Raw genomic sequence first — 57,671 nt, 5'->3', positions numbered from 1 at the left:
TCCATCTGATGTATATGACAATCTACTTAAGGAGCTAGAAAGTTATGAAGACTAGTGAAGCAAAAATATATTCATTTTTAGGCCTTGCCACAAGAGCAGGGAAGATAGTGTCTGGCGAATCTACTTTAGCTGACCTTAAAAAAGGGAAGGTAAATCTAGTTATAGTAGCAGATGACGCATCTGATAATACTAAAAAGTTATATAAAGATAAATCATCATATAGAAGTATACCGTATGTATACTTCTCAACAAAGCTACAACTAGGGCTAGCTATAGGAAAAGCTCCTAGAGCAGTCATAGGTATAAAGGACAAAAACTTTGCTGATAAAATCAGTGAGTTGATGGAAACACAAAAAATATAATAGGGGGTGGTCTTGTGTCAACAAGAGTATACCAAATCGCAGAAGAATTGAAAGTATCAAATGAAGAAATGATACAAAAGTTAAAAGAATTAGATATAGATGTAGAAAACGAAAATTCTGAAATAGCAGAAGATGAATTAGAGTTAGTTATAGACATATTAAAAGAAGAAATAGCAGCGGCTAAAGGAAATATATTAAAAATAGAAGGAAAATTAACTGTTCAAGAGTTAGCTAATGCCATTGATAAGTCAGCTTCAGAAATAATAATGAAGCTTATGAAAATGGGAACTATGGCTACAATAAACCAAGAATTAAACTTCGAAATAGCTTCACTTGTTGCTAAGGACTACGGATTTGAATTAGTAGTTGGAGGAGCAGATGAAGAAGAAGTTGAAGCAATAGATGCTTTAATGGAAATAGAAGAAGATAAAGAAGAAGACTTAAAGCCTAGACCTCCAGTTGTTACAGTTATGGGACACGTTGACCACGGTAAAACATCTTTACTTGATGCAATAAGATCAACAAACGTAACTTCAAGAGAAGCAGGTGGAATAACTCAACATATAGGTGCTTCTGAAGTAATGGTAAATGGACAAAAGATAGTATTTTTAGATACTCCAGGACATGAAGCCTTCACAGCAATGAGAGCTAGAGGAGCACAAGTAACTGATATAGCAATATTAGTTGTTGCAGCAGATGACGGTATAATGCCTCAAACTGTTGAAGCTATAAACCATGCTAAAGCTGCTGAAGTACCATTAATAGTAGCTATAAACAAAATAGATAAACCAGCAGCTAACCCTGATAGAGTTAAGCAAGAATTAGCTGATCAAGGATTATTAGTTGAAGACTGGGGTGGAGATGTTATAGCGGTTCCAGTTTCAGCACTTAAAGGTGAAGGAATAGATACTTTACTTGAAATGATATTATTAGTTGCAGAAGTTGAAGAATTCAAAGCTAACCCTGATAAAAGAGCTGTTGGTACTGTTGTAGAAGCAGAGCTTGATAAGGGAAGAGGACCAGTTGCTACTGTACTTGTTCAAGGTGGAACACTTAAAGTTGGAGACCCAATAGTATGTGGTACTGCAAGTGGTAAAGTAAGAGCAATGATAAACTCTAAAGGAAAAAGAGTTAAAACTGCTGGACCATCTACTGCTGTAGAAATATTAGGTTTATCAGAAGTTCCACAAGGTGGAGATCAATTTGTTGCTGTAGCTACTGAAAAGATAGCAAGAAGTGTAGCTGAAAAGAGAGCTCAAATGGCTAGAGAAGAAATGTTAAAATCTAACCAAAGAATGTCTCTTGATGATTTCTTCAGTCACATGAATGATGCTGATGTAAAAGAATTAAACATAGTTGTTAAAGCTGATGTTCAAGGTTCAGTTCAAGCTGTTAAGCAATCACTTGAAAAATTATCTACTGAAGAAGTAGCAGTTAGAGTTATACATGGTGGTGTTGGTGCTGTAACTGAGTCAGATGTTATGCTTGCTGCTGCATCTAATGCTATAATAATAGGATTTAACGTAAGACCTGGAGCTACTGCTGAAACTATAGCTAAAAAAGAATCTGTTGATATAAGATGTTACACAATAATATACAAAGCTATAGAAGATGTTCAAGCTGCAATGCTTGGAATGCTTGATCCAGAACTTAAAGATGAAGATACTGGTAAAGCTGAAGTTAGAGAAACATTCAAATTATCAGGTGTTGGAACAATAGCTGGATGTTATGTAACAAGTGGTAAGATATTTAGAGGTTCTAAGGTAAGAATAGTAAGAGATGGTATAGTAATCCATGATGGACAATTAGCAGCTCTTAAGAGATTCAAAGATGATGTTAAAGAAGTTAACCACGGATATGAATGTGGATTAAGCTTTGTTAACTACAACGATGTAAAAATCGGAGATATAATAGAAGCTTATATAACTAAAGAAGTAGAAAGAAAAAGTTTATAATAAGTTTTAGATAAATAGACAATAATAACAAAAAGATATTTTAAGTCATATAATAATATATTACAAAAACTTTTAAGGTTTAAAACTATGTAATATGTTGTAAATAATTATGGCTAATAAATTAATAGATAAAATCAAAGCACATTAAAGAAATTATATTTACTGCAAATATAATTTCTAATGTGCTATTCTAAAATAGAAGTAAAAGAGGTCGATATTTATGGCATCATATAGCAGAACAAAAAGAATAGCAGAAGAAATAAAAAAAGTTATAAGTACAATGCTTATAAGTGGAATAAAAGATCCTAGAATAAACTCTATGGTAAGTGTAACTGATGTTGAAGTTACAAGTGACTTAAGTTATGCATACGTATATATAAGTATACTAGGCGGAGATGAAGAATCTACATTAACAGGACTAAGAAGTGCAGTAAACTACATTAGAAGAGAAGTAAGTAGAAATGTTAAATTAAGACATACTCCTCAAATAATATTCAAAGTTGACGATTCTATAAAAAATGGAATGTATATGGATACATTGATTAAAAAAGTCAATGAAGGAAAAACTGCAAATGAAATAGACGAGGAAATGTTTGATGAAGAGTAATCTAGACAATATAATAGATTATATAAATGGAAGTGATAATTTTGTTGTCACTTCTCATATTAGTCCTGATGGTGATAATATAGGTTCAACTCTAGGAATGTATTATAGCTTAAAAAAGCTAGGTAAAAACGTTTACTATGTTTTAGATGATAATGCACCTAGAAATTTAGAATTTTTAGTTGAAGATATAAACATACTTAAATCTAATGAATTTAATGAAAGCAACTATTCATTAATAGCCCTTGATTGCGGAGATAAAAAAAGAATATGTTTAGAAGAAGAAATAATAAATAATGCTAATAAAGTTATATGTATAGATCATCACGCAAGTAATGATAATTATGGAGATTTTAATTACATAGATATAAATGCATCATCTACTTGTGAGTTAGTATACAATTTATTAGTAAGATATAGTGAAACTAAAAACATAGACTTAATAGATGAAAAAATAGCAACAGCCTTATATACAGGCCTTGCAACAGATACTGGAAACTTCTCATATTCAAACACTCATCCAAGTAGTTTTGAAATGGCAAAAGAACTACTTATAAAAGGTGCTAAAAGAGATATGATAATCCAAAAGGTATTTCAAAGTAATCCATACAACTATTACAAGTTATTAGGAGAAGCTTTAAATACTTTAGATATAGTTAATGAAAAAGTCGCTAGTATATGTATAACAAAAGAAATGTTAAAAAATAACATAATAAGCTTCAATGATGTAGATGGAATAACATCTTATACTAGAGATATAGAAGGAGTAGAAGTTGGAATACTTCTTAAAGAGAAAAAAGAAAATGAAGTAAAAGTAAGCTTAAGATCTAAAAATTATGTAGATGTAAGCCTTATAGCACAAAGCTTTAATGGTGGAGGGCACGTAAAGGCAGCAGGATGCACTATATATGATAGTGTTGAAAATGCAAAAAAACAGGTATTAGAAGCTGTATTAAAAACAATCTAAGGTGATAAAGACATGAACAAAATAGTAAACATAATAAAACCTACAGGAATGACATCTCATGATGTTGTTAGTGTAGTAAGAAGAACCTTAAATATAAAGAAAGTTGGACATACAGGTACCCTTGACCCAGATGCGGCAGGGGTATTACCTATATGTATAGGAAAAGCAACTAAAGTAAGTGAACTTATACTAAATAAAGATAAGAGCTATATTTGTGAATTAACTCTTGGTATAACAACAGACACTTACGATTCTTCAGGAGAGATAATAGATAGAGTTGATAACTTTAGCTACACTAAAGAAGAAATAGAAAAAGCTTTTGAAACTCAAAGAGGACATATAGATCAGTTACCTCCAATTTATTCTGCACTTAAGGTAAATGGAAAAAGAATGTGTGATTTAGTTAGAAGCGGAAGAGCAGATGAAATAAAGCTAAAGACTAGACCAGTAAATATTAAAAAATTAGAAATACTTAGCATAAATGATAATAAGATAATGTTTTATGTAATGTGTTCAAAAGGAACTTATGTTAGAAGTATATGCTATGATATAGGAAAAGTTTTAGGTTGTGGAGGCCATATGTCTTTCTTACTTAGAACATCTTCAGGTAAATTTAATCTAGAAAATGCTATAACTTTAGAACAATTACAAGAATACAAGGAAAATAACACTTTAGAAGAACATTTATATGACATAGACTACGTATTATCAAATTTTAACAGTCTATCTATACACCCTAATGCAAGAAAGTATTATGTAAATGGTGGAATAATAGATGAAAGAAGATTTACACAAAAAGATTTCAATAAAAATGATGAAATTGTAAGAGTTTACTGTGAAGGTGAATTTTTAGGTAGTGGTAAATTAATTAAAAAAGGTAGCGAAATAAGTGTAAAGAGTGATAAACTATTTATAGTATAAAACTAAAAAAATACTATAATTCAGTGGGGACTCATTATGGATATTATAAAATCTATAGATAAAATACAAAACATAAATAAAAGTGTAGTTACAATTGGTAACTTTGATGGTCTTCATAAAGGTCATCAAGTCTTAGTAAAAAAGGCAGTAGAATATGGATTTAAAAACAATATAAAAAGTGTAGTATTTACCTTTGACAACCATCCAGCAAATTATTTTATAAAAAACTCAATAAAAAATATTATAAGTAATAAAGAAAAAGAACAAAGAATAAAAGATATGGGTATAGATTTAATAATAAGTATACCTTTTGATGAATATATGACTAAAATATCTCCAAGAGAGTTTGTAAAAGACATCTTAATAGATAAGTTAGGCGTTAAGAAAATAATAGTTGGATATGATTTTACATTTGCAAAAAATAAAGAAGGAAATGTAAATTTATTAAAAGAACTATGTAGTGAGTATAACTTTGAACTAGATATAGTAAATCCTATAAAAATAGATAATATAAGAGTTAGCAGTACTTATATAAGAAATCTTATAAAAGATGGACAAGTATCTAAAGTAAAAAAATATTTAGGACATAACTATGAAATAAAAGGAGAAGTTATACACGCTAAAAAACTTGGAAGAACTATAGGTTTTCCAACAGCTAATATTCAAGGCGATAAAAATATGATAATACCTAAAAATGGTATATATGCAACAAAAGTATATATTGATGGTAATACTTACTATGGCGCAACAAATATAGGCTTTAATCCTACTGTAAATGGGGATAAGCTATCAATAGAAACTAATATATTAGATTTTAATGAAGATATATATGGCAAGATTATAAAAGTTGAGTTTTTAGAAAGAATTAGAGATGAGCGTAAGTTTTCATCCTTAGAAGAACTAAAACAACAATTGAAAAAAGATACCAACTATGTAAGAGAAAACTATGTTTGCAATATTAGTGAATGTATGGTAAAATAGTTGGAGTAAACCATTACTCGGCATAGAATTACTCCAATTCGTGCTTAGTAATAGGCGATTTTTAAATATTATGGAGGTATTCAAATGAACAAATTAGAAATAATAAAAGAATTCGGAAGAAGTGAAGGAGATACTGGTTCTCCAGAAGTACAAATAGCTTTATTAACAGCTAGAATAAACGAATTAAACGACCACTTAAAAATCCACAAAAAAGATCACCACTCAAGAAGAGGTCTTTTAAAGATGGTTGGTAGAAGAAGAAACTTATTAGCTTACTTAAAAGACAGAGACTTAGAAGGATACAGAGCGTTAATAGCTAAGTTAGGATTAAGAAAATAATAATTTTTCTATATATAAAAAGTTATCTCGTAAGAGATAACTTTTTTCATTTAAGAAAATTATTATACTTTAAAAACTGTGGGTAACTATTACAGTTAAGAATTATATAAAAAGCCTCTTATTAAATATTTAATAAGAGGCTTTTATATGTTGATAATTATGCAAAACTTATATTCTAATGATGGTTGCATCCATCATGAGAGCATGTGTGATTACTTGGGAATTCATTTAATTTGTTTTCATTGAATAAATCTATATTTTCTTTTAAAGTAGCTCCTAAAGCCTTATATACTTTTATTCCCATAGAATTTAATTTAACTATAGCACCTTGACCTATACCACCAACTATAACTGCATCTACAACATTTCCTGATAAAGCTTTTATAGGTTGGCATTTTCCATGTTCATGACCTAAATCTCCATTATCTAAAGCAGACACTTCATTAGATTCTAAGTCGTAAACTAAAAACATTGGAGCTGAACCAAAGTGTCCAAATGGCTTACTTAAAAGACCTTCATTTACTTCTACTGGCATACAAATTTTCATAATTAAACATCCCTTCTTTTACAACATTTTTTTATAGATCTGCAGTTAGTACTGCAGTCTGTACTTATAAGATTAATGTTTGATAAATCTAATAAGTTTTCATTAATATTTCCTAGAGAATTAAAAAATGATATACATTCATTAAAAACATTTTCATTAATATGATAAAAAACGTAGTATCCTTCTTTATATCCTCTTATTATCTCAGCTTCCTTTAAAACCTTTATGTGCTGAGATACTGATGAATCAGTTATACCTAAGTACCTAGAGATTCCTTTTTGACAAATATCTCTTTTTGAAACTAACAAAAGAACTTTAAGTCTTGTTTCATCACTTAGTGCCTTAAATACTTTAGCTAAATTATTCATGTTCACTCCTTTTAGTTAAGTGATTACTTAATTAGATTATAGTACTCTTAATTAAATATTTCAAGTATACTTAAAAATTTATATAAAATATATTTCTAAAATGTGATTTTTATAGAAAATTATACCTATGTTTTATTATAATTATTTAGGGTATGTATCAAATGTAAATGATAAGGAGGGATAAGTTTTGATAAACTTTAGAGACATTGGAGGATGTAAGTCGTCAGATGGAAGAACTGTAAAAAAAGGATTATTTTTCAGATCTGGAAATTTAGCTAATTTAAGTAGTGATGATATACAGACATTAAGAGATTTAAACATAAAGTTAGTATTTGATTATAGAAGCGAAGAAGAAAGTAAAGAAAATCCAACAGAAGAAATAGAAAATATAGAGTACATAAGAGTATCTGCTATGAATATGGATGATATGAGCGCGGCTAAGTTTGGATCTGTCAAAGAAATGTTATTAAATATGTTTGAAAATGAAAATGCTTTTAATATGTTAAAAGAAAGATATTATGATTTACCAGTAAATAACAAATCATATAAAAGATTAGTTGAACTTATTAGAGATGAAAATAACCTACCAATTTTAACTCACTGTACAGCAGGAAAAGATAGAACTGGAGTAGGATGTGCTATAATTTTAATGATATTAGGTGTAAGTAGAGAAGATATAATAAAAGATTATTTAAAAAGCAATCAATCAGCACAAGAGGCTATAGAAGAGATAATGAAAGTACAACCTGAGTTAAAAAATGTTCCTGAGGAAAAATTAAAATATTTATTTGGTGTAAATGAAGATTATATAAACGAAGCATTTAGAAGAATAGATGAAGATTATAAAACTACAGAAGAATATTTATACAATGAATTTGGATTAACAGTAGAAGATCTAAAAGAATTAAGAGATAGATATTTATATTAATATAAAAAGTCTGTATTTGACTTAAAGTATTTTAAGTTAAACACAGACTTTTTATTTAAAAAGAATATATTAATTGATTAAAACATATATGACTAAATTTATATCAATAAGTAAATAATAAATTAATAATAGGTTATTTAAACAAAGCTATCTCAAATATAGTAAATTACTTTTATGTTGTTAATTTATACTATTTTTGATAATATAATACATAGGATGATAAACGTGTTTTTTAAAGAGGAGGCAAGCAATTAATGTTTGAACATAAAATATTTAAAATGGATTTAGCAGGGAGAGAACTTTCTGTTGAAATAGGAAAAATAGCAGAACTTGCTAGTGGTAGTGCTATACTTAGATACGGAGATACGATGGTAATGGTTAACGTATCTAAGTCTTCTGCACCAAGAGATGGAATAGATTTCTTCCCACTAAGTGTAGATTATGAAGAAAGATTATATTCAGTAGGTAAAATACCAGGAGGATTCTTAAAAAGAGAAGGAAAGCCATCAGAAAAGGCTATACTTACATCAAGACTTATAGATAGACCTATAAGACCTTTATTCCCTAAAGGATTTAGAAATGATGTACAAGTAGTTGCAACAGTTTTATCAGTAGATCAAGACTGTACTCCTGATATAGTAGCAATGATAGGTTCTTCAGTAGCATTATCTATATCTGATATACCATTTAATGGACCAACTGGTTCTGTTTTAATAGGACTTGTTGACGGGGCATTTGTTGTAAATCCAACAGCAGAGGAAAGAGAAAAGAGTTCTATGCACCTTGTAGTATCAGGAACTAAAGATGCTATAATGATGGTTGAAGCAGGGGCTGAAGAAATACCAGATGAATTAATGCTTGAAGCTATATTGTTTGCTCATGAAGAAATCAAAAAGATAGTTGAATTTATAGAACAAATAGTAGCTGAAGTTGGAAAAGAAAAAATGGAAGTTGTACTTCATCAAATAGATGAAGATGTAGAAAAAGCTGTTCGTGAATTTGCAAGCGAAAAAATGGCTAAGGCTATAAAAACATTTGAAAAGTTAGAAAGAATGGAAAAGATGGATGCTGTTAAAGCTGAAACTTTTGAACATTTTGCAGAAATAGCTGAAGAATTTGAACAAGATATAGAAGAAACTCTTCACGCTATAATAAAAGAAGAAGTAAGAAAATTAATAGTACATGAAAATGTAAGACCAGACAACAGAAAGTTAAATGAAATAAGACCTATATGGTGTGATAATGGATTTATACCAAGAGCTCATGGTTCTGGATTATTCACAAGAGGTCAAACTCAAGTAATGTCTATAGCTACACTTGGAGCTTTAGGAGATGTTCAAATACTTGACGGACTTGATGAAGAAGAAAGTAAAAGATATATGCATCACTACAACTTCCCAGCATACAGTGTTGGTGAAGCTAGACCATCAAGAGGTCCAGGAAGAAGAGAAATAGGTCACGGAGCTTTAGCTGAAAGAGCTTTACTTCCAGTATTACCATCTAAAGAAGAATTCCCATATGCAATAAGAGTTGTATCTGAGGTACTTAGCTCAAATGGTTCAACTTCTCAAGGTAGTGTTTGTGGTTCAACATTATCACTACTTGACGCTGGTGTTCCTATAAAAGATATGGTAGCAGGAATTGCAATGGGTCTTATAAAGCATGACAATAAAGTAGCAGTACTTTCAGATATACAAGGTATGGAAGACCACTTAGGAGATATGGACTTTAAAGTTGCAGGTACTGAAAAAGGTATAACAGCTATACAAATGGATATAAAAATAGCTGGTATAGATGAGCAAGTACTAAGAGATGCATTAACTCAAGCTAAAGCTGGTAGAATACACATACTTAATGAAATGAGAAAGACAATAAGTGAGCCAAAACCTGAATTATCTAAGTATGCACCTAAGATAGTAACAATGAATATAAACCCAGATAAGATAAGAGACGTTATAGGACCTGGTGGAAAGGTTATAACTAAGATAATAGATGAAACTGGAGTTAAAATAGATATAGAACAAACAGGAGAAGTATTCATAGCAGGAATAGATGCTGATATGATAAAACTTGCTCAAAAGCTTATAAATGATATAGTTGCTGAAGCTGAAGTTGGAAAAACTTATACTGGTAAAGTAACTAGAATAATGAACTTTGGAGCATTTGTTGAAATACTTCCAGGAAAAGAAGGATTACTTCATATATCTCATATAGCACACGAAAGAGTAGCTAAAGTTGAAGATGTACTAAACATAGGAGATGAAGTAGAAGTTAAAGTAACTGAAATAGATGAAAAAGGAAGAGTAAACTTATCTAGAAAAGTACTTTTACCAAAGCCTGAGAAAAAAGAAGAAAAATAATATATTAATACAAAAAGACTGTAGAACTAATTTTCTACAGTCTTTTTGTTTGATTAAAAGTAATATACAATACAAAAATAATCTCAAAGAAATAGAGTCATAAATATTAATACAACCTAATAAAATATATAAGAAGTTGTACATAATTAAGGCTTGATTAGGGGGAAAACTATTATGATGATAGTAATCAATAAGAAAAAATTAAAAAAAGTCATTATAGGATTAATAGCAGTTATATTAATTGTAATTTCTGGGTTATACTTTATGAAAAGAGAGACAAAACCAACCTTAAACTTAGATGTAGCAAATCAGCCATACTACCAAGGAACAAAAGTTAAAAGTGGATACGTTGCATTAACTTGCAACGTAGACCTAGGATGGGAAAGTGAATATGTAGAGGGAATACTAGAAGCACTAAAAAAAGAAGATGTAAAGATAACTTTTAATGTAACTGGTAGATGGGCAGAAAACAATAAAGAATTACTTCTAAAAATTAAGGAAGAAGGACATGAAATAGGAAACCATGGACATAAACATTTAGACTATGCAAATTTATCTTATGAAGAAAATTTAGAGCAAATAAAAACATCTAAGAAAATAATAGAAGATATAATAAAGGAAGAAACTAGATTTTTCCAAGCTCCATCAGGTTCATTTGGGGACAACACTGTAAAAGCAGCAAAAGAAATGGGATATACATCTATAAAGTGGGATATAGACACAATAGACTGGAAAAATAGAGAAGAACCAGATGTTATAATTGAAAGAATTAAGAAAAAAGACATAGTAGATAATAGTATAGTTTTAATGCATCCAACAAATGCAACAGTCCAATGTGTAGATGATATTATAAATATAATTAGGGACAAGGGGTTAAAACCAGGTAAGCTAAGTGATGTATTTTAGGATAGTAATAGTTGAATAAATAAAAATAGTAACTTATAATTTAATACATGTAGTTTAATAAAAACTACTAATATTTAGATTTTTTATATTAGGGTATAGATATTTACTACATATCTCATGTAAAGCACTAAGTAAAAATAAAAAACTTTATAAATATATTAAATTATAAAATGACATTATAAATGGAGGGAAGTATGTATAAAACACACGTATTAGATAATGGACTAACAATAATAGGTGAAGAGATACCTTATTTAAAGTCTATTGCACTAGGGGTATGGATAAACGCAGGTTCAAGAATAGAGGATGAGAAAATAAGTGGTATATCTCACTTTATAGAACATATGCTATTTAAAGGCACTAAAAATAGAACTTCAAAAGATATTGCAAATGAGATAGATAATTTAGGTGGACAAATAAATGCTTTTACAAGCAAAGAATGTACATGTTATTACGTTAAATTATTAGATTCTCATATAAATAAAGGAATAGACATATTAAGTGATATGATGTTAAATCCACTGTTTAATCAAACTGATATAGATAAAGAAAGATTAGTAATACTTGAAGAATTAAAGATGTATGAAGATTCTCCAGAAGATTTAGCTTATGACTTATTGAGTGAAGGAATATATAAAGGGCATTCTTTAGGATACAACATAATAGGGACAGAAAAGTCTTTATTTGATATAAACAAAAAAGAAATAGAAGAGTATTTTGGCAATTATTATGTACCTAATAATTCAGTAATATCTATATGTGGAAACTTTAATTTTGAAGAAATAGTAAAAGAAATAGAAGATAAGTTTAAATCATGGAATAAAAAAGAAGTAGATATAAACTTTACTAAGGCAGATTTTAAAAATACTTATATAACGAAAAATAAAGATACTGAACAAGTTAATCTAGCAATTGGTTTAGAAGCTATAGCATCTGAAGAAACAGAAGAAGCCTATGCATTAGCTATAATAAACACTATATTTGGAGGAAGCATTAGTTCTAGGCTATTCCAAAAGATAAGAGAAGAAGAGGGATTAGTTTATTCAATATATTCATCTCAAAGTTTATATAGACAATGTGGAGAGTTAGGAATATTTGCTAGTATGAGTAACGAAAATCTAGAAGAAGTATATAATTTAGTTATAGAGGAAATAAAAGATCTTAAAAACAATTACCTAAGTGATGAAGAGATAAGATTAACTAAAGAACAATTAAAGGGAAGTTATATGCTAGGTCTAGAAAGTACAAGTAGCAGAATGATGGCAATAGGTAAGGCAATGCTACTAAATAAAAAGGTAAGAAATAGTGATGAAATATTAAAATCTATAGATAATATAGATAGAGAAACTATAAAAAAGGTAATAGATAAAGTATTTAATTTAGATAAAATAGGAGTATGTATAGTTGGTAGAGATGTAGAAAACATAAAGCTATAATACTTTAAACAATAAAATAAACGAATGAAGAATATCTCAAAGTTGATTAAAATTAATATAAAAATTAAGGTAAATATAATCATATAAAAGTGAACTAATATTTAACTTACTTTTATATTACAAAATGCTTTGAGATATTTTACTATAAAAGAAAAAATGGGGGGATAAACATGAATTTATCTGAAATAGCAGGTAAAGAAATAGTAAATCTAGTTACAGGAGAAAGATTAGGTGTAATTGGAGAGTGTGACATGATAATAGATGAAACTACAGGAGAGATACTAGCATTATTAATACCAAGGGAAAAAGGATTCTTTGGTATTAGAAAGGATAAATCAGTACTTGAAGTACCTTGGAGAAATGTTAGAAAAATAGGAAATGATATGATAATAATTGAATATGACGGAATATACTAGGGGGGCATTATGGAAATCTTAGTTCAAAAATTTGGTGGTACATCAGTTGGATCTTACGAAAAAATGAATGAGGTATGCAAAATAATAAAAGCATATAAAGAAACTTATAAGGATTTAAAGCTAGTTGTAGTAGTATCAGCTATGGGAAGAAAGGGTTCACCATATGCAACAGATACATTAATTTCTTTATTAAGTGAAATAAACGATCAACCAAACAAAAGAGAACTAGATATGATAATGAGCTGTGGCGAAATAATATCAGGAACTGTACTTACAAATATGTTACAGGTTAGAAATATAAAGGCTACTTTCTTGACAGGATATCAAGCTGGAATAATAACAACTAATAATTTTTCAGATGCAAAAATATTAGATATAAATACAGAAAGAATATTAAAAGAGTTAAATGATAACAATGTAGTAGTAATAGCTGGATTCCAAGGTAAAACAGAAGATGGAGAAATAACAACACTAGGAAGAGGGGGTAGTGATACATCAGCTGTTGCAATAGGAAAAGCATTAAACTGTTCTAGGGTTGAGATATATACAGATGTAGATGGAATAATGACAGCAGACCCAAGAATAGAACCTGATGCTAAGGTATTAGATTGTATAGATTATGAAGAAGTATTTCAAATGGCAGAAAAAGGAGCTAAAGTTATACACCCAAGAGCAGTATCTCTTGCAAGGAGTGCAAATATAACACTTTCAATAAAAAATACATTAAATCCAGAGTTTGCAGGAACTAGAATATGTACAGAGTGCCAAAGGGAATATATGGAGTATGAAGTAAAAAATAGCCTAATGACAGCTGTAGCTCACAAGGATAAAGTAGAACAAGTTAAAATAAAAGCAAGTGAAGATGACTTTACAAATATATTAAATGATATAGAAAAAGAAAACATAAGTATAGATATGATAAACTTTTTTATAGAAGAAAAAGCATTTGTAGTAGAAGAAGAGTATATAGAGCAACTTGAAAATATACTTAAAAAATCAAACATAGAATATTCCATAAGAAAAAATTGCGCAAAAGTAACTTTAATAGGTGCTAAGATAAATGGCATACCAGGAGTTATGTCAAGATTAGTAAAAGCTTTATCAAAAGAAAATATACCATTACTTCAAACATCTGATTCTAGTATGACAATATCTTGTTTAGTAGATAGTAATGATATATCAAAGTCAGTGCATGCAATTCATAATGAATTTCACTTAAACTAATCAAGTAAAAATACCTAATATACAATAAAAAATGACTAAATACAAAAATTATATTAAAATTAATAAGTGTAATACTTTAAAACTAAATGCTTAAAGAATTTTTTGCATATATTTGGACAAAATAACATGAAAGCAGAGTTTGAGAGGAGTATTACATACATGAGATATTATGAAGATAACATTAACTACAATAATCATATAGAATTTAGCCGTGATAGAGGTAGAGAAAAAAGTACATTACAAATAAAAAATGAAAATGAAGAAAATCCAGTAAATGAAACTAAAGATATACAAAATATAAAACAAATGGGTGTGCCTGATATGCCACCACAGCCTAAAAAAGATATACAATGTATAACTATAATAGGAGAGATAGAAGGTCACTACGTAGGAAATCCTCAAAAAAAATCAACTAAATATGAACATATAATACCAATGCTTTATTCAGTAGAAGAAAATGCAGACACTAAAGGCATACTTGTCATATTAAATACAGTAGGAGGAGATGTAGAAGCAGGTCTTGCTATAGCAGAACTTTTAAATAGCATTTCTAAAAAAGTAGTAACATTAGTACTTGGAGGAAGTCATAGTATAGGAGTTCCTCTTGCAACTGCAGGAGACTATTCATTTATAGCACCAACTGCTACCATGATAGTTCATCCTATAAGAACTAACGGACTTGTAATAGGAGTAAATGAAACTTTTGAATACTTTAAAAAAATGCAAGAAAGAATAAGTAATTTCATAACTAGAACTTCTAATATAGATAGAGATGAATTAGACAGGATAATGCACTCAAAAGACGAACTTGTAAATGACGTTGGAAGTGTATTAATAGGAAAAGAAGCTGTAGATGTTGGGCTTATAAATGAAGTTGGAGGATTAAAAGAAGCATTAAGTAAGTTAAAAGAACTTATAAAAGAAGATGAAAAGAATCAAGATAAATAAAAATTGTTATAAATATATGTTGTATGATATAATTAAATGATAAAATAAAAGTGTTAGTGTTAAGGCATTAACACTTTTTGCTATGATATACTTAAAGTAAGATAAGAGGTGAGATGAGTGGCTAAAAAGAAAAAAAGCAAGAAAAAAGAAAAGAAATTAAGCTTTAATCAGGAATATCATAATTTGGTAACTATATTTATAGGTATATTTTTATTATATAGTTTAAATTCAAGTTCAATGGGATTTATAGGATCTATGATGCAATCTTTATTTAAAGGATTATTTGGTTCTCTTTCTGTAATAATACCATTTATAGTAATTATTATAGGGATACTTGGATTCTTTGAAGGCAACGAATATATATATAGATTAAAAAATACTAAAACATACTATGTAGTAATATTATTTATGTTTATATTCTATGGATTATTAAATGCAAAAAGTTTACCTGTAGATTCTCCTTTAAGCTCAGACATGATTAAAGGTGTTATGGATATGGGGGTAAGTGGAGAAGGAAGTGGACTTGTATCTACCACTATAACTTACTATATCGTTAAAATGTTTGGATTAACTGGTGGATGGATGATAAGTATATTTGCACTTGTAATGACTATATTATTTATCTTTAACATATCAGTTAAAGATTTAATATTAAACATAAAAGCAAAATCATCAAGTGCTAAAAATGGAAACCTAAACTTAAAAGAAAAAGTATCTAATATGAAAAAATCAGCAATAGATATGATGACAGAAGAAGTAGATGAAGAAACTATGGTTGATAAAAAAGGTCTATTTAAAGGCTTTATGTCTAAAAACTCTAAAGAAGAGGAAGAATATGTAATAGACCAAGACGAAGATGATATAGGAGATAAAACTATAAAAATAGTTGGGTTTAATAAGGCAGAAGATGAATACCTAGAAATATTAGAAGGTACTCAAAATATTCCAGAATTAGATACAATAAAGGAATTACAAAGCTTTAAAACAGGAGTTGTAGAAGATGTAAAGGAACAACCTATAAAAACATCTAAAACATTCAATTCCGATATGGAGAAAACTCAAGATATAAATGTAGCTTCAAATATGAGTTATGAAAACTATAAAATGCCAAGCTTTAACCTTTTAAACAAAATAGATAAAAAAAGTGATGATGGAGGAAGAAAAAAAGTACTTAAAAACGCATCTCTTTTAGAAAAGACTTTATCTGATTTTGGAGTTGAAGCAAAGGTTAATCAAGTTACAGTAGGACCTACTATAACTAGATATGAAATACAGCCAAGCCCAGGAGTTAAGGTTAGTAAAATAGTAAATCTAACAGATGATATAGCACTAAGCTTAGCTGCTAAAAGTATAAGAATGGAAGCTCCAATACCAGGTAAAAGTGCAATAGGTATAGAAGTGCCAAATGAAAATGCACAAATGGTAGGAATTCGTGAAGTATTAGAAAGTGAAGAGTTTAGAAACTTTGAATCTCCACTTGCTATGGCACTAGGTAAAGATATAGCAGGAAAAACTGTAATAGCAGATATAGGAAAAATGCCTCATATGTTAATAGCAGGGTCAACAGGTTCAGGAAAAAGTGTATGTGTAAATACACTAATAAGTAGCATACTTTACAAAGCAAAGCCAGATGAAGTAAAGTTATTACTTATAGACCCTAAAGTCGTTGAGCTTGCAAATTATAATGGAATACCACATCTACTTATACCAGTAGTTACAGATCCTAAAAAAGCTGCTAATGCACTTAACTGGGCAGTTACAGAAATGAATAGAAGATACAAGTTATTTGCAGGAGCACAAGTAAAAGATATAACAAGTTACAATCAAAAGGCAGAAGAAAAACTTCCTAAGATAGTAATAATAATAGATGAGCTTGCAGATTTAATGATGGTAAGTTCAAATGATGTGGAAGATTATATATGTAGATTAGCACAGATGGCAAGAGCAGCTGGAATGCATTTAATAGTAGCAACACAAAGACCATCTGTTGACGTTATAACAGGAGTTATAAAAGCTAACATACCATCTAGAATAGCATTTGCTGTTTCATCACAAACAGATTCAAGAACTATACTTGATATGGGTGGAGCCGAAAAACTATTAGGTAAAGGTGATATGCTATTCTATCCATTAGGAGCAGCAAAACCTGTTAGACTTCAAGGAGCATTTATATCAGAAGGTGAATCTGAAAGAGTTATAGACTTTGTAAAATCACAAGTTAGTGGCAATGAAATAAAGTATGAAGAAGATATAATGGAGACTATATCAAAAGCTAATATAGCAAAATCAAGTGATGAAGATGAGCTATTAAGTGAAGCTATAGAATTTATAGTTGAAAGTGGCCAAGGGTCATCATCTATGTTACAAAGAAAGTTTAAAATAGGATTTAATAGAGCAGCAAGACTTATAGATTCTATGGAAGAAAGAGGTATAGTTGGACCAAGTGAAGGAAGCAAACCAAGAAAAGTATTAATAAGCAAACAAGACTTACAAAGTTTAGAAGGTGAGTAAAATTGAAGACAATAAAGATAGAAGACGCACTTAAGTTAGAAAATGTAGTTTTTATAGATGTAAGAACTGAATCAGAGCATGAAGAAGATAATATATTAGATGCATTTAGCATGCCATTATTTAAAGACAATGAACATAATGAAGTAGGTACTATATATAAAATGCAAGGAAAACATGAAGCTATAAAAATAGGATTTGATTATGTTGGATATAAATTAAAAGATATATATCTTAATGTATTAGAAGCTGCAAAAAATCATGACAATGTAGTAGTTTATTGTGCTAGAGGAGGAATGAGAAGTGGATCGGTAGTTAACTTAGTTTCTTCTCTAGGCATAAATGTATACCAATTAGAAGGTGGATATAAAGCTTATAGAAATTATGTATTAGATTATCTAAGAAATATAATGAATACAAAAGAATTTATAGTAGTTCATGGACTTACGGGAGTCGGAAAAACCGACTTACTTAAAATGTTAGAAGAAAATAACATAGACAATATAGATCTAGAAGGAATAGCTAAAAATAGTGGTTCTACATTTGGATTTATAACATTTGACCAAAAACCACCAAGTCAAAAGAAATTCGAAACTAAAATATTTGAAGAATTATTTTACTCAAACTCAGATTATATATTTATAGAAAGTGAAAGTAAAAGAGTAGGTCATGTTTGTGTACCTAATGAAATATATGATGCTATTATAAGAGATGGTCATCATATATTATTAGAATGTAGTACTGAAAATAGAGTTAAAAGATTATGTAGAGATTATATACATAATCAAAAAAATAAAGAAGAAAACATACAAACTTTAAAAGATTGTATAAATAAATTTAGAAAAAGATTAGGTCATAAGAGAGTAGATGAATATATTAATCTATTAGATGAAGGAAAATACGAGGAATTAGTAGAAAGATATTTAGTAGAGTATTATGACCCTTTATATATGCATTCGGTTGATAAGTATAAATATAATCAAGTTATAAACTTTGATGATATGACTAAAGGACTAAATGAAAGCATAAAATATCACGAGAAGGCAAAAAAGGAGCAATAAAGATGTTAAAGATAGCACTAGAATCACTAGGATGTTCGAAAAACTTAGTAGATGCAGAAATAATGATGGGAATACTAAATAGAAAAGGTTATAAGTTAGTAGGTGATTTTTCTGAGGCTGATATAATACTTGTAAATACATGTGGATTTATAGAATCAGCAAAGCAAGAATCAATAGATACTATTCTTGACTTAGCACAATACAAAGTAGATGGAAATCTAAAGATACTTATAGTAACAGGATGTTTAGCACAAAGATATTCAGAAGAATTAAAAGCAGAAATACCTGAAATAGATGCAATAGTAGGTACAGGAAGTTATCAACAAATAGACGAAATAATAAAAGACTTAGAAAAAGAAAAGCAAGTTGTTAGCTTAAATGATATAGAATTTGCTTTCAACGAAGAATTACCAAGATATGTTACAACTCCAAATCATATGGCATACCTAAAAATAGGTGAAGGTTGTGACAACCATTGTACTTACTGTATAATACCAAAATTAAGAGGTAAATATAGAAGTAGAAAAATGGAAGATATAGTTAAAGAGGCTAAAGATTTAGCAGCTAGAGGTGTTAAAGAATTAGTAGTTATAGCACAAGATACAACTAAGTATGGATTTGATTTATACAACAAAGAAATGTTACCAACTTTACTAGAAGAATTAGCTAAAGTAGAAGGCATAAAGTGGATAAGAGTAATGTATTCTTACCCAGAATCAATAAGCGAAGAATTAGTTATGGTAATGAAAAAATATGATAATATATGTAACTACTTTGATATGCCTATACAACATGCAAGTAACAGAATACTAAAGCTAATGAATAGAAAAACAACTAAAGAAGATATATTATCTAAAATAGAAATGATAAGAAAGCATATACCAGATGCTACAATAAGAACAACTATAATAGTAGGATTCCCAGGTGAAACTGAAGAAGATTTTAATGAAGTTGTAGAATTTGCAAAAGAAGTTAAATTTGATAGATTAGGTGCATTTGCATATTCAAGAGAAGAAGATACGCCAGCAGATAAATTACCTAATCATATAGAACAAGAGATAAAAGAACAAAGAAGAGATAAACTAATGTTAGAACAACAAAAAATATCTCAAGAATTAAATGAAGCTAAAGTAGGAAATACTTACGAAGTTTTAATAGAAGAACAAATAGAAGATAAGGTATATATAGGTAGAACTCAAGGTGATGCAGAAGAAATAGATAGTATAGTTTACGCAAAATCTGAAAATCAACTTAATATAGGGGATTTTGTAAAAGTAAAAATAGATAAAGCTTTAGAATATGATTTAATGGGAGATGTATTATAAATGAATTTACCAAATAAATTAACTTTATTTAGGATATTCTTAATACCAGTATTTATAATAGTAATGTTACTTAACATACCTAACAAATATTTAATAGCTTGTATAATATTTGTAGTAGCATCAATAACAGATGCTATGGATGGACACATAGCAAGAAAGCATAATCTAGTTACAGACTTTGGGAAATTTATGGATCCACTTGCAGATAAGTTATTAGTTTTATCAGCATTAATATGTATGATAGAAAGTGGCTTAGTAGCAAGTTGGATGGTAATAATAATAGTAGCGAGAGAGCTAACAGTAAGTATACTAAGAGCAATAGCAGCAGCTGATGGAAAAGTAATAGCAGCTAGTGGAGGAGGAAAGTTAAAGACTATAAGCCAAATGGTAGCTATAATAGTATTATTATTAGGAGCAAACTTTAACAATTCACTATTAATTATGATAGGAGATATATCTATATTAATAGCAACACTTCTAACACTTTACTCAGGATGGGAATACTTATATAAAAATAAAGAATTATTCATGAATAGTAAATAATAAAAAGTGGGCATAAACTGCCCGCTTTTTACTTTATACAAAATACAGTTTTAAATATAAGCTAAAGTGTAAATATTAATTTACACAGATACAAGTTATACTAAAACATAAGTTTTATATAAAATGTATAAAAATGTAAATAAAGGTTTATAAATAAAATTAGTATGGTAAAATTTAAATATAGGAAAATAATATAAATGTAAAAACAAATTTTTATTAATTGACTGTAATTAAAAATTAGTATATAATCTATATTACAGAACAAATGTTTGTAAAAAGCGAAAGAAAGGGATGGATATAAATGAGTATAGAACAAGATAAATTAAAAGCACTTAACCAAGCGTTAGGTCAAATAGAAAAAGACTTTGGGAAAGGGTCAGTAATGAAATTAGGAGAAGCTACATCTATGAATATAGATGTTATACCAACAGGTTCAATAGGGCTAGATATTGCAGTTGGTATAGGTGGATTACCAAAGGGAAGAATAATAGAAGTATATGGACCGGAATCTTCAGGTAAGACAACAGTTGCACTTCACACAGTAGCAGAAGCTCAAAAACAAGGTGGAATAGCAGCATTTATAGATGCAGAACATGCACTTGACCCAGTATATGCAAAAGCATTAGGAGTTGACATAGATAACTTAATAATATCTCAACCAGATACAGGGGAACAAGCACTAGAAATAGCAGAAGCACTTATAAGAAGTGGAGCTATAGATATAATAGTAGTCGATTCAGTTGCAGCACTTGTTCCAAGAGCTGAAATAGAAGGGGACATGGGAGACTCTCACGTTGGTCTTCAAGCTAGACTTATGTCTCAAGCGCTTAGAAAATTAACAGGTTCAATAAAAAAATCTAATTGTGTTGCAATATTTATAAACCAATTAAGAGAAAAAGTTGGTATAATGTTTGGAAATCCAGAAACAACAACAGGTGGGCGTGCGCTTAAATTCTACTCATCTGTAAGACTTGATGTTAGAAGAGTAGATAGTATAAAACAAGGCGATAAAGTAATCGGAAGTAGAACAAGAGTAAAAGTAGTTAAAAATAAAGTTGCACCACCATTTAAGCAAACAGAGTTTGACATAATGTATGGTGAAGGTATATCTAAGGTTGGAGATTTATTAGATATAGCAGCAGATATAGATGTAGTTAAAAAGTCAGGAGCTTGGTATAGCTATAATGATATAAAATTAGGACAAGGTAGAGAAAATGTTAAGAAATTCTTATCAGATAATCCTGATTTAATAGCAGAAATAGATGAGAAGGTAAGAGCACACTACAAATTAGATGAAAATAAAGAAAATGCACCATTAGAAGATGAAATAGATAAGCAATAATAACTTAAACATACACCTCCTATTAACTTGACATGAGTTAGAAAAAATTATAAAATTAAAGAGAAATAAAATATCTAAATTTAGTTCTATATATAAATATTCTTAGATAAATATAAATAAAGGTATTTTGTTGTTATTACAACATAGATTATGAAAATACTTATAGTTTATAAACGTATATCATAGTTATGATTGTACTTTAACGATTAAAATCTTAGAAGTGACATTTTGGGATATTAACTAAAGGAGGTGGATGTCATAGAGACTGTAGTAATGCTTTTGATAGGGGCAGCAATAGGTATTATAGCTGGATATTTTGTAAGAAAAAATATATCTGAGACTAAAATTGGACAAGCAGAAAGCTTAGCCAAAGAAATTATAGATAAAGCAAATAGAGACTCAGAAACTATTAAAAAAGAAAAGCAACTAGAAGCTAAGGAAGAAATCCACAAGTGGAGAACTGAAGCTGAAAGAGAAAACAAAGAAAGAAGAAATGACTTACAAAAATACGAAAGAAGAATAATACAAAAAGAAGAAGTTCTAGATAAGAAATTATATAACCTAGAATCAAAAGAAAATAGTTTAAGTGATAAGCTTAAAAATGTAGCAAAAAAAGAAGAAGAAGTAGAAGAAATAAAAGTAAAGCAACTTGAAAAATTAGAAAACATATCAGGTATAACTTCTGATAAGGCAAAAGAGATAATATTAACTAATGCTGAGAGAGAAGTAAGACGTGAAATGTCTATAATGATAAAAGAGATAGAATCTCAAGCTAAGGAAGAAGCTGAAAAAAAATCAAGAGAAATAATAGGTTATGCTATACAAAAATGTGCAGCAGACCATGTTGCAGAAACAACTGTTACAGTAGTTAATTTACCAAATGATGAAATGAAGGGTAGAATAATAGGTAGAGAAGGAAGAAATATAAGAACTCTAGAAACTTTAACAGGAATTGATTTAATAATAGACGATACTCCAGAAGCTGTAATTTTATCAGGATTTGATCCTATAAGAAGAGAAGTTGCAAGAATAGCTTTAGAAAAGCTAATAGCAGATGGAAGAATACATCCAGCTAGAATAGAAGAAATGGTAGAAAAAGCTAGAAAAGAAGTAGATAATATAATTAAGGAATATGGGGAACAAGCAGCATTTGAAACAGGAGTGCACGGACTTCATCCAGAGTTAATTAGACTATTAGGTAGACTTAACTACAGAACTAGTTATGGACAAAATGTACTTAAACATTCTATTGAAGTTGCACATATAGCAGGTATAATGGCAGCTGAAATAGGAGCTGATATAAAATTAGCTAAAAGAGCTGGTTTACTTCATGATATAGGTAAATCTGTTGACCATGAAATGGAAGGTACACATGTAGAAATAGGTATGGACTTATTAAGAAGATATAAAGAATCTAAAGAAGTTATACATGCTATGAGTACTCACCATGGAGACTATGAACCTCAAACAATAGAAGCTGTTTTAGTAACTGCGGCAGATGCTATATCAGCAGCAAGACCAGGTGCTAGAAGAGAAACATTAGAGGCGTATATAAAGAGACTTGAAAAGCTAGAAGAGATCGCAAACTCTTATGATGGTGTAGAAAAATCGTTTGCTATACAAGCAGGTAGAGAAGTTAGAATAATGGTTAAACCTGAAAATGTAAGCGATGAAGATATACATTTATTAGCTCGTGATATGACTAAGAAAATCGAAGATGAATTAGAATATCCAGGTCAAATAAAAGTTAGTATAATAAGAGAAACAAGAGCAATTGAATATGCTAAGTAAAAAAGAGAGTAATTTACTCTCTTTTTTTATTTGTATAAAAATTAGTATTAGAGCCCTTTATTAATATTTAAATTTTCTAATCATATATAAATTTATAAAAAATATAAAAATTTGCAACTTTTTAGTATTTATGTCAGTCTAATTGTTGTATACATTTTGTGTCATGGCACATTGAAAAAAAGGAGGAACATATGGGAAATGTATTAACATTACCTTGGCAAGGAAGAAAAAAAGGAGAGTCTAATATAAAGCTAGCTAAAAAAGCTATAAAAGGGGACTCAAAAGCATTTACAGAATTGATGAAAGTTCATAAAGCATCTCTTTACAAAATTGCATATAGTTACGTAAAAGATGAGCAAAAAGCTTTAGATATATTACAAGAGACTACTTACAAGGGATTATTAAATATAAATAAATTGAGTGAACCAAAATTTTTTAAAACTTGGATAACAAAAGTGCTAATAAATGTAGCTATAGATTATTCAAAGAAGGAAGACAAGATAGTTTACATAGAAGAAGAAGCAAATATAGTTGAAAAAGCAAAGGAAATTTCAATAGAAGAAAAATTAGATTTATATGATGCGATAGATAGTTTAAGAGAGCAATACAAAATGGTTATTATTTTAAAGTACTTTAATGACATGACTATTGAAGAGATTTCTCAAAATATGGATATACCAATAAATACAGTTAAAAGCCATATGAGAAGAGCAAAGAAGCAATTAAAGGAAATATTAATGGAGGGCGAGATAAATGAGCAATAAGAAATATGATAATATAAATATACCTTTAGATATAGATGAAGCTATAGAAAAGGGAGTATCAAAGGCATTAAAAGAGAAAAATAAAAATCATAAAAGAAATAATTTGCCTAAAATAGCTGCTGCAAGCTTAGTTGGAATACTTACACTAGGAGCTTTAAACCCAGCGTTAGCATCTAAAATACCTTTTGTAGGTAATGTTTTTGAAGCAATAGAAAAAAATATTTACTTCCCAGGAAATTATTCTCAATATTCTACAGCTATTAATGAAACAGCATATTCAAATGGGATAGGGGTTACACTTTCAGAAGTTGTATGCGATGGGCAATCATTATATATAACTTATGTAGTTGAAAATGAAAAACCATTTAAATATACTTCTTGGGGAAATGGGAAAAAACTAGATATGAATCAATTAATAATAGAAGAAGCTTATAATAAAGTTAGCTTTAGTGATAAAGAACTAGATTCAACTGGATTTGCAGGGTTAGAAGGAAAATTTATTGATGAGTATACATTTGTTGGAGTACAAAAATATAAAATAAATGAAATAAAAGAAGAAGTACCAAATGAATTTACATTTAAGACTAAATTAAAAGTTATAGATAACTATGCTATAAATGAAGGTGATAAAGATGATGTAACTTGGGGAACTTGGGCGTTTAACATTCCAGTAAAAGTAAATAAAGAATTAAGAAATATTATAAATTTAGAAAATGTTGAAAATGATTTTGTAAAAGTTAATTCAATTTCTATAACACCTTTTGATATGATAATCAAAAATTCTTACAAAAAAGGTACGTGGGATGAATATAGAATGACAGTATTTGATGACAAAGGAAAAAAACTAGAACAATCAGAGTCTACAGCAGATAATGATAATAAAGGTGATAAAACTTATTTACAATCACCAAAAGATAGCAAAAACATTAGAGTAGTGATAGAAAAACCTAAATATAAAGAGTTAAAATCACAACCAGGAACATACGAAGAAATAGGTAGTGATGTAGTACTTGATGAAGTCATAAACTTAAAAAAATAATATAGCTTTAAAAAGAGTGCATACTTAAAATTTTATAAGTATGCATTTTTTTATATAAAGAAACAAAAATACAATATAGTACAATACTTATGTATATAAAGATTAAATATAAGCAAGAAAATTGGAAATACTAAATATGTGTAAGTTTATTATAAATAAAAGGAGTGCTAGTATGCTAAAACAATTATCAAAAAATCAGTATGTAAAAATGACTAAAGTTAATGATAAAGAAAAAGAAGTTGAATATGGAGTAGTTCTTAATAAAAATGAAGATAATTATGAAATAATGACAATAGGATTTATAAATAAAAATGGCAACTTTTTAGAATACCCTATAGAATCATACAATCTAGTAGATACTTATAATATAGATGATGCTTATTTTGATGAAGTAAAAGAAAATGAAGTAAGAAGAAAAATGAATATTTGGATGGAAGAACATTATAGACATTAAAAATTTTAAGGGGAGTTATAAACTTCCCTATTTTTGTAAAAACTATAATATAATGATACAATTTATATAATTAAATTAATATAAATTAAGAAGTTTATAGAATACATAGTAAATATAGTAAATTATAAGTTTAAATGCTATAATTATTAGTAAGCGAGGGGGAATATCAGGTGAAAAATTACATAAATATTGACTCTGAACTAGATGCTTTAAAAATAAAAGAAGTAGAAAAAGTATTCTATGAAAATATAGAAAGAGATGTAAAAATAATACCTAAAGTAACACCATTTAAAGGGATCAATACAGATATGTTATATATAAAAGACAATAAAGCGCTATTTATAAAATTTATGGATACAACAGAAGATATATTCTATATCCTAGAAGAAGACCTATTAGAGGTTATGAGTGAAGAAAATGACCTGTTAAGTTTAAAAATGAAGCAGTCTCATAGTGATATAAAATATAATTATGTTTTTGTTATGCCATATGTAGATATAGAAGAAGATTATGGATTTAGCGAATTTATATATAAACATATAATAGACAAAAGTAAACTTGAAGAAATAATGAATGATAAAAAACTACTAGATAATTACCTAGAAGAATCAAATAATGAAGTAACATTAAATTTATTTATGATGGACGTATGCCCTGAGTATTATTTACTTAATAGTAAATATCACTTAAATAAAAATTTTAAAAAGATATCTTTTTATAGTGATGACTATGAGTATAGTGCGACTATGCTAAATCAAAGTCAGCTTATTAAAAGTATATCTATAAAATATGGTGATATACTCTTAAAAGGAGCACCAGGTACTGGTAAAACAGCAATAATGTTATCTAGAGCTATAAAATTAGCTAGAATATATCCACATCATAAATTTTTAATAATAACACCATCAAAACAAGGATGTAATGAGCTTAGAGAAAAGGTTAAATTATTATATAAAAATAATAATAATTTAGAAATACATACATATAGCTCTTTTATATTTAAGCTAGCTAAAAAATACAATTTAGTAATAAACTATAGCTTATTAAAAAAGGACTATGAAAAAGCTTTTGAAAACCTTATAAAGCAAGCTAAAAATATAATAAAAAATAAGAAGATGTTTAAAGGAATATTTGTAGATAAAGGCGAACAGTATTCAAGTGAGGAAATATATTTCTTAAAAGAATTCTTATATAAAACTAAACACATATTCAATGTGTATTCATGTGAGAGTTCAAACATAAGTAATGATTTAAACATATTCAAACCAAATGTAAACAATCTAGCGTTTGATGAAATAATAGAATTAAAAGATAATTATAAACAAACTAAAAGATTAGTGGAATTTGTAAATAATTTCTCTGAAAATGCAAATAATTATATACATTCTTTAAGAGAAAATAAAACTTATAATGAATTTTATAAAAGTATATCTAAAAGAGAAGAAGGTAAATCTGTAGATATAATAAAAGTTAGTGATTTAGATGAACAAATAAGCTCTGTAATATGGGAGATAGAGCATTTAGTAGAAGATAAAGGATTAAATTATAGTGATATAGGAATAGTATATCCATACAATAAAAAGAAATTAAAAAGTGGAAAAATGATATACTTCCAATATATGCTAAGAAAGGCATTAGATGAAGCAGAAATACCTTATATATGTGCAGATGAAGACTTAACTAATATGAGTGAAAAATTTGGAATAACCATTTCTAATATTTATAATATGAGTAATTTAGAATACAAAGCTTTAGTATTATGTGAGTTAGAAATGTTATACAATCATAAAATAATAGATAAAAGTCAGGATTATCAAATAAACGATTTTGTAGGCGATTTAAATAAAGTGTACTCGGCTATAAATAGAGCTTGTGATGATTTGACTATAATAACTGCATTTAATGAAGAATCTAGTGATATAATAAAACTTCTTATAGAATCAAATATATAAGTTTGAAAATATAAGAAAAACATAAGTATTTTCTTATAGTAAATAAAACATTATAAACATTATAAGAGTATTATCAGGTTTAATATGCATTATAAAAGTCTTCATTTAGATAATCAAATGAAGACTTTTATATTTATATAAAATTTATAAAGATACTATTTTATAAGGTAAAAATAAGCTAAAACTATTATACCTAGGACTATTCTATAGTATCCAAATACTTTAAAGTCGTGCTTTTTGATATAATCCATTAAAAACTTTATAACAAATACTGAAACTACAAAAGCCACTATAGAACCAGTTAGAAGTACAACCCACTCAAGTCCACTAAATGCTAAACCAGCTTTAGCAAGTTTTAGTGCACTAGCCCCAAGCATAGTAGGTATAGCTAAGAAAAATGAAAATTCTGCAGCTACATATCTAGATGTACCAAGAAGTATTGCACCTATTATAGTAGATCCAGATCTAGATGTTCCAGGTATTAAAGCTAAACACTGGAATAAACCTATACCGATAGCTAACTTATAAGTTACTTGAGAGAAATCATTATACTTAGGTTTTTTATTTCTATTCTCGAGTAGTATCATGATTATACCGTATACTATAAGTGCAATAGCAACTGTTGTAGCATTAAAGAAAGCTGCTTCTATTTTATCATCATACAAAAATCCTAATATTGCAGATGGAAAAACAGCTACTATAACTTTAAGCCATAAGCTTATTGTTTCATTCTTTTGAATAGAAGTTTTTGAACTATCAAAAGGATTTAGTTTTTTAAAGAATATGATAATGACTGCTAGTATTGCACCAAGTTGTATTACAACTAAAAATGTATTTACAAAAGTAGCCGAAAAATTAAGGTGCATAAATTCATCTACTAGTATCATATGGCCAGTACTACTTACAGGTAACCATTCAGTTATACCTTCGACAATACCAAGTATTACGGCTTTGAAAATTTCTATTAAATTTGCCATTAAAAAGTTCCTCCAACATAAAATTTTAACATACTAAATTAACGTCAACTTAGAGTATACCAATAAAAATTATAAGGTGTCAACTAAATATAATATATGAAATGAAAGGATAAATATATGAATAAAATTATAGAATTAGATGATTATGAATATGAGATTTTTAAAAATTTTTCGAAAAAACTTAACCCAGCAACTAGGCATGATTACTTATCAAAAATAATAGCATTTAAAGAGTTTATAGACGATAAAGAACTCTTATATGTAGATAAAGAAGATTGTCAAAAATTTATCGATGATGTAAAAGAAAACTATGCAAAGTCAACATCAGAAAAGATATATAGTTATTTACATAGTTTTTATAATTTTTTAATGAAAGAAGAATATATAGAAGTAAATCCATTTAGATATGTAGAAAAACCTGAAGTAACTAGAATAAAAACTAAAGATGATGTGTTAAGTATTCAAGAAATAAATCAACTAGTAGATTCCATACATAAGTTAACTATAAGAGATAGAGCTATAATAGTATTTTTAGTAACAACAGGATGTTTATTAAATGAAGTAGTTAGTTTAAAATGGAAAGATCTTATGGTAGATGAAAAAGATAACCACTATGTAAGACTTGGCAAAAAAAGAAAGGAAAGGATAGTAAAATTACATCCATATTGTTTTAAGCTATTAGAGGATTATAGAAATTATTCTGGATTATCAGAGGTTATAATGCCTACAGAAGATTTTGTATTTACAACTCAAAAAAGTAATTCTATAACCGATAGAAATGTCAGATTAATAGTTAGAAAAGCATTAGATAATGCTGGGCTTTGCCAATATTCTGCAAAAGATTTTAGACACTCTTATGCTGCTATAGCACTAAGACTAGGTGCTAATGAATCTGATATAAAGAAGCAATTAGGTTGGAGTGATAAATATTATGCTATAAGGTATAAATATGTATTAAATTTTGTTGATAGTGAAAGTATAGATTATATGATGCAAAAAGAAAATCTTACGTTAAATAACAAATAAAATGAACATAAATAAAAAAAAACTTGTTATGGTTCGTAATATTTTATATAATTATTATATAACAACTTAAGGAAGGTGCGAAAAATTATGATAGATAAAAAATATAGTACATACCAAAACCCTTTAATAGATAGATATTGTAGCAAGGATATGAGCTATATATTTTCTCCACAATTTAAATTCTCAACTTGGAGAAAGTTATGGGTGGCACTTGCAGAAGGTGAAAAGGAATTAGGAATAAATATAACTGATGAACAAATAGAAGAATTAAAAGCTAACATATGTAATATAAATTTTGATGAAGCTAGAAAAATAGAAAAAGAAGTAAGACATGATGTAATGAGTCATGTAAAGGCATATGGACTTCAATGTGATAGCGCTAAAGGTATAATACACTTAGGTGCTACTTCAGCTTATGTTGGAGATAATACAGATGTTATACAAATGGATGAGGCTTTAAAACTTATAAGAATAAAGCTTGTAAACTTAATAAACAACTTAAGAGAGTTTGCTTTAAAGTATAAAGACGTTCCAACACTTGGATTTACACATTTCCAAGCAGCACAGCTTACAACAGTAGGTAAAAGAGCTACATTATGGGCTCAAGATTTAATACTAGATTTAGAAGATATAAACTACAGAATAGATAATATGAAACTAAGAGGAGTTAAAGGTACAACTGGAACTCAAGCAAGTTTCTTAAGTCTATTTGAAGGAGATCATGAAAAAGTAAAAGAACTTAATAAGTTAGTTTGTGAAAAGATGGGATATAAATCTTCTTATGCAGTAAGTGGACAAACATATACTAGAAAATTAGATTATCAAGTGTTAAGTGTATTATCTGGTATAGCACAAAGTATGCATAAAATGACTAATGATATAAGATTACTACAAAGTTTAAAAGAAATAGAAGAACCATTTGAAAAGAATCAAATAGGATCATCTGCTATGGCATATAAGAGAAACCCAATGAGAAGTGAAAGAATAGCATCACTTTCTAAATATATAATAGCAGAATCATTAAGTCCTGCATTAGTACAAGCTACTCAATGGTTAGAAAGAAGCTTAGATGATTCAGCAAACAAGAGATTATCTATACCACAAGCATTTATGGCAGCAGATGCTATAATAGAAATAGGTATAAATGTAACTAATGGATTAGTAGTTTACGAAAATATGATAAATAAACATATAAATGAAGAACTTCCATTTATGGCTACAGAAAATATACTTATGGAAGCTGTAAAAAGAGGTGGAGATAGACAAGAACTTCACGAAATAATAAGAGAGTACTCTATGCAAGCAGCTTATAGAGTAAAGCAAGAAGGTAAAGATAACAACTTAATAGAGCTTATAATAAATGATGATTCTTTCAAAATGTCTAAAGAAGAAATACTATCTGTAATGGATCCTAAAAACTTCATAGGTAGAGCACCAGAACAAGTTGTAGAATTTGTAAAAGAGTATTTAGATCCTGCAATAGAAGCGTTTAAAGAGCAAATAGGAATGACAATAGACTTACACGTATAAATTTTTAAAAGTACCATATTATATGGTACTTTTTTAATACAAAATAATACAAAATAAAAATATATAATAAAATTATTTTAAAATAAAATAAAAAGTATTGTCTTAATAAGATTTATAATGTAAACTAATAGTTAGAAAAAGAAATATATATAAACATCTAAGGAGGCAAAATGAACCACGTAGTATCAGATACAATCGCGTTTTTATCAAGAACATTTCCAAAAATATATTCAAGTTTATATTTAGAATATTTAAAAGAATATTCTTCTATAAAAAATGTTAATAAAACGCAGTTAAGAGCTTTGATGTTTATCAAAAACTATGGGGATATAAGTATGACCGATCTATGTTCAAAGTTAAACATAGAAAAGGGGAGTTTAACTAGCATGGTTGATGATTTAACAGAAAAAGGATATGTAATAAGAACTAGAGATTTATCAGACAGAAGAAAGTATTTAATAAGTATAACAGACAAGGGAATGAATCTTGCATCAGATTTTATGGAAAAGTTAAGCCAAAAACTAGAAGATAAATTAAGTAAATTAAATGATGAAGATATAAAAAGATATAGGGACGCTATAAATACTTTAGAAGATATACTAAATCAAGAAAACTTCAGATAAATATATAAGAAAAATTTTATATTATGAAAATAAATAAAAAAGAGGTAAAAATTATACCTCTTTTTTTACATACAAGGAAATTATATTAAGCATCAGCAGATGATAATTGAGATTTTTTTAGTTCTACGTATTTTTCAAGTCCTTCTTTTAATATAGAAGCAGCTTTTAATAAGTCATCTTCATTTAATATATATGCAAGCCTAATCTCATCACGACCTAAGCCTTCTGTTGAGTAGAATCCTTCAGCAGGACAAACCATAACTGTTTCATTATCTTTATTAAAATCTTTTAGCATCCATATAACGAAATCTTCAGCATTTTCAACAGGAAGCTTAGCAACTATATAAAATGCACCAGTAGGCTTTTTACAAACTACACCATCAACCTTCATTAATTCATTATATAAAACATCTCTTCTTCTTCTATATTCCTCATTAACTTCTTTAAAGTATGAAGTTGGAGTCTTATATAGCTCAACTGAGCCTATTTGTTCTAATGTAGGTACACAAAGTCTTCCTTGGCAAAGTTTTAATATTTGTGCTATAAGCCCTTTATTTTTAGATGCTATAGAACCAATTCTTGCTCCACAAGCACTGTATCTTTTAGATACACTGTCTATTATAACAACTCTATCTTCTATTTCTTTTACATTACCGAAACTTGTATATGAAAGACCATCGTATACAAATTCTCTATAAACTTCATCTGCTATTATCCATAAGTTGTTTTCTATAGCTATTTTACCTATCATATCTATTTCTTCTTTCGTATAAACTGTTCCTGTTGGATTACCTGGGTTGGAAAGTAATATACCCTTAGTTTTCGAATTGATTCTTGATGTGATTTCTTCTTTAGATGGTAAGTGGAATCCTCTTTCAGCTTTAGTTGTTATAGGATTTACTTCTACATTTATACACTGACTAAAGCCATTGTAGTTAGTATAAAAAGGTTCTGGTACTATTATATTATCTCCTGGATCACATATTGCCATAAGAGTGAAAAGTATTGCTTCACTACCTCCATTAGTAATTAGTATTTCATCTTTATCAAAATGCATATCATATGTAGTATAATAATCTTGAAGTGATTTTATTAATTCTGGAATACCATTAGATACAGCATATTCTAATACATTACTATCAAAGTTTTTTACTGCTTCAAAAAATCCTTTTGGAGTCTTTATATCTGGTTGGCCTATATTTAAATGATAAACTTTAATTCCTCTAGATTTTGCATCAAGTGCATAAGGAACTAACTTTCTTATTGGAGAAGACTGCATAGCAGATACTCTCTGTGAATATTTCATTTAAACTACCTCCTATATAATTAAAATAACCAGACAATTTTATAGCCCATAGGAAATAATATTATGACGATAAAGCTTTATAGTAGATTTTCCATAGATAGCTTTAAAAAGTCAATTTATAATTTCAAGATTATAGTAGCATATATGGCGTGAAAAATCTTGTATACATAAATATAAGAATATACACAAATAGTTAAAGATATTAAAAAAGTAGCAAAAAAATGGATATATAATGTAAAATCAATAGTATAAGGCTTTTATAATAAAGAATGTATTTCTAAGAGGTGTTATAAATGAGTAACTTAATAATAGATAACATGAATAATGATAAAATAATAGTAGCAAAGGATAGGTCAAAAAGGCCTATGGATAAAGCTAAAAATTATGAAGAAGTGGAAATATACAATGAGTATGAAGTAAAATGTCCTTTTTGTAGAGGAAATGAAGAATTTATAGAGGATGAAAAATATAAGGTATGTGATAAAAATGGATGGCTTGTAAAATCTGTAAATAATAAATTTCCTATAATAAATGATGAAAAAGAAGACATATATGGCATTCACGAAGTAATGATAGATACCTATAGGCACAATGGTAATTTTTATAACATGACTAAAGAAGAGTTTATTCATATGTTTGAGATGTATAAAAATAGATATAAAAATTTAATAAATGATAAAGGGATAGAGTATGTTAGTATTTTTAAAAACTTTTTAAGAAAATCAGGTGCATCATTAGATCATCCTCATACTCAAATCATATCTCTATCAATTGTACCACCAGAAATATACAATGAAATAAATATAGCAAAGGATTATTATAATCAAAATAAATCATCTTTATATGAAGATATAATAAATAAAGAAATTAAAGAATTTAAAAGAACTATATACAATGGTAAATACTTTTTAGCTTTAGTTCCTTATGCCACTAGATATAGCGGTGAGATAAGAATTATATCAAAAGACAAAATTAGATTTGAAAACATGGAAGACAAACATATAGATGAATTATCTAAAATATTTGAAAAATTATTTAAAAAACTATATAAGGTAAGAGGATATAGTCCTTTTAATCTATATATACATACACATCCAAATAAAATAAAATGTGATGAGTATTATAATTTTCATATGCATATAATACCTAGGAAATATAGTTTTGGAGGATTTGAATTAAGTACAGGACTATATGTATCATCAATTAATCCTTCAGAATTTGCAAATAAATTAAGGTTTGATAATATAGATTGATAATAATTAAAACTGGGTAATATAAAAATACAATAATAAACTTAGGAGGAATAAATGAAATTAATATCTTGGAATGTAAATGGAATAAGGGCGTGTGTAACAAAAGGATTTTTAGACTACTTTAATGAAGTAGATGCAGATATATTTTGTTTACAAGAAACAAAGCTTCAAGAAGGTCAAATAGACCTTGATTTAAAAGGATATCACCAATATTGGAATTATGCAGAAAAAAAAGGATATTCAGGGACTGCTATATTTTCTAAAATAGAACCTTTAAGTGTATCTTACGGGTTAAATATAGAAGAACATGATAAAGAGGGAAGAGTAATAACTTTAGAATTTGAGGACTTTTACTTTATAACAGTATATACACCAAACTCTCAAAGTGAATTAAAAAGACTAGAATACAGAATGAAATGGGAAGATGATTTTAGAAATTATTTATTAGAACTAAACACTAAAAAGCCTGTTGTAGTATGTGGAGATTTAAATGTTGCTCATAAAGAGATTGATTTAAAAAATCCTAAAACTAATAGAAAAAATGCAGGATTTACAGATGAAGAAAGAAATAAATTTACAGAACTTTTAGATTCTGGATTTATAGATACATATAGATATTTTAATGTAGATAAAGAAGGCGTATATTCTTGGTGGTCTTATAGATTTAATGCAAGAAAAAATAATTCTGGATGGAGAATTGATTACTTTGTAGTAAGTGATGATATGAAAGATAGATTAGTTAGTGCTGATATACATACACAAATATTAGGATCTGATCATTGTCCTATAGAATTAGTCATAAAATAATTATTAATAAATTTTATATCACCTTAATATAATGTATAGTAGCATGATTATATTAAATCATAAGAAAAATTTATATTAAGGGGGACAAAATGAAATTATTAGAGCTTAAGCATAAATTAGAAAAAGGAGAATCTTTAGGCGGAGAGGTTATTTATATAAAAGAAGATAATATACTATATGGAATAGAATGTTTATATGAAGATCGAGAGAATGAATATATAACCTTGCTAAAGTCAAAAGAAGAATCTGTTAAGGTATGTGACTTTTTAAATATATTAAATGAACTATATGCCAATATAGGTGATAAAGATGTATTTATAGGAGAAAAAGAGCTAAATAGAAGTGAAAGTAAAGAAATAAAAAGTGTAGAATTTGCTCAGTATGAGCTTATGAAGATGCTATTTATAAATATTTAAATAAAAAAAGATAGAGTATATACTCTATCTTTTTTTATATTTAGGTTCACCACTTAAAAATTGGCCAGTTTTCCCCATCTTATATGCTAAATCAATAATTTTTTTATCTTCACGAGTTAATGGTCTTTCAAGAAGTTTTTCAAATTCTTTGAATAGTTTATCATAATCTAATTGCTTTTTTTGACTTCTTTTAGAAGAACAAGGTGCTTTAACTGTAGTATACATATATACATCAGGAACTATACTTGGATTATATATTTTAATAAACACTTGAGAAGTATAATATGCATCATTTAAAGCATTATGATATGATTTGTCTTGAGTTAATCCTAATATATTAATAGCATTTTGAAGACCAATACTTTTTCCAGCGGGGTTATTAAAGTAATTTGAAGCGTGATGTTGTATATTTATATATGATTTAGGCAAAGTTTTAGAAGGTAGACTATAGTAATTTATATTTCTATATAGCTCTTTTAAATCACCAGTTCCCCATACACAAAGCACAGGATTTTTAGTAGAAATAAATTTTTTAAAATCCTTATAAACTTGTGGGAAGGTAGGGGCATCTAAAACATCATCTATAGTGATATTAGTCATTTTACCAACAAAAGGATGAATTTTTTTGTATAGTTGAGGTTTTACATAGCTATTAAAGGTATCTATTAGATTAAAATTGCTATCTAATTTAATTGCACCTATTTGAATTATCTCAAAAGGACATTTTTCATTAGATACTGTCTTATTAATTTTTTTGTCAAAGCCTTGATTAAATTCTAAGTCAAAAACTATATATTCCATAATACTTCTCTCCTAATAATCTTATCTTGTGATAAAATGTATAATTAAATTATAAAATTACTTGTATTAATATATAAAAATACATCTTACTTTAGTATACCCTATATTGATAAAAATGTTAAATAAATGTATAAAAAACAGTAATAAGTAATATCGTGAATATGTTTAAAATATAAATTAATAAAAATATTGCGAACTTTAAAAGCTTAATATATAATAAGTATAAATTAAAATACGAACAAAACGATTTATAAAAATTAAAATATAAAAGTTTTAGGTATCGTGTATATTTTTCAGTACAAAATACATATCTTATAGGGGAGTGTGCTTAAATGCAAAAACTATTATATACAATAGAAAGAGATAATCATAATGAAAAAAATCTTAGAAATATATTAAGTAAAAACAAGCATATAAAGTTTGTATCATTAATGGGTGTTGACTTAGGTGGAAATGCAACTGATGAAAAAATACCTATGGAATTGTTTTTAGATGATATAGATAATTTCTTAGAATCGGCAGTTCAAACTGATGGTTCAAGTGTTGAGCTTTATAATATTGCTACATTAAACAATGCTAAGGTAGATTTAATGCCAGATACAGAGTGTACATGGTTTATAGATTATAATTTTGAGCATATAGATGAAGAAACTAATTTGCCTGTAGGTACCCTTAGAATACCTGCATTTTTAATACATGAAAATAAAAAAGTTTGTTCAAGGGGAATACTTAAAAAATCAGAAAAATATTTTAAAAACTCTATAATAGAGTTATTTAGGGAATATCCACATCTTATAAATAATATAGGAATAGAAAAAGCAGATGATATAGAAGATATAATACTAACAGCTGCAACTGAATTAGAGTTTTGGGTAAATACTCCAGAAGATAAAGCTGACTTAGAGAAATTATCGGTATCTCAAAGCTTAAAAGAACAGTACTGGAAAAGAACACATGGGATAATAAGAACGTGCCTAGAAAAGTCAATAATAGTACTTCAAAAAATGGGAATAAATCCAGAAATGGCACATAAAGAAGTAGGGGGAATAAATAGTTCTATAAGTATAGATGGTAAAACTAACCACGCGATGGAGCAATTAGAAATATCATGGAAATTTTCTAGCCCTATACAAACAGCGGACAATGAGTTATTAGTAAGGGAGATAATAGAAGACGTATTTACGTCTCATGGACTTGAAGTAACATTTAAAGCAAAACCTATACATGGAGTTGCAGGTAGTGGAGGACACACTCACGTAGGAGTTAGTGCAAAATTAAAGGATGGAAGTATAAAAAATTTATTTGCGCCAAGAGATATGAATAAAGATTATGTAAGTGAAATTGGTTATGGAGCACTTATGGGTATCCTTAAAAACTATGAAGTATTAAATCCTATAGTAACGGCAACTAATGATGGATTTAATAGACTGGTTCCAGGGTTTGAAGCACCTGTTTGTATAGTTACATCTCTAGGGCATAGCTATAAACTACCATCAAGAAATAGATCTGTATTAGTAGGGTTAGTAAGAGATATTAAAAATCCTAAAACAGTAAGATTTGAACTAAGATCTCCAAATCCACTTTCAAATACATACTTAGTTATAGCTGGATGTTACCAAACTATGTTAGATGGAATAAAAGCAGTAGCTAAAAGTAAATTAACAACTAAGGAACTTGAAAAAGAAATATCTAAAGATATAGGAGAAGAAAGTTTTTATTTAGAAAAAAATAGATCATACAGAGATGAAAATGATGTATTTGAGTATTATACAATTGAAGAGAGAAATGAAAGATTCTCAGCACCACCAGCAACTGTTTATGAAAATATGAGAAATCTAGAAATAAATAAATCTAAGGTAGAAGTGTTAAAAATGGGAGATGTATTCACAGAAGCTATAATAGATTCATTTAAGACAGGCGCTATAGACAAGTGGACAAAGGAATTAAATAATAGAATAATACAAAATGATAGAGAAATAATAAGAAATTGTGTAAAATTACATGATAATGAAAATATGGACGCTTTAGATGAAGTTACATGGAATAAAATATGTGATATAAAGTTTAAAGTTATGAAAGATACATTAACTAAAAAATCACTATTTACAGAAATAAAAGAAGCTATAGAATTTAATGATTTTGAAAAAGTATCAAAGTTACAATTAGAATTAAATGGATATATAGAAGATATTCAAGCACTATATGCAGATTACAAAAAAAATATTTACTAAAGTAAAGGAGCTATCTCAAATAGAGAATAGCTCTTTTTTATATACAAAAAATTATATTAGGTATGTCGCTTAGGTAAAGCGAATTTTTATAATAAAAAATTAGGAAAGTTTACTTTATTACTTAACAATAATTCTTAAATTGAATAAAAAATGTAATAAAAATGTAAAAAATAGTTAATACTGATAAATAGTTTTAAAAGGAGTGAAAAAATGAGAAAAAATATATTTATTTATATGTTAATTTTATTAGTATGTATTTTGCCATACAATAATGTACATGCATCAACAGAATTACAAATTGATAGACTAATAGAAAATCAACAAAAGCAAAAGGAAATATCTAAAAAAATAAATGAACTAGACTTAGAATTAAAAAAAGAAGAAAGTGAATCTATAGAAGTTATAAGTATAAGCTTTTTAGAAGAAGATATGGGTCTAGTAGAAGAAAAAGAATATTCATTACAAGAAAACAAAAAAGCATTAGAAAAAGAATTAGAAAATATAATGATAGATAGTATACAAATACAAAAGAGCATAGAAAAAAATAAGAAAGAATATTTAAATAAAAATAATTTAAGTTTTATACCTGGCATATGGCCTTTAAAATCATATTATGAAATAAGCTCTGCATATGGACAAAGAATACATCCAATAACTAAAAAAGCAAATTTTCATAGAGGAATAGATATACCTGCTCCTAAGTCTACTGAAATATTAGCTAGTGATGATGGAATAGTAGAGTTTTCTGGTAGTCAAAATGGGTATGGTAATGTTGTGAAGGTAAAACATTTTGATGGAAAGACAACAGTATATGCACATAACTCATATAATAGAGTTAATAAAGGTGATATAGTAAAAAAAGGACAAGCTATAGCGGAAGTTGGAAGTACAGGAAATTCAACTGGTAATCATGTCCACTTTGAGATTTTATTAAATGGAGAAACTACAAATCCTATTGATGGAGTAATAAAATAATTTAAATATATTAAAAAGGAGGGTAATATACCCTTCTTTTTAGCATAAAATAAATTATAATAAAGTAATCAAAAAACATAAGCCTAATCTATAAGTTAAAAATTTAGAAAATTTAGAAAATTTAAAAAGGGATGATGCCATGAAAAAAGATTTTCTATTAGATATGCTTTGTTATATACTTTTACCTTTGGGGGTTTGCTATATAAGTGAATGGAAAAGTCTAGAGTATATAGCTATATTATTAATAGTGCCAGGAATACTTTATTCACTTTATACATTTAAAAGCCAACATAGATTAAACATTACATCAATAATATTTTCTTGCGTATATATAATAATATATTTAGTAAAAAAAGATATGGATTCAAGCTTTGAAAAATATGCATATGATATATATATCCTAATAGGAATATTAGTAGCTATAATTATTAGTAATTTATTAAAAAAAGATATAGCAAGTGCTTTATACACAGATATACTAAGAGCTAATGGTCATAGTAAGTATATTATAAAAAATAATATAAGAAAGTATAATCTTTGTAATGAATTTAATAGAATTTCAAATATAATAAATATTCATATTTTAGCTATAATATTTATTAAGTATTACACTATAATAAATTATAGCAACGAAAGTTATAAAATAACATTAACATTAGAGACTCTAGTAAATATATTATTTCTTATAGGAGAAATATATATAACATATAATATATTTAATCATGCTAGTAAAAAGTTAAGAAATAAAAATACAAAGGTATTAGAAAGCAAAAAAGACAATATAATATATTTAGATAAATGTAAAAAAGCTAATAAATAACAAGTGTATTACTTGTTATTTATTAGCTTTAAAATACTGTCTCCAATACTTTCATTTTCTATAGTGTTTTTAAAAGATTTCATATTGCACTTCATAAAATTAAATATAGAATCAAATTTATTTGAAGCTATACTATTAAAAATATCTTTTAAATCTTCATCATTTGTATATACTAATCCAATTCCTTTATCTATTATGAATCGGGCATTTTCTATTTCTTGTCCTACCTTAGGAAGCTTAACGACAACTGGTGTTTGAGAAAGAATTCCCTCAAAAAGTGTTGCCCCTCCAGGTTTAGTTATCATTAAATCATACTCTCTTAGCAGATTGTGCATATCAGTAACAAATCCTAAAACTTTAATATTGTTTAAAGGTTTTTTTTCTTTTAATATATCATAAAGCTTCTTATTTTTACCAGTAACAATAGCTATTTCTATGTTATTACAGCTATTTTCTATAAATTCATCAATCCAATACATGAAATCTTCATCTATATCAAATAAACCTCTACCACCACCAAGTAATAAAATTTTATACTTATTAGATTCTTTTGTCTTATTCTCAATACAAAACTTTTTGTTTATAGGTACACCAGTTACTTTTATAGATTCTGGATTAATACCTTTTTGAACATATCTATTTTTTATTTCTAATGATGGTACAAAATACATGCTTGTATCTGGATATATCCATTCGAGGCTATCAACTACATCTGTGACAACTGTTAGTGTGGGAATATTAATACTAGGGTATTTAATTTTAAAATTATACACACAAGCAGCAGCAAGAGGAAACGTTGATATAATAACATCAGGATTTACATCTAATATAAATTCGATAAGCTTAGGAGTATATAATTTATGAGCTATATCATGTTTTGAATCAAAGGACTTTTTTAAATAATAATAGTAGTTATATAGTCCAGGAACATATTTAGTATTGTTTTCATAAAGTTTTACCATTGGTTTATTCATCCTAGGTATACTAGCTGTTATAAAATTTTCTATTATTACATTAACAGAAGAATCCTTTTCTAAAATATAGTCTTTTATGGCATTTGCTGCACTTATATGTCCTGCACCAAATTGAGCAGTAAGAATTAGTACAGTCTTTTTATTATCTATATCCATTAAATATTCACCTCTAAAAAATTACCTTAATAAGTATAATTTATTATAACCATATAAGGAAAAATAAGCAATAATAGAAGTTGATGTTAGCTTCTAAATGTCTATAAATAATTTGTAATTTAAAATTTTATAGAGGAAATATCAAATAAGAATTGAAAATAATAAATGAGGTGGTGATATGGAAAATATTAATAAAATTAATGTAAAAGATGATTATAATAGAGAATATTTTATAAAGTTATCAAAATCTATAGTATACACAGCAATTGGAATAATTATATTTTTTATACCTATTAAATTAAATGGACAAGTATTGAATTTAATATATCATATATCATATAAGCTTCAAAGTAATATGAAACATTTCATAGAAGTGTGTATTGTATTTTATTTAATTATAGGAATGTTTAAAGAAATATTAAAATGTAACTTGAAAAATAAAAATATTCTTATGATTAGTAGAATTGTAGCATTAATTTTCTTAGTAAATATATTTTTTGGAAGTAAAAACGGACTTTTAGGAAATGATAATGTATATCTTCTTATAGAAGAAGTAGTCTTAAATACAATAATTGTATTTACTATAGGTGTTTTATTTATGCCATTTTTAGAATATGGATTGTTAGAATTAACAAGTGTTTATCTAAATAAATATACAAAATTGTTATTTAGAATAGATGGTATAAGCTTTTTAAATATATTGGTATATATTTTTACAAATCCATTTTGTGGAATGTTTATGACTAATAAATTATATAGAGAAGGTAAATTAAAGGAATATGAAGCTTGTAATATAATATTAAATTTTTCAATACTTTCATACCCAATAGTTATTTATATATGTGGATATCTAAATATAAATCTAGCTTATGCCATTACGGTGTCAACTACTGTATTAATATTAATAAATATGGTATTAAGTAGAATATATCCAATATCTAAGAAGAAAAAATCATATTATTTAAAAAGTAATAAAAAAAATAGTTACCCTAAAAAGGATAAATTAAAAAAAATAATAAAATATTATTTATCTAATAGTGATAGTAAAGGTCTATTCAAAGCAATTATAGATAATTTAGAAGAAAGTATAAGTATATCTATAAATCTTATACCAAATATAGTTATATTTCTATATATAGGGCAGATAATATTAAATAGTGAGATAATAATAGAAATAATAAAGATTTTGATTAATCCAGTATTAGATGTTTTGCAAGTTAAAAATATAAATGAGTTAGTAGGATTTATAATAGATGTATTTTATAACACTATAATAGGAATAAATAATGTAGATAAAAGTATAAGTATACAAACCAAAATTTTAATTTGTATAATAGGAATTTTAAGTTGTACATCTATTAGCACAAATATTATATATATAGCTAATAATAAAATGGCATTAAAAATAAATATAAAAGAGTTTATAATATCTTATTTACTTAGAATAAATTTAATTATAATAATATACATATTTATAGCTTACTTGTATAGTGGATATTTAATATAAGATAGGGAGCTATTTAAGCTTAAAATAGCTCCTTTTTCAAAATTATCAACTTAAAGGATAATTTTAATATTAACTTATTATAAATTACTATTGTGCAAAACAAAGTACTGTGCTATTATATAATCACTATTATAATAAAACAATGTAGTGTGTTATACACAGTAGACTGCTTAATGAGAGGAGGAGTTTTGTGAATACTCAGTTTAGAAAAGGAGTACTTGAAATATGTGTACTAGCTCTTATTTCTAAAAAAGACATGTACGGATATGAGATAGTGCAAAATATATCTAAAGTTATAGAAGTTAATGAAGGAACTATATACCCTATTCTTAGAAGACTTACAAAAGATGGATATTTTGACACATATATATTAGAATCGAGTGAGGGACCTGCTAGGAAGTATTATAAATTAACAGATTTGGGAAAAGAAAACTTAAATAAGTTAATTGTAGAGTGGAAAGATTTCGTAAAGGCTGTAAATATTTTAATAGAGTAAAAGGAGTGATAATATTGAATAGAGCTGAATTTTTAGATATATTAAGAGATTATCTTAAAGGTAGTTTTTCAGAAGAAGAAATAGGAGATATATTAAGAGACTATGAAGAATACTTTTTAGATGGAACAATAGAGGGAAAAAGCGATATAGAAATAATAAAATCTCTTGGTTCACCTAAAACTATAGCTAGTGAACTTATAGCAGAGACTAAAAATAAAGAAGAAGATAATAATATAAGACTAAAAATAAATATAATAAAGTCAAATTTTAAAAGACAATATATAAACTTAAAAGATAGAGTTAGTGAAAAATTAACTTTAGATATTGAAAATAATGACCAAAATAAAAGAAAAATAATACAATTAGGTCTTAGTATACTATCTTTAATAGTATTCATTCCAAGATTTTTAATAGTATTATTTTTATCTGTAGTTGGTATTATATTAGTTTCATTAATTGGTTTATATGTAGCTACAATGCCTATAATAATAAATTTTATATCTCAAACACATGAGGTGATGGGACTTTATGTATTTATGTCTATTGCATTTGTAGGTGGTCAGATATTAGCATGGCAAATATATATATTTATAATATCTATATATAAAACAAGCGTAAATAGGTATAAAAGTTGGATGAAAACAAGAAAACTATATATAAATGCTAGTAAGAAAAAAGAAGCTAATAATAAAGAAGAGAATAGTTTTAAGGAAGGAGAGGAAGATGATGAATAAAAAGGTAACCATATTTTCAATAATATTAATAGTAATTGGTATAGTTGGTACTATATACTTTTCTATATCATCTGTCCCTTATTTTACTCAAACTATATTTAATATAGAAAAAAGCTTAGATAAAGAACAAGTAATTTACAATAAAAATATAAGTATAGAAAATTTAGATGTAAAGACTAAAGTGAGTAATATAATAATAGAAAAATATGAAGGACATGAAGTTAGAGTAGTGAAGAAAGGTATAAGTAACTACAATATTAAAGAAGATGGCAATAAATTGAGTATAGTTGAAAATGAAAAGGAATATAATTATAAAATAAGCAACAATTTAGAAGAATTTATAGAAAATGTGATTAATGCATTTTACTATAATAATAGTCAAAGTTTAATTATATATGTTCCAAATAATATAAATGTAAATGCATCTACTGATCATGCAAGATTAAGTATAGAAAATAATCTATTACTAGATAGTGTATATTATAAGACTATAAATGGGTATATATCACTGCCCAAAGGGATGAAAACACTTAAAAACCTAGATATAAAATCTAACGGACATATATACTTATCTACAGAGGAATTAATAGGAATAGATAACGTTAATATAGAAAGTGGTGGAATTGAAATATATTCAGCTCAAAATGAAATATTTGTAGATGATATTGAAAAATTTATACCAAAAACTATAAATATAACTCAAAATAGTAATAGTAGTTCAAATATTAATATAGATACAAATATACCAATAGCTAAAGAATTAAATATAAATGCATACAATTCAAGCGTTTATATAAACATACCAAGTAAAAATTATAATTTTAGTGTAGATATGAAGTCTATATCAGGTATAAATGTAAGTAATATGCTTATTGATGAGCATTATAGAAATGATGAAAATTTAAAAGAGTTAAAGGGAACTTTAAACAAAGAAAATTTAAATAATGAAGAGAAATATATTATAAATGTAAAAGCGAATAATATAAATTTACATTAAATAAATGAAATTATAGCCAAAAAATATAGAATAATCAATTAACTCCAATAAAAAATGCTAAAAATATAAAGTATACTATGTTATAATATTTATAAATATAAAAAGAAGAGGTATACTTATGAATAAATTAGCATTAAGTTTTATAACAGCTTTTACTTCATTTTTAGTTATAGGATGTAGTGATAAAAGCGTAAATGATGATAATAAAGTAGAAGTTAAACCATCTTCTGCAGTAGAAAGTGAAATATCTCAAAGTGAAGCAACACTAAAGGAATCGGATAAAATTAAGCAAAATTCAGATAGCATTAACATACCTATACATATACTTAAAGATGATCCTAAAGAGGTTAAGTATATAGAAGTTAAAAAAGATAGTACACTTCAAGAAAAGATAGAAAGTATTATAAATGTATTATCTAAAGAGTGCTTTAATAGTTTACCAATGAAAGTTACTGTTTTTATTAAGAATAGTACTGCAAGGATTGAATTGATAGAACCAAAGACTGATTCAGAGAGTAGAGTATCTTGGAAGAAAGATTATCTAAATGAAACAACAAAAGAGTACACAATAAATACAATTGTAAAAAATATAATTCAAGAAGATTATAAAGGCGATTGGATAAAAAAGGTACAATTATATTATGATGGTAAGTTAATATCATTAGATTAAAAGTCAGTATTAGAAGTATTTCTAATACTGACTTTTTTATGTTTTTATGATTATTTTGTTTTTAATTTACTTATAATTTCTATATGTATTTCAAAGAAATATAAGTAAAAACAATTATCATATAAATTAGATATCATCTATTGTATATATATCATCATCAAGATTTGATATATAGTTAGCTATAGATAATACACCTATACCAGCGAGAAGCTTCATTTGTTGCTTGCAAGTTGCTTTAACTGTTGAAGTTGTTATTTTTCTAATTGAAGGACTAATTACACTCAAAGCAGCTAATGTAGCAGAACCTATTAAAATACCTTTTAATAATTGATTATCTTTATCCATGGTGTCACTCCCATCAAGATATAATTTATAATATTAAAAATTAATTAAAATTTAATATATAAATAGGATGTGTAAATGATAAAAAAATATAATCTAAAACTAATATTTTAAAAATATTTATGATTTTAGGATTATTTACTTTAATAATATTATTAAAAGAACTAGTAACCAGATTTTAAGATTTTCATATAATTATATTAGACAGCATAAGTTTATTATGCGAGTTGAATATTACAGCAAAAGGGGTTTTGACGTATTATGAAGAAAAAGAAAAGCCAAGGGTGTGGATGTCAACCTAAGTGTGACAATTTCAATGTATGCAATGACAAAGTAAAATCATGTAAACCATGTAACTCACACAAATCAAATGTTTGTTGCAAAAAACCTTCAAAAAAATATATAGATTGTGATCATGAGAGTAAATGTGATTTTATGGACGATTGCAAATGTGATGAGCATTTTGAGATTACATGTGTAGATAAGTGCTTAGAACTAGTACAAAAAGCAGAAGATTTATTTGATGAAGCATCACGCTGTGAATGTAAAGCTAAGGAGTTAATGGAAAAAGCTAGAGAGTGTGAAAAATCATCAAATGTATTAGCAGCAAAAGCTAATGATTTAAGAGAAAAAGCACAATGCAACGAGAATGAATCTAGAGCAGCAGAATGTAAAGCCAAAGAATTAATGGAAAAAGCTAGAGAACTTTGTGAAAAGGCTAAATGCTTGCATAAAGAAGCTGAAGAAATAGAGAATGAAGCTAGATGTAAGTGTGAAAAAGCAAATGATTTAAGAGACAGAGCACAGGAATTCAGTGAAAAAGCTAAGTGTTTATATGCTAAAGCTTTAAAATTTGATGAAAAAGCATTAGAATGTTACAAATCTGCAGAAGATAAAATAAAAGAATATGGACATAAATCTAAAAAATGTGAAGAAATGATAAAAAAATGTAGTAGCAAGTTAGATAAGTGTGAAATGGATATGAAAAAATATATAGATTGTGATCACAAAAAATATTGTACATGCGATACTAAAGAAAGCAAATCACATTACAAAAAAAATAAAGAGAAGTATTGTGATATAGGTCTAAAGCAAGAATATTGTAAGCCACATTGCAAAGAAGATGTGTATATGGATTGTGATTGTGCAACTTATGTAAGCCCTATGTATGATATGTGTAATATGCACTATATAGGGGATATGGCAGATGAATATCCAATGGTCGGAATGCCTTATATGAATGCTTGCTCTAATCATTGTCAAGACGCAAATGATATGTGGATGCACTATTATATGAATATGAAAAATATGATGAAAAATATGGGATGGCCAAGATATTAAAATACTAAGAATAAATAAAGAATGCCTGCAGGTATTCTTTATTTATTCTTAAAGAAAATTATACTTATTTTAATAATTCTTTTTCTATAGACTTATATACTTTTTCCATGAGATTATTAAAATCTCTAGTAGATTTCATATAGCTAGAAACTAGAGGTAAATTAAAAAATTCTTGATATTCCTTGTTAAGTTCGGCTAATTTACTTGATGCATCTTCTATTCTATTATTAGAGTAAAGCTTATTTTTTTTATCTATATAATTATCAAGTTGTCTTTTTAAATTTTTATTTTTATCAAGTTGGGATTTAGATTTCTTCATAAGTTTAAATTCATCACTAGATTTAATTGAATTAGCAAGTTCAAGTGCTTTTTTATTTATATCCATATATACCTCCATTTATAAAAAATACTATATTACATTTTATAATTTAAGAAGGTAATATATACTACATATTTAAAAGGAATATAATTTACATTATAAGCGAGTTAATTCATTTAAAAAGTATTCAAACATAATACCATCATTTCTATCAGTGTCAAATTTGGATGTATAGTTTACTACTTTATGAACAAAATAACTAGATTTGTTAATAGCAAATTCTAAATCATGACCATTTGCTATTAAGCCACATATAATAGATGTGAATATATCACCAGTGCCACTATAAGATAAATTATTATATTCAAATGAAGTAATAAAACAATTATCACTGATTTTATCATATCCAATATTTAGTATATAACCATCCTGAACTACTCCAGTTATAATTACATTTTCAGGGCCTAATTCAGAAATTTCTTTGGCCATATTAATAATATCTTTTTTAGTCAAATCACCAATATCAGAAATACTTCTATTGGTTAATAGACATGCTTCAGTTATATTTGGAGTCGTAAGGTTAGATATCTTTACTAAATTTTTAATTTTTTTACACATATCGTTATCAAATATAGAATACATATTTCCATTGTCTCCCATTACAGGATCCACTATTACAAAAGAATTATTATTTTTCTTTATAAAGTCAATCACTATATCTACTTGGTCTTTAGAACCTAAAAAACCACTATAGATATAATCAAAATTAATATTAAGCTCAGACCAAACATTAGAGTATTCTCTCATGTGATCAGTAAAATCTAAAAAACTATATTTAGGATAGCCTGTTTGACTAGATAAAATTGCTGTAGGAAAAGGACAACATTGAGTTTTTAATGCAGATAATATAGGTATTGCAGCAGTTAAAGAACATCTACCTATACCTGATAAATCATGAATAGCAGCTATTTTCTTCAAAATAGCACCTCCCTATAAAAATATTTATATAAATATATTACTACTAAAAAATTCAAAAACAAATATATAATTACAAAAAATAAAATGTATGGTTACAATTTATTTAAATATATATTACAAAGATTTGAGAGAGTAAAAGCTTTAAATAAATTAAAATTATTTTTAATATGTTTGGATATAATAATATAAATCAAGAGAATACATAAATTGCTTTTAGGAGGTCTGACATTGATAAAACTTAATATTAAAAATAAGTATGCTAAAATTATAATTATATCATTATCATTAACGATAGCTATTGGATTATATTCATATATAAAAGAAGGTGAATTAATAATAAAATCAAACTCTACCGAAGTAAGTAAAATAGAAGATGGCGAAAATAATAAATACAAGCTTCTTCTTGAAGAACTATTTGATCATAGAAATAAAGCAATACTTGATAAAAATGAAGAAGGGCTAAAAGAATTATATGAGGTAGATAAAAAGTTTGGTTTATGGGCATGGGAACATGAAGTAAAAAAGATGAAATACCTAGAAAATTGGTCTAGTAAACAAGGAGTTAAGTTTAATGATATAAAAGCAAAAGTGAAAATCAAAAAAGTAAAAGAAAAGGAAGAAGGTTTATACGGCATTATATGTACAGTTTCAACAGAGTATAAGTATTCATATGATAAAGAACCAGATATTATAAATATGTGTAGAATAGGAACTTATCATTATATAAATGTCAAAATAATAGATGATCAATATATAATAACTAAAGAATGGTATACAGATCCATTTGCTGATTCTTTAAACTTAGATAATATAAAATCTGAAGACATAAAAAATTATATAAGTATGCAAAAGCCTACAATATTAGATTTAAAGCAAGAGCAAATAAAAGCCATAGAATATGCACATAAATATTGTGGAGCAGCTGCTGATGAAGAAAATGGTTTAAAATTCAACTCAAATTACAGAGATTATAATCCAGAAGGTGGAGACTGCGCAAACTTTGCATCTCAAATAATGTTTGAAAGTGGGAGATTCAAAAAAAATGATACATGGAATTACGCAGATGGTGCAGGAACTAAGGCATGGGTAAATGCACAAGCTTTTAAAAATTATATAGTATATAGTGGTAGAGGAAGTTTAATAGCAAAAGGAAGTTATGAAGATATTTATAAAGAAGCCTATAATTTAAGACCTGGGGATTTTGTGGCATATGAAAAAGGAGGCAGAATAACTCACGTATCAACTGTAACAGGACTTGACTCAAAAGGATATCCTTTAGTAACTTGTCACAATACAGATAGATTACTAGTACCATGGGATTTAGGGTGGAGTGATAAGGCTATAAGATTTCATTTAATTAAGGTACATTACTAGAAACTAGAATCTATAAGTTGATGTGTATAAACTTAATAACATTTGACAATGATATGTATATATGTTAAAGTAATAATAAAGTTGCAAACATTTGTAGCTAAATAATTTTTGTGTGTTTTTAGGAGGATCTATTAAATGAAAACTGGTGTAGTTAAATGGTTTAATAATGAAAAAGGATTTGGATTCATATCTGTAGAAGGTGAAGGAGATGTTTTCGTACATTTCTCAGCTATAGCTGCTGATGGATACAAGTCTTTAGAAGAAGGACAAAACGTTCAATTCGAAATAGTTGAAGGTGCTAAAGGTCCTCAAGCTGCTAACGTAGTTAAATTATAATTAATTTCATATATATATTAGTAAGTCTAGTAGTATGTGAAACACCCGCCGCAATTAAGCGGCGTTTTTAATTTCACTATTAACTTATTCTTTTACAAGTCCAACTCCATTTATAAATTTAAATCCTTTTTCATTAATCAAAGCATCAAATAAATCTAAAGAATTGTATTTACAGAAATTATCTAAACAATAAAGAGTATCATCTTCTAATTTATCAAATTCATTGTACATATGAAAAGGAGTACTAAACTTAATCATTTCATCTCTTAATTTGTCCATATCAATTAAAAATTCAGCATAAGATAAATCAAGACTTCCATTTAATATTAGGGATTTCACTATATCTAATATTTCATTCTTATCTTCAAATTTTATAACTATCTTTTCTTTATCTCTACGAGATTTAATATAGTCATTTATTTTATCAACAATGCTTAATAAATTATTATCTATAAAATAAATAAAATCAGCTTGATTAAATTTACTTTCAATATCTTCTATAAGTAATTCATTCATATGAGATTCCCAAAGTTGTACACCATATCTATTGTAATTAGCATTTTTTATAGGCTCTCCTTTATAGTCATAAATTCTAGGAACAGAGTAGTTGTGATAGTTAGCTATTTCACATCTAAAGTAGTATCCATCTTTATCTTTAGGAATTAAATTTACTATAAATTCATGCATATCGCTTCCTAAATATATTTTTGTGTTTTTTAATAAATCAAATCTATCTTTTAAAACTTTAGCATCTATATTGTATAAATTATTTTCATATGCTATTTCATATACCTTGTGTTCATATATTTTATTTAAAAAACTATTAACTTCTATATTATAATCAAATTTCATTGTTATACCTCCAAATTTAAAACATAAATAATTTTTATTTAATATATACCCATAAAAGATAATTTAAATAAAAAAATAATTTTAACATATTTTAAATTAAAATATATATAAAAATATGTTAAAATTATAGTTGAGAGAAAGAAGAATATAATACTTTTGTATATAAATTAATTAATGTTTACTTATTGGAGGTGCAGTATAGTGAATATATTATTTTTTCTAACACCTAAGAGTGAAGTTGCATATATATATGAAAACTACACTATGAGGCAAACTCTAGAGAAGATGGAATATCATAGATATTCATCTATTCCCATAATTAATGATGAGGGGAAGTATGTTGGGACTATAACAGAAGGAGATTTATTGTGGACATTAAAAAATAAATTTTCGCTAGATTTAAAGGGAGTAGAGGATATTCCTATCAAAGAAGTAAATAGAAGAAAAGACAATTCTCCTGTTGATGTTAACGCTAATATAGAAGATTTAATTTCAAAATCTATGAATCAGAACTTTGTTCCTGTTATAGACGATCAAGAAATTTTTATTGGTATAATAAAAAGAAAAGATATTATAGAGTATTGTTACAATAAATTAAAAGAATAAGATAAGACCTAGTATATACTAGGTCTTATTTTTAGTCATTTAACTTGATCATATTTCCATATTTAGATCTAAGGTCATTTAATTTTTTAGAGTAAACTTCTGTTTGCTTTTGATACATTAAAGTTCTTTCTATTTCATTTTTAACTTCTTCGTATTCAGATTCTCCACCTTTATTTAAATCTTCTAATTTTATTAAGTGGTATCCAAATTGAGTTTTAACAGGTCCTGCTACTTCACCTTTTTCCATATTGAATACTGCTTCTTCAAATTCTGGAACCATTTGTCCTCTAGGGAATGATCCTAAGTTTCCACCAGCTTCTTTAGAAGGGCAAGTAGAATGTTCTGATGCTGCATCTTCAAAAGATACTTCATTAGCTTTTATTTTATTTAATAAATCATTAGCTTGTTCTTCAGTTTCAACTAATATGTGCTTAGCAGTAGCTGTTTCTGGCTTATTGAATTTATCTTTATTAGCATCAAAGAAAGCCTTCTTTTCTTCTTCAGTTAAAGATATACTAGTTAATACTTTGTTTATAGCATATTGCTTTAACATATTTTCTTGAACTCTTTGTAATTCTTTTTTAAACTCTTCATCGTTATGTAATTCATTTTCTTTAGCTTCCATATAGAATAATTCTTGGTTAACTAAATCATCTAATAATTGCTTTTTACCTTGCTCACTATTAAAGTGCATAGCTTGATATGGTTCTAAGCTTTGTAGAGCACTCTCAACATCGTAGTTAGTGATTTCTTTTTCTCCAATTGTTGCTAAAACTTTTCTTTCCATAATTGTTACTCCTTTATGTAAGTTTATAATTAATATTACTTTCAATTTAAATGATATCAGAAAAAAACTTATATGTCTAACATTTCCAAATTTTATACTAAATATGTATTAATATGAAAAAGTAATAGTTATAAGTAAAAGTGATGATAGCATTCCAACGACACCTTCATTTTCATTGTATTTAAAATTTTTTATGCAAGAAACATAAAAGTATATAAATAAAAATATTAGTTTAAAAATAAGTAATATTCTGTTTTTAGAGAATAATAAATAGCTACATAAAAACAGTATAAATGCTAAGATTGTAGTTATTCTATATAATACATCTATATCTTCTATTTTATTAATAGATTTTAGAATCATTATTATATAAACTATAGATGCTGTTAAAAATAATAAAAACATAAATATTTCAATTCTCATAGCAGCAATAGAAACATAGTCGTACCAAACTATAGGCCAAAAAAATAAGAATAAAAATTTAAAATATTTATCAAGAAATTCTTTTGAAATAATAAACACATCCTTTCAAATTCAATCTATAAATAAATTAAAGCATACAAATTAATCAAATACTACCATTATTATATCTATATAAAAAAAATATATGAAATATTTATTGTTTAATTAGTATATATATTAATTAAGAAATTAATTTATAAAATATATTAAGGTGGGATAAGTATGTATAGATATTATACTAAAGGTGTATGTTCAAAGTCTATATTAATGGATATTGAAGGCAATATATTAAAAGACGTAGTTTTCGAGGGTGGATGTAGTGGAAATACTATAGGAATAAAGCATCTAGTTGAAGGTAAAGATATTGATGATATAATAAAAAATCTTGAAGATATACCATGTAAGAATAGAGGAACATCTTGCCCTGATCAATTAGCTAAAGCACTTAAAATATATAAGAAATATGTTTATAATAAATAAAAAAGTCTTCTAACGAAGACTTTTTTATTACTTAGTTACAACTATAGCTATTTTAGCATCAGGATTGTAACTAACTTGAACTAATTGATTTTTCTTAAGTCCAGCAAGGTCTTCTCCACCATAGTTTATTTCTAATTTTACTGGCATTTTACCTTGTTTTATTATAGCTACGTACTCATTTTTACCTTTTTTCTCTAGACTGATTAAGTTACCAACATAAGGCTTGAAGTTTTGATATTTTTCCCCAGCTTTTTTTATGTAGAAGTAAGTCCCAAGAGCAACTAATAAGTTAACTGCAAGTATAGCCCAACCATTTATCTTAGCAACCATACCAACTATCATAATGATAACCATTAAAACAATAGGAATTATAGCTTTTTTCATAAGTAGTTTGCCCATTATTTCATTAGCTCTTTTTTCAGGGCCAGTCATTGTTTTTGATCTAGCAAATGATTCTGCGAATTTGTCTTTTAAGCCCATATTAATCCTCCTAATTTAATTAATATTAGATATAATAACGATGTCATGCTTGAAACTTAAAGGTCATTACATTTATATTATGTACAAGTTTGTTATTAAAATTTATATTCAAGCAAAGCAAAATATATTAATTATTTTATCATATAATTAAAAAAAAGGAAATAAATGAGTTATAAAAACTTGATAAATATATATAGTAGTATAAATTAACATAATCTCATTCTTTAATAATATAATTTAGCTATTTTGTTTATTGTGGTAATATATATGTATATATTCATTAATAAAGTAAGGAGATTAATATGGAAAAGAAATATATAATATCTCTAGATCAAGGCACAACAAGTTCAAGAGCTATATTGTTTGATGAAAATGGAGAAATAGTAAGTAAATCGCAAAAAGAATTTACTCAAATATATAAACAATCTGGATGGGTAGAACATGATCCTATGGAAATATGGGGAACTCAAAGTGGGGTAATGAGAGAAGTAATAGAAACTAAGGGTATAAGACCGGAAGAAATTGCTGCAATAGGAATAACTAATCAAAGAGAAACTACTATAGTATGGGATAAAAATACAGGAAAACCTATATATAATGCAATAGTTTGGCAGTGTAGAAGAACATCAGATATATGTAAAGAATTAAAAGACAAAGGATTAGAAGAAATAATAAAAGATAAAACAGGTCTTTTAATAGATGCTTATTTTTCAGCTACTAAAGTAAAATGGATATTAGACAATGTAGAAGGCGCGAGAAAAAAAGCAAATAATGGTGAATTACTATTTGGAACTGTTGACACTTGGCTTATATGGAATTTAACTAGGGGAAAAGTTCATGCTACAGATTACTCTAATGCATCGAGAACTATGATGTATAATATAAAAGAGCTAAAGTGGGATGAAGATATATTAAAAGAACTTGATATACCAAAATCAATGCTCCCAAATGTATACCCATCTAGTTATGTATATGGACACACTGATTCTATGATGATGGCAGGTGCAGAAATTCCAATATCAGGATGTGCAGGGGATCAACAAGCTGCGTTGTTTGGACAAACATGTTTTGAAAAGGGAAGTGCAAAAAATACTTATGGTACAGGTTGTTTTTTACTTATGAACATAGGTGAAGAAATAGTTAAATCTAGAAATGGTTTAATAACAACTATAGCTTGGGGGATAGACAATAAAATTACTTATGCATTAGAGGGAAGTATATTTATGGGAGGTGCCTCTATTCAGTGGCTTAGAGATGAATTAAGAATGATAAAAGAAGCTAAGGATAGTGAAAGTTATGCATCAAAGGTTGATGATACAAATGGAGTATATGTTGTTCCAGCATTTACAGGTCTTGGAGCACCTTACTGGGATATGTATGCTAGAGGAACCATTGTAGGTTTAAGTAGAGGAGCTAAAAAAGAACATATAATAAGAGCTACTTTAGAATCTATAGCATATCAAACTAAAGATGTATTAAATGCTATGGAACAAGATTCAAATATAAATCTTAAGTTTTTAAAGGTAGATGGAGGAGCAAGTAGCAATAATTTTTTAATGCAATTTCAATCAGATATATTAGATGTAAATATAGATAGACCAAAGGTTATAGAAACAACAGCACTAGGAGCTGCTTATCTGGCAGGACTTTCGGTAGGATTTTATAAAAGTAAGAATGATATAAAGGTTAAGTGGGGAGTTGATAAAGAGTTTACTCCTAAAATGGATAAATGCAAAAAGGAGAAATTATATAAAACCTGGAAAAAAGCTGTAAAAAGAGCTATGGAGTGGGAAGAAGAAGAGGAATAAAAAAGATGGTATCAAACCATCTTTTTTATTTATGTTATATTACTCCTTTATAGCAGCTACAACACTCATCTCAACAAGAAGACATTCTCTAGCCATCTTAGCTTCAACACATGCTCTAGCTGGAGCAAATCCTTCTTCAATCCAAGCATCCCAAACAGAGTTCATATCAGCAAAATCTTTCATATCTTTTATATATATAGTAACTGATAACATATGATTTTTATCTGAACCATACTTATTTAATAAATCTTCTATTTTCTCTAATACTTTAGCTGTTTGCTCCTTTATATCACCTTCAGCATGAACTTGACCACATAAGTAAAGAGTATTGTTGTGAACAACAGCTTTACTCATTCTTTCAGTTGTTTCAAATCTTTTTATTTCCATAATTTTACCTCCAAGTTAAAAATATTCCAATAAATCACATTACATATAAAAATATATCATATAAAGTAAAATTATTAAACAATTAAGTGAAATAAATTCCAATTCTAATATAGATAAACATAAGATGTATATGATGATAAGTTAAATAATAAATGGAGAGTTTTTATTTATTGAAATTGGTCAAATATATTATATAAATAATAATTTAAAACTATATAAATATGTTATAATCATATACAAGTAAAGATTTTTAAAGGAGGATAAATATGTCTGACGATAGAGTGATAGATTTTAACAATTTAAAAAACAAGGCTAAAGATTCTGATGTAGATAAGTTTGAACAGTATATATATAATTTATATTTTTCAGTAATGGATGGAAGTATGACAATGGCTGAATTTTCTAAGAAGATATTTGATTATATGAAGGATAATAATATATCTTATGAGAAGTTTATGAATATACAAAAAAAATTTATGGAAAGATATGGTATGAATCCTCAAGAAGTAGAAGATCAACTTAAAAATTTTGGAATAGATCCAGCAAATTTAGACATGTCTAATATTAGTGAAGAGAGTATAAATTCTATAAAGAATACAACATCATTTTATGAAAAATATGCTAATAAAATACAAACTAAAGGTTGTGTAACTACTTATATAAAAAATGATACAAATGATATAGAAGTTATAATAGATAAAGAAAAAGTTACATTATGTAGTAGTAAGAAAATAAATTTAGTTGATGCTGAGTTAAATGAATTTTTACTAGGATATAAA

General features: G+C 27.0%; 59 protein-coding genes (1 of these 59 running past the window's edge). 46 read left to right on the top strand and 13 right to left on the bottom strand.

The genetic code is table 11. The features are described 5' to 3' along the window. The 8 genes from ABCP60_RS10320 to rpsO form a co-directional block, all read left to right on the top strand. Positions 1-55: the final stretch of a YlxR family protein gene (locus ABCP60_RS10320; RefSeq protein WP_092924758.1), read on the top strand. Its footprint begins 221 nt before the window's first position; the window shows 55 of its 276 coding nt (coding positions 222-276); its start codon lies beyond the left edge, outside the window; it ends in the stop codon at positions 53-55. Next, entirely contained in the window at positions 45-362 is a 318-nt protein-coding gene (locus ABCP60_RS10315; protein WP_195928725.1) for a ribosomal L7Ae/L30e/S12e/Gadd45 family protein, read from the top strand. The genes ABCP60_RS10320 and ABCP60_RS10315 overlap by 11 nt, the downstream gene beginning before the upstream one ends. A gap of 14 nt (positions 363-376) precedes the next feature. Then, positions 377-2,317, top strand: coding sequence for a translation initiation factor IF-2 (gene infB, locus ABCP60_RS10310; RefSeq protein ID WP_343101710.1), 1,941 nt, complete (start codon positions 377-379; stop codon positions 2,315-2,317). A gap of 220 nt (positions 2,318-2,537) precedes the next feature. Next, a complete protein-coding gene (rbfA, locus tag ABCP60_RS10305; RefSeq protein WP_092924764.1) occupies positions 2,538-2,924 on the top strand; it encodes a 30S ribosome-binding factor RbfA in 387 nt (128 codons plus the stop codon). Continuing rightward, positions 2,914-3,888: a bifunctional oligoribonuclease/PAP phosphatase NrnA gene (locus ABCP60_RS10300; protein ID WP_343101709.1), complete on the top strand. Its 975-nt coding sequence runs from the start codon at positions 2,914-2,916 to the stop codon at positions 3,886-3,888. Before rbfA ends, ABCP60_RS10300 begins: the two co-directional genes overlap by 11 nt. A 12-nt stretch (positions 3,889-3,900) precedes the next feature. Beyond that, on the top strand, positions 3,901-4,809 hold the full coding sequence (gene truB / locus ABCP60_RS10295) for a tRNA pseudouridine(55) synthase TruB (RefSeq protein WP_343101708.1): 909 nt from the start codon (positions 3,901-3,903) through the stop codon (positions 4,807-4,809). 36 nt (positions 4,810-4,845) lie between these two features. Further along, a complete protein-coding gene (locus tag ABCP60_RS10290) occupies positions 4,846-5,790 on the top strand; it encodes a bifunctional riboflavin kinase/FAD synthetase (RefSeq protein ID WP_092924770.1) in 945 nt (314 codons plus the stop codon). 84 nt (positions 5,791-5,874) lie between these two features. Beyond that, positions 5,875-6,129, top strand: a complete 255-nt coding sequence (gene rpsO, locus ABCP60_RS10285; RefSeq protein ID WP_092924772.1) for a 30S ribosomal protein S15 — start codon at positions 5,875-5,877, stop codon at positions 6,127-6,129. A gap of 175 nt (positions 6,130-6,304) precedes the next feature. Here the strand turns inward: rpsO and ABCP60_RS10280 are convergent, their stop codons facing one another. Next, a complete protein-coding gene (locus tag ABCP60_RS10280; protein ID WP_343101707.1) occupies positions 6,305-6,676 on the bottom strand; it encodes a NifB/NifX family molybdenum-iron cluster-binding protein in 372 nt (123 codons plus the stop codon). Positions 6,677-6,678: 2 nt separating this feature from the next. After that, complete coding sequence (locus tag ABCP60_RS10275) at positions 6,679-7,044, bottom strand: metalloregulator ArsR/SmtB family transcription factor (RefSeq protein WP_343101706.1); 366 nt, start codon at positions 7,042-7,044, stop codon at positions 6,679-6,681. Between the two features lie 187 nt (positions 7,045-7,231). On the opposite strand from ABCP60_RS10275, the gene ABCP60_RS10270 reads away from it, so the two are divergent. The 17 genes from ABCP60_RS10270 to ABCP60_RS10190 all read left to right on the top strand — a co-directional run bounded on the left by ABCP60_RS10270 (position 7,232) and on the right by ABCP60_RS10190 (position 28,041). Beyond that, positions 7,232-7,972 carry a tyrosine-protein phosphatase gene (locus tag ABCP60_RS10270; RefSeq protein WP_343101705.1) on the top strand — a complete coding sequence of 247 codons (741 nt, stop codon included), beginning with the start codon at positions 7,232-7,234 and terminating at the stop codon, positions 7,970-7,972. A gap of 254 nt (positions 7,973-8,226) precedes the next feature. After that, entirely contained in the window at positions 8,227-10,332 is a 2,106-nt protein-coding gene (gene pnp / locus ABCP60_RS10265; protein WP_092924780.1) for a polyribonucleotide nucleotidyltransferase, read from the top strand. A 174-nt stretch (positions 10,333-10,506) separates the two neighbouring features. After that, a complete protein-coding gene (locus ABCP60_RS10260) occupies positions 10,507-11,238 on the top strand; it encodes a polysaccharide deacetylase family protein (RefSeq protein WP_240275661.1) in 732 nt (243 codons plus the stop codon). 194 nt (positions 11,239-11,432) lie between these two features. Further along, positions 11,433-12,674: a pitrilysin family protein gene (locus tag ABCP60_RS10255; RefSeq protein ID WP_092924782.1), complete on the top strand. Its 1,242-nt coding sequence runs from the start codon at positions 11,433-11,435 to the stop codon at positions 12,672-12,674. 170 nt (positions 12,675-12,844) lie between these two features. Then, a complete protein-coding gene (locus ABCP60_RS10250) occupies positions 12,845-13,090 on the top strand; it encodes a YlmC/YmxH family sporulation protein (protein WP_092924784.1) in 246 nt (81 codons plus the stop codon). A gap of 9 nt (positions 13,091-13,099) precedes the next feature. Next, positions 13,100-14,314: an aspartate kinase gene (gene dapG, locus ABCP60_RS10245; protein WP_343101704.1), complete on the top strand. Its 1,215-nt coding sequence runs from the start codon at positions 13,100-13,102 to the stop codon at positions 14,312-14,314. A gap of 159 nt (positions 14,315-14,473) precedes the next feature. After that, positions 14,474-15,262, top strand: coding sequence for an ATP-dependent Clp protease proteolytic subunit (locus ABCP60_RS10240; RefSeq protein WP_176579613.1), 789 nt, complete (start codon positions 14,474-14,476; stop codon positions 15,260-15,262). Positions 15,263-15,379: 117 nt separating this feature from the next. Next, complete coding sequence (locus ABCP60_RS10235; protein ID WP_240275662.1) at positions 15,380-17,773, top strand: DNA translocase FtsK; 2,394 nt, start codon at positions 15,380-15,382, stop codon at positions 17,771-17,773. A 2-nt stretch (positions 17,774-17,775) separates the two neighbouring features. Next, positions 17,776-18,831 carry a tRNA 2-selenouridine(34) synthase MnmH gene (gene mnmH / locus ABCP60_RS10230; protein ID WP_343101703.1) on the top strand — a complete coding sequence of 352 codons (1,056 nt, stop codon included), beginning with the start codon at positions 17,776-17,778 and terminating at the stop codon, positions 18,829-18,831. Between the two features lie 2 nt (positions 18,832-18,833). Next, positions 18,834-20,156, top strand: a complete 1,323-nt coding sequence (rimO, locus tag ABCP60_RS10225; protein ID WP_343101702.1) for a 30S ribosomal protein S12 methylthiotransferase RimO — start codon at positions 18,834-18,836, stop codon at positions 20,154-20,156. Then, on the top strand, positions 20,157-20,699 hold the full coding sequence (gene pgsA, locus ABCP60_RS10220) for a CDP-diacylglycerol--glycerol-3-phosphate 3-phosphatidyltransferase (RefSeq protein WP_092924794.1): 543 nt from the start codon (positions 20,157-20,159) through the stop codon (positions 20,697-20,699). Positions 20,700-21,000: 301 nt separating this feature from the next. Beyond that, a complete protein-coding gene (recA, locus tag ABCP60_RS10215) occupies positions 21,001-22,041 on the top strand; it encodes a recombinase RecA (protein ID WP_092924796.1) in 1,041 nt (346 codons plus the stop codon). A 249-nt stretch (positions 22,042-22,290) separates the two neighbouring features. Then, complete coding sequence (rny, locus tag ABCP60_RS10210; protein ID WP_092924798.1) at positions 22,291-23,832, top strand: ribonuclease Y; 1,542 nt, start codon at positions 22,291-22,293, stop codon at positions 23,830-23,832. 191 nt (positions 23,833-24,023) lie between these two features. Next, positions 24,024-24,596: a sigma-70 family RNA polymerase sigma factor gene (locus ABCP60_RS10205; protein ID WP_092924800.1), complete on the top strand. Its 573-nt coding sequence runs from the start codon at positions 24,024-24,026 to the stop codon at positions 24,594-24,596. Next, positions 24,586-25,635 carry a DUF4179 domain-containing protein gene (locus tag ABCP60_RS10200; RefSeq protein ID WP_166505763.1) on the top strand — a complete coding sequence of 350 codons (1,050 nt, stop codon included), beginning with the start codon at positions 24,586-24,588 and terminating at the stop codon, positions 25,633-25,635. The genes ABCP60_RS10205 and ABCP60_RS10200 overlap by 11 nt, the downstream gene beginning before the upstream one ends. Positions 25,636-25,807: 172 nt before the next feature. Next, positions 25,808-26,089, top strand: a complete 282-nt coding sequence (locus tag ABCP60_RS10195) for a hypothetical protein (RefSeq protein WP_092924804.1) — start codon at positions 25,808-25,810, stop codon at positions 26,087-26,089. A 170-nt stretch (positions 26,090-26,259) separates the two neighbouring features. Continuing rightward, entirely contained in the window at positions 26,260-28,041 is a 1,782-nt protein-coding gene (locus ABCP60_RS10190) for a UvrD-helicase domain-containing protein (protein ID WP_343101701.1), read from the top strand. Positions 28,042-28,196: 155 nt separating this feature from the next. Here the strand turns inward: ABCP60_RS10190 and ABCP60_RS10185 are convergent, their stop codons facing one another. Further along, a complete protein-coding gene (locus ABCP60_RS10185) occupies positions 28,197-29,018 on the bottom strand; it encodes an undecaprenyl-diphosphate phosphatase (RefSeq protein ID WP_092924808.1) in 822 nt (273 codons plus the stop codon). Positions 29,019-29,135: 117 nt separating this feature from the next. Between ABCP60_RS10185 and ABCP60_RS10180 the strand changes: the two genes are divergently transcribed. The 3 genes from ABCP60_RS10180 to ABCP60_RS10170 all read left to right on the top strand — a co-directional run bounded on the left by ABCP60_RS10180 (position 29,136) and on the right by ABCP60_RS10170 (position 32,197). Then, on the top strand, positions 29,136-30,044 hold the full coding sequence (locus ABCP60_RS10180; protein WP_092924810.1) for a tyrosine-type recombinase/integrase: 909 nt from the start codon (positions 29,136-29,138) through the stop codon (positions 30,042-30,044). A gap of 87 nt (positions 30,045-30,131) precedes the next feature. Next, a complete protein-coding gene (gene purB, locus ABCP60_RS10175; protein ID WP_343101700.1) occupies positions 30,132-31,574 on the top strand; it encodes an adenylosuccinate lyase in 1,443 nt (480 codons plus the stop codon). 170 nt (positions 31,575-31,744) lie between these two features. Beyond that, entirely contained in the window at positions 31,745-32,197 is a 453-nt protein-coding gene (locus ABCP60_RS10170; protein ID WP_092924814.1) for a MarR family transcriptional regulator, read from the top strand. Positions 32,198-32,282: 85 nt separating this feature from the next. Here ABCP60_RS10170 and ABCP60_RS10165 read toward each other — a convergent pair whose 3' ends face one another. Beyond that, complete coding sequence (locus tag ABCP60_RS10165) at positions 32,283-33,503, bottom strand: pyridoxal phosphate-dependent aminotransferase (protein ID WP_092924816.1); 1,221 nt, start codon at positions 33,501-33,503, stop codon at positions 32,283-32,285. 293 nt (positions 33,504-33,796) lie between these two features. On the opposite strand from ABCP60_RS10165, the gene ABCP60_RS10160 reads away from it, so the two are divergent. The 3 genes from ABCP60_RS10160 to ABCP60_RS10150 all read left to right on the top strand — a co-directional run bounded on the left by ABCP60_RS10160 (position 33,797) and on the right by ABCP60_RS10150 (position 35,979). Next, complete coding sequence (locus ABCP60_RS10160) at positions 33,797-34,756, top strand: DUF4931 domain-containing protein (RefSeq protein ID WP_343101699.1); 960 nt, start codon at positions 33,797-33,799, stop codon at positions 34,754-34,756. A gap of 54 nt (positions 34,757-34,810) precedes the next feature. Then, complete coding sequence (locus ABCP60_RS10155) at positions 34,811-35,563, top strand: exodeoxyribonuclease III (RefSeq protein WP_195237386.1); 753 nt, start codon at positions 34,811-34,813, stop codon at positions 35,561-35,563. A gap of 89 nt (positions 35,564-35,652) precedes the next feature. Further along, positions 35,653-35,979: a hypothetical protein gene (locus ABCP60_RS10150; protein WP_092924822.1), complete on the top strand. Its 327-nt coding sequence runs from the start codon at positions 35,653-35,655 to the stop codon at positions 35,977-35,979. 24 nt (positions 35,980-36,003) lie between these two features. Here the strand turns inward: ABCP60_RS10150 and ABCP60_RS10145 are convergent, their stop codons facing one another. Beyond that, complete coding sequence (locus ABCP60_RS10145) at positions 36,004-36,780, bottom strand: 3'-5' exonuclease (RefSeq protein ID WP_195581269.1); 777 nt, start codon at positions 36,778-36,780, stop codon at positions 36,004-36,006. A 332-nt stretch (positions 36,781-37,112) separates the two neighbouring features. Between ABCP60_RS10145 and ABCP60_RS10140 the strand changes: the two genes are divergently transcribed. From ABCP60_RS10140 to ABCP60_RS10130, 3 genes are all read left to right on the top strand, one after another. Further along, complete coding sequence (locus ABCP60_RS10140; RefSeq protein ID WP_343101698.1) at positions 37,113-39,011, top strand: glutamine synthetase; 1,899 nt, start codon at positions 37,113-37,115, stop codon at positions 39,009-39,011. A gap of 210 nt (positions 39,012-39,221) precedes the next feature. Continuing rightward, a complete protein-coding gene (locus ABCP60_RS10135; protein WP_343101697.1) occupies positions 39,222-39,986 on the top strand; it encodes a M23 family metallopeptidase in 765 nt (254 codons plus the stop codon). A gap of 139 nt (positions 39,987-40,125) precedes the next feature. After that, positions 40,126-40,806, top strand: coding sequence for a hypothetical protein (locus tag ABCP60_RS10130; protein ID WP_343101696.1), 681 nt, complete (start codon positions 40,126-40,128; stop codon positions 40,804-40,806). Positions 40,807-40,814: 8 nt separating this feature from the next. On the opposite strand, the gene ABCP60_RS10125 is transcribed toward ABCP60_RS10130, so the two are convergent. Then, the gene (locus tag ABCP60_RS10125; RefSeq protein ID WP_271892213.1) at positions 40,815-41,936 is read right to left on the bottom strand and encodes a glycosyltransferase; all 1,122 of its coding nucleotides are present in this window, start codon (positions 41,934-41,936) and stop codon (positions 40,815-40,817) included. Between the two features lie 178 nt (positions 41,937-42,114). Here ABCP60_RS10125 and ABCP60_RS10120 point away from each other — a divergent pair, with 178 nt between their 5' ends. From ABCP60_RS10120 to ABCP60_RS10100, 5 genes are all read left to right on the top strand, one after another. After that, positions 42,115-43,443, top strand: a complete 1,329-nt coding sequence (locus tag ABCP60_RS10120; protein WP_343101695.1) for a hypothetical protein — start codon at positions 42,115-42,117, stop codon at positions 43,441-43,443. A 190-nt stretch (positions 43,444-43,633) separates the two neighbouring features. Further along, positions 43,634-43,939, top strand: a complete 306-nt coding sequence (locus tag ABCP60_RS10115; RefSeq protein ID WP_343101694.1) for a PadR family transcriptional regulator — start codon at positions 43,634-43,636, stop codon at positions 43,937-43,939. A gap of 14 nt (positions 43,940-43,953) precedes the next feature. Then, entirely contained in the window at positions 43,954-44,673 is a 720-nt protein-coding gene (locus ABCP60_RS10110; protein WP_343101693.1) for a DUF1700 domain-containing protein, read from the top strand. Next, positions 44,666-45,670 carry a hypothetical protein gene (locus ABCP60_RS10105; protein WP_343101692.1) on the top strand — a complete coding sequence of 335 codons (1,005 nt, stop codon included), beginning with the start codon at positions 44,666-44,668 and terminating at the stop codon, positions 45,668-45,670. The genes ABCP60_RS10110 and ABCP60_RS10105 overlap by 8 nt, the downstream gene beginning before the upstream one ends. Before the next feature lie 118 nt (positions 45,671-45,788). Then, positions 45,789-46,340 (top strand): hypothetical protein, encoded by a 552-nt coding sequence (locus ABCP60_RS10100; protein WP_195237392.1) that lies wholly within the window; start codon positions 45,789-45,791, stop codon positions 46,338-46,340. Between the two features lie 126 nt (positions 46,341-46,466). Here ABCP60_RS10100 and ABCP60_RS10095 read toward each other — a convergent pair whose 3' ends face one another. Further along, entirely contained in the window at positions 46,467-46,685 is a 219-nt protein-coding gene (locus ABCP60_RS10095; RefSeq protein ID WP_195237394.1) for a hypothetical protein, read from the bottom strand. 258 nt (positions 46,686-46,943) lie between these two features. On the opposite strand from ABCP60_RS10095, the gene ABCP60_RS10090 reads away from it, so the two are divergent. Then, positions 46,944-48,023, top strand: a complete 1,080-nt coding sequence (locus ABCP60_RS10090) for a hypothetical protein (RefSeq protein WP_343101691.1) — start codon at positions 46,944-46,946, stop codon at positions 48,021-48,023. Positions 48,024-48,087: 64 nt separating this feature from the next. On the opposite strand, the gene ABCP60_RS10085 is transcribed toward ABCP60_RS10090, so the two are convergent. Continuing rightward, complete coding sequence (locus ABCP60_RS10085; RefSeq protein ID WP_195237397.1) at positions 48,088-48,408, bottom strand: YlbF family regulator; 321 nt, start codon at positions 48,406-48,408, stop codon at positions 48,088-48,090. A gap of 90 nt (positions 48,409-48,498) precedes the next feature. Further along, complete coding sequence (locus ABCP60_RS10080; protein ID WP_207733536.1) at positions 48,499-49,320, bottom strand: pyridoxamine kinase; 822 nt, start codon at positions 49,318-49,320, stop codon at positions 48,499-48,501. Between the two features lie 228 nt (positions 49,321-49,548). Between ABCP60_RS10080 and ABCP60_RS10075 the strand changes: the two genes are divergently transcribed. Both ABCP60_RS10075 and ABCP60_RS10070 read left to right on the top strand, forming a co-directional pair. Beyond that, a complete protein-coding gene (locus ABCP60_RS10075; RefSeq protein WP_092924848.1) occupies positions 49,549-50,694 on the top strand; it encodes an amidase domain-containing protein in 1,146 nt (381 codons plus the stop codon). 135 nt (positions 50,695-50,829) lie between these two features. Continuing rightward, positions 50,830-51,030, top strand: a complete 201-nt coding sequence (locus ABCP60_RS10070) for a cold-shock protein (protein WP_092924850.1) — start codon at positions 50,830-50,832, stop codon at positions 51,028-51,030. An 84-nt stretch (positions 51,031-51,114) separates the two neighbouring features. Here the strand turns inward: ABCP60_RS10070 and ABCP60_RS10065 are convergent, their stop codons facing one another. Next, positions 51,115-51,882 carry a hypothetical protein gene (locus tag ABCP60_RS10065; RefSeq protein WP_343101690.1) on the bottom strand — a complete coding sequence of 256 codons (768 nt, stop codon included), beginning with the start codon at positions 51,880-51,882 and terminating at the stop codon, positions 51,115-51,117. Between the two features lie 201 nt (positions 51,883-52,083). Here ABCP60_RS10065 and ABCP60_RS10060 point away from each other — a divergent pair, with 201 nt between their 5' ends. Then, positions 52,084-52,488 (top strand): CBS domain-containing protein, encoded by a 405-nt coding sequence (locus ABCP60_RS10060; protein WP_092924854.1) that lies wholly within the window; start codon positions 52,084-52,086, stop codon positions 52,486-52,488. Between the two features lie 31 nt (positions 52,489-52,519). On the opposite strand, the gene ABCP60_RS10055 is transcribed toward ABCP60_RS10060, so the two are convergent. Next, a complete protein-coding gene (locus ABCP60_RS10055) occupies positions 52,520-53,275 on the bottom strand; it encodes a peptidylprolyl isomerase (RefSeq protein WP_092924856.1) in 756 nt (251 codons plus the stop codon). A 684-nt stretch (positions 53,276-53,959) separates the two neighbouring features. Between ABCP60_RS10055 and ABCP60_RS10050 the strand changes: the two genes are divergently transcribed. Then, positions 53,960-54,217, top strand: a complete 258-nt coding sequence (locus tag ABCP60_RS10050; protein WP_166505750.1) for a TIGR03905 family TSCPD domain-containing protein — start codon at positions 53,960-53,962, stop codon at positions 54,215-54,217. A 27-nt stretch (positions 54,218-54,244) separates the two neighbouring features. Here ABCP60_RS10050 and ABCP60_RS10045 read toward each other — a convergent pair whose 3' ends face one another. After that, positions 54,245-54,697, bottom strand: a complete 453-nt coding sequence (locus ABCP60_RS10045) for a hypothetical protein (protein WP_092924862.1) — start codon at positions 54,695-54,697, stop codon at positions 54,245-54,247. A 302-nt stretch (positions 54,698-54,999) separates the two neighbouring features. Here ABCP60_RS10045 and glpK point away from each other — a divergent pair, with 302 nt between their 5' ends. Continuing rightward, a complete protein-coding gene (glpK, locus tag ABCP60_RS10040) occupies positions 55,000-56,505 on the top strand; it encodes a glycerol kinase GlpK (protein ID WP_092924864.1) in 1,506 nt (501 codons plus the stop codon). 39 nt (positions 56,506-56,544) lie between these two features. Here glpK and ABCP60_RS10035 read toward each other — a convergent pair whose 3' ends face one another. Beyond that, on the bottom strand, positions 56,545-56,892 hold the full coding sequence (locus ABCP60_RS10035; protein WP_092924866.1) for a RidA family protein: 348 nt from the start codon (positions 56,890-56,892) through the stop codon (positions 56,545-56,547). Positions 56,893-57,158: 266 nt separating this feature from the next. On the opposite strand from ABCP60_RS10035, the gene ABCP60_RS10030 reads away from it, so the two are divergent. Further along, a partial coding sequence (locus tag ABCP60_RS10030; RefSeq protein ID WP_343101689.1) for a DUF3867 family protein occupies positions 57,159-57,671 on the top strand: 513 nt, incomplete at its 3' end.

This window comes from Romboutsia sp. MSSM.1001216sp_RTP31141st1_G3_RTP31141_220114, from assembly GCF_039031195.1.
GTDB lineage: Bacteria > Bacillota > Clostridia > Peptostreptococcales > Peptostreptococcaceae > Romboutsia_C > Romboutsia_C hominis.
Note: the sequence above shows the minus strand (reverse complement) of the source record. Positions and strands in the feature narration are given on the sequence as shown.

Excerpts from the sequence above, each read along its gene's own strand:
- ABCP60_RS10045 (WP_092924862.1), bottom strand. The coding sequence starts at position 54,697 with ATGGGCTTAAAAGACAAATTCGCAGAATCATTTGCTAGATCAAAAACA.
- ABCP60_RS10160 (WP_343101699.1), top strand. The coding sequence starts at position 33,797 with ATGAGTAACTTAATAATAGATAACATGAATAATGATAAAATAATAGTA.
- ABCP60_RS10240 (WP_176579613.1), top strand. The coding sequence starts at position 14,474 with ATGAGATATTATGAAGATAACATTAACTACAATAATCATATAGAATTT.
- ABCP60_RS10200 (WP_166505763.1), top strand. The coding sequence starts at position 24,586 with ATGAGCAATAAGAAATATGATAATATAAATATACCTTTAGATATAGAT.
- ABCP60_RS10290 (WP_092924770.1), top strand. The coding sequence starts at position 4,846 with ATGGATATTATAAAATCTATAGATAAAATACAAAACATAAATAAAAGT.
- truB (WP_343101708.1), top strand. The coding sequence starts at position 3,901 with ATGAACAAAATAGTAAACATAATAAAACCTACAGGAATGACATCTCAT.
- ABCP60_RS10130 (WP_343101696.1), top strand. The coding sequence starts at position 40,126 with ATGAAAAAAGATTTTCTATTAGATATGCTTTGTTATATACTTTTACCT.
- ABCP60_RS10315 (WP_195928725.1), top strand. The coding sequence starts at position 45 with ATGAAGACTAGTGAAGCAAAAATATATTCATTTTTAGGCCTTGCCACA.
- ABCP60_RS10300 (WP_343101709.1), top strand. The coding sequence starts at position 2,914 with ATGAAGAGTAATCTAGACAATATAATAGATTATATAAATGGAAGTGAT.
- ABCP60_RS10050 (WP_166505750.1), top strand. The coding sequence starts at position 53,960 with ATGTATAGATATTATACTAAAGGTGTATGTTCAAAGTCTATATTAATG.
- ABCP60_RS10260 (WP_240275661.1), top strand. The coding sequence starts at position 10,507 with ATGATGATAGTAATCAATAAGAAAAAATTAAAAAAAGTCATTATAGGA.
- ABCP60_RS10150 (WP_092924822.1), top strand. The coding sequence starts at position 35,653 with ATGAAATTATTAGAGCTTAAGCATAAATTAGAAAAAGGAGAATCTTTA.
- ABCP60_RS10195 (WP_092924804.1), top strand. The coding sequence starts at position 25,808 with ATGCTAAAACAATTATCAAAAAATCAGTATGTAAAAATGACTAAAGTT.
- rimO (WP_343101702.1), top strand. The coding sequence starts at position 18,834 with ATGTTAAAGATAGCACTAGAATCACTAGGATGTTCGAAAAACTTAGTA.
- ABCP60_RS10105 (WP_343101692.1), top strand. The coding sequence starts at position 44,666 with ATGAATAAAAAGGTAACCATATTTTCAATAATATTAATAGTAATTGGT.
- ABCP60_RS10140 (WP_343101698.1), top strand. The coding sequence starts at position 37,113 with ATGCAAAAACTATTATATACAATAGAAAGAGATAATCATAATGAAAAA.
- ABCP60_RS10275 (WP_343101706.1), bottom strand. The coding sequence starts at position 7,044 with ATGAATAATTTAGCTAAAGTATTTAAGGCACTAAGTGATGAAACAAGA.
- ABCP60_RS10035 (WP_092924866.1), bottom strand. The coding sequence starts at position 56,892 with ATGGAAATAAAAAGATTTGAAACAACTGAAAGAATGAGTAAAGCTGTT.
- ABCP60_RS10055 (WP_092924856.1), bottom strand. The coding sequence starts at position 53,275 with ATGGAAAGAAAAGTTTTAGCAACAATTGGAGAAAAAGAAATCACTAAC.
- ABCP60_RS10185 (WP_092924808.1), bottom strand. The coding sequence starts at position 29,018 with ATGGCAAATTTAATAGAAATTTTCAAAGCCGTAATACTTGGTATTGTC.
- dapG (WP_343101704.1), top strand. The coding sequence starts at position 13,100 with ATGGAAATCTTAGTTCAAAAATTTGGTGGTACATCAGTTGGATCTTAC.
- glpK (WP_092924864.1), top strand. The coding sequence starts at position 55,000 with ATGGAAAAGAAATATATAATATCTCTAGATCAAGGCACAACAAGTTCA.
- ABCP60_RS10125 (WP_271892213.1), bottom strand. The coding sequence starts at position 41,936 with ATGGATATAGATAATAAAAAGACTGTACTAATTCTTACTGCTCAATTT.
- ABCP60_RS10100 (WP_195237392.1), top strand. The coding sequence starts at position 45,789 with ATGAATAAATTAGCATTAAGTTTTATAACAGCTTTTACTTCATTTTTA.
- recA (WP_092924796.1), top strand. The coding sequence starts at position 21,001 with ATGAGTATAGAACAAGATAAATTAAAAGCACTTAACCAAGCGTTAGGT.
- ABCP60_RS10180 (WP_092924810.1), top strand. The coding sequence starts at position 29,136 with ATGAATAAAATTATAGAATTAGATGATTATGAATATGAGATTTTTAAA.
- rbfA (WP_092924764.1), top strand. The coding sequence starts at position 2,538 with ATGGCATCATATAGCAGAACAAAAAGAATAGCAGAAGAAATAAAAAAA.
- ABCP60_RS10095 (WP_195237394.1), bottom strand. The coding sequence starts at position 46,685 with ATGGATAAAGATAATCAATTATTAAAAGGTATTTTAATAGGTTCTGCT.
- ABCP60_RS10255 (WP_092924782.1), top strand. The coding sequence starts at position 11,433 with ATGTATAAAACACACGTATTAGATAATGGACTAACAATAATAGGTGAA.
- purB (WP_343101700.1), top strand. The coding sequence starts at position 30,132 with ATGATAGATAAAAAATATAGTACATACCAAAACCCTTTAATAGATAGA.
- ABCP60_RS10165 (WP_092924816.1), bottom strand. The coding sequence starts at position 33,503 with ATGAAATATTCACAGAGAGTATCTGCTATGCAGTCTTCTCCAATAAGA.
- ABCP60_RS10090 (WP_343101691.1), top strand. The coding sequence starts at position 46,944 with ATGAAGAAAAAGAAAAGCCAAGGGTGTGGATGTCAACCTAAGTGTGAC.
- ABCP60_RS10205 (WP_092924800.1), top strand. The coding sequence starts at position 24,024 with ATGGGAAATGTATTAACATTACCTTGGCAAGGAAGAAAAAAAGGAGAG.
- ABCP60_RS10120 (WP_343101695.1), top strand. The coding sequence starts at position 42,115 with ATGGAAAATATTAATAAAATTAATGTAAAAGATGATTATAATAGAGAA.
- ABCP60_RS10280 (WP_343101707.1), bottom strand. The coding sequence starts at position 6,676 with ATGAAAATTTGTATGCCAGTAGAAGTAAATGAAGGTCTTTTAAGTAAG.
- ABCP60_RS10070 (WP_092924850.1), top strand. The coding sequence starts at position 50,830 with ATGAAAACTGGTGTAGTTAAATGGTTTAATAATGAAAAAGGATTTGGA.
- ABCP60_RS10155 (WP_195237386.1), top strand. The coding sequence starts at position 34,811 with ATGAAATTAATATCTTGGAATGTAAATGGAATAAGGGCGTGTGTAACA.
- ABCP60_RS10085 (WP_195237397.1), bottom strand. The coding sequence starts at position 48,408 with ATGGATATAAATAAAAAAGCACTTGAACTTGCTAATTCAATTAAATCT.
- pnp (WP_092924780.1), top strand. The coding sequence starts at position 8,227 with ATGTTTGAACATAAAATATTTAAAATGGATTTAGCAGGGAGAGAACTT.
- ABCP60_RS10135 (WP_343101697.1), top strand. The coding sequence starts at position 39,222 with ATGAGAAAAAATATATTTATTTATATGTTAATTTTATTAGTATGTATT.
- ABCP60_RS10065 (WP_343101690.1), bottom strand. The coding sequence starts at position 51,882 with ATGAAATTTGATTATAATATAGAAGTTAATAGTTTTTTAAATAAAATA.
- pgsA (WP_092924794.1), top strand. The coding sequence starts at position 20,157 with ATGAATTTACCAAATAAATTAACTTTATTTAGGATATTCTTAATACCA.
- ABCP60_RS10170 (WP_092924814.1), top strand. The coding sequence starts at position 31,745 with ATGAACCACGTAGTATCAGATACAATCGCGTTTTTATCAAGAACATTT.
- ABCP60_RS10250 (WP_092924784.1), top strand. The coding sequence starts at position 12,845 with ATGAATTTATCTGAAATAGCAGGTAAAGAAATAGTAAATCTAGTTACA.
- rpsO (WP_092924772.1), top strand. The coding sequence starts at position 5,875 with ATGAACAAATTAGAAATAATAAAAGAATTCGGAAGAAGTGAAGGAGAT.
- ABCP60_RS10145 (WP_195581269.1), bottom strand. The coding sequence starts at position 36,780 with ATGGAATATATAGTTTTTGACTTAGAATTTAATCAAGGCTTTGACAAA.